The sequence below is a fragment of the Peribacillus sp. FSL H8-0477 genome, from assembly GCF_038002765.1.
GTDB lineage: Bacteria > Bacillota > Bacilli > Bacillales > DSM-1321 > Peribacillus.
The window spans coordinates 1554800-1612470 of sequence record NZ_JBBODE010000002.1; the positions used below are offsets into that span (position 1 = coordinate 1554800).

The 57671-nt window shown below is 38.3% G+C and carries 59 protein-coding genes, 1 pseudogene and 1 riboswitch (2 of these 61 running past the window's edge); of the genes and pseudogenes, 49 read left to right on the plus strand and 11 right to left on the minus strand.

Going from position 1 to position 57671, the window contains the following annotated elements:
* The 13 genes from tdh to MHI18_RS19350 all read left to right on the plus strand — a co-directional run.
* Positions 1-630: the 3' portion of an L-threonine 3-dehydrogenase gene (tdh, locus tag MHI18_RS19290; RefSeq protein ID WP_340850337.1), read on the plus strand. 420 nt of this gene lie to the left of the window's left edge; 630 of the gene's 1050 nt are visible here — the last part of the coding sequence; its start codon lies off the left edge, out of view; the stop codon is at positions 628-630.
* A gap of 25 nt (positions 631-655) precedes the next feature.
* Positions 656-1834 carry a glycine C-acetyltransferase gene (locus tag MHI18_RS19295; RefSeq protein ID WP_340849778.1) on the plus strand — a complete coding sequence of 393 codons (1179 nt, stop codon included), beginning with the start codon at positions 656-658 and terminating at the stop codon, positions 1832-1834.
* A gap of 182 nt (positions 1835-2016) precedes the next feature.
* Positions 2017-3564, plus strand: a complete 1548-nt coding sequence (miaB, locus tag MHI18_RS19300) for a tRNA (N6-isopentenyl adenosine(37)-C2)-methylthiotransferase MiaB (protein ID WP_340849780.1) — start codon at positions 2017-2019, stop codon at positions 3562-3564.
* Positions 3564-3992: a RicAFT regulatory complex protein RicA family protein gene (locus MHI18_RS19305; protein ID WP_040376547.1), complete on the plus strand. Its 429-nt coding sequence runs from the start codon at positions 3564-3566 to the stop codon at positions 3990-3992. Before miaB ends, MHI18_RS19305 begins: the two co-directional genes overlap by 1 nt.
* Positions 3993-4266: 274 nt before the next feature.
* The gene (locus tag MHI18_RS19310; protein WP_340849783.1) at positions 4267-4803 is read left to right on the plus strand and encodes an outer spore coat protein CotE; all 537 of its coding nucleotides are present in this window, start codon (positions 4267-4269) and stop codon (positions 4801-4803) included.
* A 254-nt stretch (positions 4804-5057) separates the two neighbouring features.
* On the plus strand, positions 5058-7691 hold the full coding sequence (gene mutS / locus MHI18_RS19315; protein ID WP_340849785.1) for a DNA mismatch repair protein MutS: 2634 nt from the start codon (positions 5058-5060) through the stop codon (positions 7689-7691).
* Positions 7692-7706: 15 nt separating this feature from the next.
* Positions 7707-9611 (plus strand): DNA mismatch repair endonuclease MutL, encoded by a 1905-nt coding sequence (mutL, locus tag MHI18_RS19320; protein WP_340849787.1) that lies wholly within the window; start codon positions 7707-7709, stop codon positions 9609-9611.
* Between the two features lie 257 nt (positions 9612-9868).
* Positions 9869-10804, plus strand: a complete 936-nt coding sequence (locus tag MHI18_RS19325; RefSeq protein ID WP_340849788.1) for a collagen-like triple helix repeat-containing protein — start codon at positions 9869-9871, stop codon at positions 10802-10804.
* A 252-nt stretch (positions 10805-11056) separates the two neighbouring features.
* The gene (locus MHI18_RS19330; protein WP_340849790.1) at positions 11057-11779 is read left to right on the plus strand and encodes a DUF6946 family protein; all 723 of its coding nucleotides are present in this window, start codon (positions 11057-11059) and stop codon (positions 11777-11779) included.
* Positions 11780-11816: 37 nt separating this feature from the next.
* On the plus strand, positions 11817-12371 hold the full coding sequence (locus MHI18_RS19335; protein WP_340849791.1) for a hypothetical protein: 555 nt from the start codon (positions 11817-11819) through the stop codon (positions 12369-12371).
* Between the two features lie 167 nt (positions 12372-12538).
* On the plus strand, positions 12539-13363 hold the full coding sequence (locus MHI18_RS19340) for an MBL fold metallo-hydrolase (RefSeq protein WP_340849793.1): 825 nt from the start codon (positions 12539-12541) through the stop codon (positions 13361-13363).
* 54 nt (positions 13364-13417) lie between these two features.
* Positions 13418-13637, plus strand: a riboswitch (cobalamin riboswitch).
* 192 nt (positions 13638-13829) lie between these two features.
* Complete coding sequence (locus tag MHI18_RS19345; protein WP_340850338.1) at positions 13830-14333, plus strand: hypothetical protein; 504 nt, start codon at positions 13830-13832, stop codon at positions 14331-14333.
* A 40-nt stretch (positions 14334-14373) separates the two neighbouring features.
* Positions 14374-15333, plus strand: a complete 960-nt coding sequence (locus tag MHI18_RS19350) for an ABC transporter substrate-binding protein (protein WP_445670021.1) — start codon at positions 14374-14376, stop codon at positions 15331-15333.
* 51 nt (positions 15334-15384) lie between these two features.
* Here MHI18_RS19350 and MHI18_RS19355 read toward each other — a convergent pair whose 3' ends face one another.
* Positions 15385-15609 carry a hypothetical protein gene (locus MHI18_RS19355; protein ID WP_340849796.1) on the minus strand — a complete coding sequence of 75 codons (225 nt, stop codon included), beginning with the start codon at positions 15607-15609 and terminating at the stop codon, positions 15385-15387.
* Positions 15610-16302: 693 nt separating this feature from the next.
* Between MHI18_RS19355 and MHI18_RS19360 the strand changes: the two genes are divergently transcribed.
* The 18 genes from MHI18_RS19360 (at position 16303) to spoVK (ending at position 34394) form a co-directional block, all read left to right on the plus strand.
* The gene (locus tag MHI18_RS19360) at positions 16303-17082 is read left to right on the plus strand and encodes an IclR family transcriptional regulator (RefSeq protein WP_340849798.1); all 780 of its coding nucleotides are present in this window, start codon (positions 16303-16305) and stop codon (positions 17080-17082) included.
* A gap of 111 nt (positions 17083-17193) precedes the next feature.
* The gene (locus MHI18_RS19365; RefSeq protein WP_340849800.1) at positions 17194-18384 is read left to right on the plus strand and encodes a CaiB/BaiF CoA transferase family protein; all 1191 of its coding nucleotides are present in this window, start codon (positions 17194-17196) and stop codon (positions 18382-18384) included.
* 41 nt (positions 18385-18425) lie between these two features.
* Positions 18426-19208 carry an enoyl-CoA hydratase/isomerase family protein gene (locus MHI18_RS19370; RefSeq protein WP_340849801.1) on the plus strand — a complete coding sequence of 261 codons (783 nt, stop codon included), beginning with the start codon at positions 18426-18428 and terminating at the stop codon, positions 19206-19208.
* Positions 19209-19233: 25 nt separating this feature from the next.
* A complete protein-coding gene (locus MHI18_RS19375) occupies positions 19234-20010 on the plus strand; it encodes an enoyl-CoA hydratase/isomerase family protein (RefSeq protein ID WP_340849803.1) in 777 nt (258 codons plus the stop codon).
* Positions 20011-20049: 39 nt separating this feature from the next.
* Positions 20050-21219 carry an acyl-CoA dehydrogenase family protein gene (locus tag MHI18_RS19380; protein ID WP_340849805.1) on the plus strand — a complete coding sequence of 390 codons (1170 nt, stop codon included), beginning with the start codon at positions 20050-20052 and terminating at the stop codon, positions 21217-21219.
* Positions 21220-21238: 19 nt separating this feature from the next.
* Positions 21239-22411, plus strand: a complete 1173-nt coding sequence (locus MHI18_RS19385; RefSeq protein WP_340849807.1) for an acyl-CoA dehydrogenase family protein — start codon at positions 21239-21241, stop codon at positions 22409-22411.
* Positions 22412-22432: 21 nt separating this feature from the next.
* Positions 22433-23626, plus strand: a complete 1194-nt coding sequence (locus tag MHI18_RS19390; RefSeq protein WP_340849809.1) for a thiolase family protein — start codon at positions 22433-22435, stop codon at positions 23624-23626.
* 23 nt (positions 23627-23649) lie between these two features.
* Positions 23650-24927, plus strand: a complete 1278-nt coding sequence (locus MHI18_RS19395; RefSeq protein WP_340849811.1) for an acetyl-CoA hydrolase/transferase family protein — start codon at positions 23650-23652, stop codon at positions 24925-24927.
* Positions 24928-25074: 147 nt separating this feature from the next.
* Positions 25075-26040: an NAD(P)H-dependent flavin oxidoreductase gene (locus MHI18_RS19400; RefSeq protein WP_340849812.1), complete on the plus strand. Its 966-nt coding sequence runs from the start codon at positions 25075-25077 to the stop codon at positions 26038-26040.
* Positions 26041-26064: 24 nt separating this feature from the next.
* Positions 26065-26520, plus strand: coding sequence for a MaoC/PaaZ C-terminal domain-containing protein (locus MHI18_RS19405; protein WP_340849814.1), 456 nt, complete (start codon positions 26065-26067; stop codon positions 26518-26520).
* 22 nt (positions 26521-26542) lie between these two features.
* Positions 26543-27295 carry an SDR family NAD(P)-dependent oxidoreductase gene (locus MHI18_RS19410; RefSeq protein ID WP_340849815.1) on the plus strand — a complete coding sequence of 251 codons (753 nt, stop codon included), beginning with the start codon at positions 26543-26545 and terminating at the stop codon, positions 27293-27295.
* 37 nt (positions 27296-27332) lie between these two features.
* A complete protein-coding gene (locus MHI18_RS19415) occupies positions 27333-28517 on the plus strand; it encodes a CaiB/BaiF CoA transferase family protein (protein ID WP_340849817.1) in 1185 nt (394 codons plus the stop codon).
* 21 nt (positions 28518-28538) lie between these two features.
* A complete protein-coding gene (locus tag MHI18_RS19420; protein ID WP_340849818.1) occupies positions 28539-29804 on the plus strand; it encodes an MFS transporter in 1266 nt (421 codons plus the stop codon).
* A gap of 312 nt (positions 29805-30116) precedes the next feature.
* The gene (locus MHI18_RS19425) at positions 30117-31607 is read left to right on the plus strand and encodes an MBL fold metallo-hydrolase (protein WP_340849820.1); all 1491 of its coding nucleotides are present in this window, start codon (positions 30117-30119) and stop codon (positions 31605-31607) included.
* Positions 31608-31619: 12 nt separating this feature from the next.
* On the plus strand, positions 31620-31832 hold the full coding sequence (locus MHI18_RS19430) for a DUF3006 domain-containing protein (protein WP_340849823.1): 213 nt from the start codon (positions 31620-31622) through the stop codon (positions 31830-31832).
* Between the two features lie 112 nt (positions 31833-31944).
* A complete protein-coding gene (gene miaA / locus MHI18_RS19435; protein WP_340849826.1) occupies positions 31945-32880 on the plus strand; it encodes a tRNA (adenosine(37)-N6)-dimethylallyltransferase MiaA in 936 nt (311 codons plus the stop codon).
* Between the two features lie 39 nt (positions 32881-32919).
* Entirely contained in the window at positions 32920-33153 is a 234-nt protein-coding gene (gene hfq / locus MHI18_RS19440) for an RNA chaperone Hfq (RefSeq protein ID WP_040373157.1), read from the plus strand.
* Positions 33154-33443: 290 nt separating this feature from the next.
* Entirely contained in the window at positions 33444-34394 is a 951-nt protein-coding gene (gene spoVK / locus MHI18_RS19445; protein WP_340849829.1) for a stage V sporulation protein K, read from the plus strand.
* Between the two features lie 96 nt (positions 34395-34490).
* Here the strand turns inward: spoVK and MHI18_RS19450 are convergent, their stop codons facing one another.
* A complete protein-coding gene (locus MHI18_RS19450; protein ID WP_340849831.1) occupies positions 34491-35126 on the minus strand; it encodes a glucosaminidase domain-containing protein in 636 nt (211 codons plus the stop codon).
* A 365-nt stretch (positions 35127-35491) separates the two neighbouring features.
* Between MHI18_RS19450 and MHI18_RS19455 the strand changes: the two genes are divergently transcribed.
* Positions 35492-35734, plus strand: a complete 243-nt coding sequence (locus MHI18_RS19455; RefSeq protein WP_340849833.1) for a glutaredoxin family protein — start codon at positions 35492-35494, stop codon at positions 35732-35734.
* Between the two features lie 60 nt (positions 35735-35794).
* Here the strand turns inward: MHI18_RS19455 and MHI18_RS19460 are convergent, their stop codons facing one another.
* The gene (locus tag MHI18_RS19460; protein ID WP_340849835.1) at positions 35795-36403 is read right to left on the minus strand and encodes a trimeric intracellular cation channel family protein; all 609 of its coding nucleotides are present in this window, start codon (positions 36401-36403) and stop codon (positions 35795-35797) included.
* Between the two features lie 225 nt (positions 36404-36628).
* Between MHI18_RS19460 and MHI18_RS19465 the strand changes: the two genes are divergently transcribed.
* The 7 genes from MHI18_RS19465 (at position 36629) to glnA (ending at position 44064) form a co-directional block, all read left to right on the plus strand.
* Positions 36629-37492 (plus strand): aldose epimerase family protein, encoded by an 864-nt coding sequence (locus tag MHI18_RS19465; RefSeq protein WP_340849837.1) that lies wholly within the window; start codon positions 36629-36631, stop codon positions 37490-37492.
* Between the two features lie 293 nt (positions 37493-37785).
* Positions 37786-38529, plus strand: a complete 744-nt coding sequence (locus tag MHI18_RS19470; RefSeq protein ID WP_340849840.1) for a class I SAM-dependent methyltransferase — start codon at positions 37786-37788, stop codon at positions 38527-38529.
* A 70-nt stretch (positions 38530-38599) separates the two neighbouring features.
* A complete protein-coding gene (locus MHI18_RS19475; protein WP_340849842.1) occupies positions 38600-39133 on the plus strand; it encodes an AAA family ATPase in 534 nt (177 codons plus the stop codon).
* 304 nt (positions 39134-39437) lie between these two features.
* Positions 39438-40697, plus strand: coding sequence for a GTPase HflX (hflX, locus tag MHI18_RS19480; protein WP_340849844.1), 1260 nt, complete (start codon positions 39438-39440; stop codon positions 40695-40697).
* A gap of 14 nt (positions 40698-40711) precedes the next feature.
* A complete protein-coding gene (locus MHI18_RS19485; protein WP_340849846.1) occupies positions 40712-41983 on the plus strand; it encodes a methionine gamma-lyase family protein in 1272 nt (423 codons plus the stop codon).
* A 297-nt stretch (positions 41984-42280) separates the two neighbouring features.
* Positions 42281-42685, plus strand: coding sequence for a MerR family transcriptional regulator (locus tag MHI18_RS19490; RefSeq protein ID WP_040373165.1), 405 nt, complete (start codon positions 42281-42283; stop codon positions 42683-42685).
* 44 nt (positions 42686-42729) lie between these two features.
* Positions 42730-44064, plus strand: a complete 1335-nt coding sequence (gene glnA / locus MHI18_RS19495) for a type I glutamate--ammonia ligase (RefSeq protein ID WP_340849851.1) — start codon at positions 42730-42732, stop codon at positions 44062-44064.
* 605 nt (positions 44065-44669) lie between these two features.
* On the opposite strand, the gene MHI18_RS19500 is transcribed toward glnA, so the two are convergent.
* Entirely contained in the window at positions 44670-44810 is a 141-nt protein-coding gene (locus tag MHI18_RS19500; RefSeq protein WP_340850339.1) for a hypothetical protein, read from the minus strand.
* Positions 44811-44881: 71 nt separating this feature from the next.
* Positions 44882-44926: pseudogene (locus MHI18_RS19505) on the minus strand (hypothetical protein); the annotation flags it as partial.
* A gap of 406 nt (positions 44927-45332) precedes the next feature.
* On the opposite strand from MHI18_RS19505, the gene MHI18_RS19510 reads away from it, so the two are divergent.
* Positions 45333-45959, plus strand: a complete 627-nt coding sequence (locus MHI18_RS19510) for a DUF3862 domain-containing protein (RefSeq protein WP_340849852.1) — start codon at positions 45333-45335, stop codon at positions 45957-45959.
* A 245-nt stretch (positions 45960-46204) separates the two neighbouring features.
* Here the strand turns inward: MHI18_RS19510 and MHI18_RS19515 are convergent, their stop codons facing one another.
* Positions 46205-46582, minus strand: a complete 378-nt coding sequence (locus tag MHI18_RS19515; RefSeq protein ID WP_340849854.1) for a PH domain-containing protein — start codon at positions 46580-46582, stop codon at positions 46205-46207.
* A 259-nt stretch (positions 46583-46841) separates the two neighbouring features.
* On the opposite strand from MHI18_RS19515, the gene MHI18_RS19520 reads away from it, so the two are divergent.
* Positions 46842-47267, plus strand: coding sequence for a DUF4275 family protein (locus MHI18_RS19520; RefSeq protein ID WP_340849856.1), 426 nt, complete (start codon positions 46842-46844; stop codon positions 47265-47267).
* A 93-nt stretch (positions 47268-47360) separates the two neighbouring features.
* Here MHI18_RS19520 and MHI18_RS19525 read toward each other — a convergent pair whose 3' ends face one another.
* Positions 47361-47795 carry a ferritin-like domain-containing protein gene (locus MHI18_RS19525; protein WP_340849859.1) on the minus strand — a complete coding sequence of 145 codons (435 nt, stop codon included), beginning with the start codon at positions 47793-47795 and terminating at the stop codon, positions 47361-47363.
* A 515-nt stretch (positions 47796-48310) separates the two neighbouring features.
* Between MHI18_RS19525 and MHI18_RS19530 the strand changes: the two genes are divergently transcribed.
* Complete coding sequence (locus tag MHI18_RS19530) at positions 48311-48856, plus strand: hypothetical protein (RefSeq protein WP_340849861.1); 546 nt, start codon at positions 48311-48313, stop codon at positions 48854-48856.
* Positions 48857-49367: 511 nt separating this feature from the next.
* Here the strand turns inward: MHI18_RS19530 and MHI18_RS19535 are convergent.
* Positions 49368-49796, minus strand: coding sequence for a nucleoside 2-deoxyribosyltransferase (locus MHI18_RS19535; protein ID WP_340849862.1), 429 nt, complete (start codon positions 49794-49796; stop codon positions 49368-49370).
* Between the two features lie 244 nt (positions 49797-50040).
* Between MHI18_RS19535 and MHI18_RS19540 the strand changes: the two genes are divergently transcribed.
* Complete coding sequence (locus MHI18_RS19540) at positions 50041-50403, plus strand: hypothetical protein (RefSeq protein WP_340849865.1); 363 nt, start codon at positions 50041-50043, stop codon at positions 50401-50403.
* Positions 50404-51138: 735 nt separating this feature from the next.
* A complete protein-coding gene (truA, locus tag MHI18_RS19545; protein WP_340849868.1) occupies positions 51139-51876 on the plus strand; it encodes a tRNA pseudouridine(38-40) synthase TruA in 738 nt (245 codons plus the stop codon).
* A gap of 66 nt (positions 51877-51942) precedes the next feature.
* On the opposite strand, the gene MHI18_RS19550 is transcribed toward truA, so the two are convergent.
* Positions 51943-52257, minus strand: a complete 315-nt coding sequence (locus MHI18_RS19550; protein ID WP_340849871.1) for an iron-sulfur cluster biosynthesis family protein — start codon at positions 52255-52257, stop codon at positions 51943-51945.
* Between the two features lie 173 nt (positions 52258-52430).
* Positions 52431-53333, minus strand: a complete 903-nt coding sequence (locus MHI18_RS19555; RefSeq protein WP_340849872.1) for a PdaC/SigV domain-containing protein — start codon at positions 53331-53333, stop codon at positions 52431-52433.
* 369 nt (positions 53334-53702) lie between these two features.
* Between MHI18_RS19555 and MHI18_RS19560 the strand changes: the two genes are divergently transcribed.
* From MHI18_RS19560 to MHI18_RS19575, 4 genes are all read left to right on the plus strand, one after another.
* Positions 53703-53837, plus strand: coding sequence for a hypothetical protein (locus MHI18_RS19560; protein ID WP_340850351.1), 135 nt, complete (start codon positions 53703-53705; stop codon positions 53835-53837).
* Between the two features lie 798 nt (positions 53838-54635).
* Positions 54636-54923, plus strand: coding sequence for a CotD family spore coat protein (locus MHI18_RS19565; RefSeq protein WP_340849875.1), 288 nt, complete (start codon positions 54636-54638; stop codon positions 54921-54923).
* 124 nt (positions 54924-55047) lie between these two features.
* Entirely contained in the window at positions 55048-55821 is a 774-nt protein-coding gene (locus tag MHI18_RS19570; protein WP_340849877.1) for a GNAT family N-acetyltransferase, read from the plus strand.
* 268 nt (positions 55822-56089) lie between these two features.
* Complete coding sequence (locus tag MHI18_RS19575) at positions 56090-56974, plus strand: helix-turn-helix transcriptional regulator (protein ID WP_340849879.1); 885 nt, start codon at positions 56090-56092, stop codon at positions 56972-56974.
* Positions 56975-57087: 113 nt separating this feature from the next.
* On the opposite strand, the gene MHI18_RS19580 is transcribed toward MHI18_RS19575, so the two are convergent.
* Positions 57088-57465 carry a DUF4183 domain-containing protein gene (locus MHI18_RS19580; protein WP_340849880.1) on the minus strand — a complete coding sequence of 126 codons (378 nt, stop codon included), beginning with the start codon at positions 57463-57465 and terminating at the stop codon, positions 57088-57090.
* A gap of 142 nt (positions 57466-57607) precedes the next feature.
* On the opposite strand from MHI18_RS19580, the gene MHI18_RS19585 reads away from it, so the two are divergent.
* Positions 57608-57671, plus strand: the beginning of a protein-coding gene (locus MHI18_RS19585) for a DUF4183 domain-containing protein (RefSeq protein WP_340849882.1). The gene runs 287 nt beyond the window's last position; the window shows 64 of its 351 coding nt (coding positions 1-64); it begins with the start codon at positions 57608-57610; the stop codon falls past the right edge of the window.

Consider the following 57671-nt stretch of genomic DNA (forward strand, 5'->3'; position numbering starts at 1 on the left):
AAAGATATGCCCGCGGAGGTTGCTTCCATTCAGGAACCGATGGGGAATGCCGTTCATACCGTTCTTTCTGGGGAGGTTGTAGGAAAAATAGTTGCGATTATAGGCTGCGGGCCAATTGGGATGATGGCGGCAGGTGTCGCTAAGGCCGCAGGGGCAGCGGAAGTTATTGCTCTTGACATAAACGAGTACAGACTGAATCTCGCAAAGAGAATGGGAGCAACACGTACGATTAATTCGGCAAAAGAAGATCCGCTGCAGGTTATCGATCGAGTAACATCAGGCAATGGAGTAGACGTGGTTTGTGAAATGAGCGGGAACCCTGCAGCGATAAATCAAGGTCTTAAAATGGTTACTAACGGCGGGAGGGTATCTATTTTAAGTCTGCCGACACGCCCAGTTGAAATTGATATTACAGAAGACATCGTTTTTAAAGGGATCACGATTCAAGGGATAACAGGACGGAGAATGTTTCAAACCTGGCAGCAAGTTTCACGTTTGCTTACAACAAGACAGGTCGATGTATTACCCATCATAACGCACTCATTTCCGCTGAGGGAATTTGAGAGAGGCTTTGATCTCATGATAGAAGGCAAATGCGGTAAGGTAATCCTTCATCCGCAGCATGGATAAATGAATAAATGAGCGGGGGGATGATATGCAAGGCTTCAACGATTTACAGGAAGAATTAGATAGGATGAGGAAAGAGGGAACATTTCGCCAATTAGTTACCCTTCAGTCCGAACAAGGGGCAAGGGTAGTGATCAACGGGAGGGAAGTCATCCAGCTTTCATCTAATAATTATCTAGGTTTAACCAATCACCCCCGTTTGAAACAGGCCGCCATAAAGGCCATTGAAAAGTATGGAGCAGGAACAGGTTCTGTACGAACAATTGCCGGGACGCTCACTATGCATCAGGAGCTAGAAAAGAAACTAGCTGCCTATAAGCATACGGAGGCATCTCTTGTCTTTCAATCGGGTTTTACAACGAATCAAGGTGTACTTTCAGCGGTATTAAGTGAGGACGACGTAGTCATCTCTGATGAATTAAATCATGCGTCCATTATTGATGGCATCCGCCTAACGAAAGCTGCACGATCGGTCTATAAACATATGGATATGCTTTCTTTAGAAAGTGCCTTGGCTGATACCCAAAATTACCGTAAACGCTTAATTGTTACAGATGGTGTTTTTTCAATGGATGGTACGATTGCACCGCTGCCGAAGATTGTAAAACTTGCCGAGAAATATGATGCACTAATTATGGTAGATGATGCTCATGCATCAGGTGTCTTGGGTGAAAATGGCCGTGGAACCGTCAATCATTTTGGACTGGATGGAAAGGTAGACATACAGGTAGGAACTTTAAGTAAAGCGATGGGGGTTTTAGGTGGATATGTCGCCGGACCGCAGGTTTTAATTGACTATATCATTCATAAGGGACGTCCATTTCTATTCAGTACTTCTCACCCTCCCGCTGTAACAATGGCCTGTATGGAGGCAGTCAATGTGTTAATTGAAGAGCCGAAACGAATCGAAAAACTCTGGACGAATAGTGAATTCTTCAAACAGGGGCTGCGGAGTTTGGGGTTTGATACGGGTAAAAGTGAAACGCCGATTACGCCGGTTATGATTGGAGATGAAGCACTGACCTTAAAATTAGCGGATAAACTGCTGGAAAATGGCGTTTTCGCTCAGGGGATCGTTTTCCCCACGGTTGCGAAAGGGCAGGCAAGGATCAGGACGATTGTGACATCCCAGCACAGCAAAGCAGACTTAGAGCAGGCATTGCGGGCATTTGAGAAAGCAGGAATGGAGCTGAGTATTATTCGTTAATGTAAGCTTTTAAACGAGGGAGCAGACCTCGTTTATTTTTTTGTATTTAAATTATGGATAGATATTGAAGATATGGATAAATGATTGTTTGAAACCTATAAATGGTTTAAAATGATAAGTTGTAAGTCAAAAATAGTAAAAAAGCTACAGTTTTATAGGGAATGAGAAAGAGGGGGATATTCTTGAACGAAAAACAGCGTCTAGAATCACAGCAAGTGCATGCTGAACAACCCACGGACAAAATATCCGAAAAGGACTACAGCAGCTACTTTCAGACTGTATACGTCCCTCCATCTTTGAGGGATGCAAAAAAGCGCGGCAAAGAAGAAGTTAAATATGAAAAAGATTTTACCATCGCCGAGAAATTCCGCGATATGGGTAAAGGACGTAAATTTTTCATTCGTACATATGGCTGCCAAATGAATGAACACGATACAGAAGTTATGGCTGGGATTTTTATCGCACTTGGCTATGAAGCTACGAATACAGTCGATGATGCAAATGTTATTCTTCTAAACACTTGTGCGATTCGAGAGAACGCTGAAAATAAGGTATTTGGCGAGCTTGGCCATTTGAAAACACTAAAAACAGAAAGACCGGATTTATTATTAGGTGTTTGTGGATGTATGTCTCAGGAAGAATCAGTCGTTAATCGTATACTTGCCAAGCATTCATTCGTTGATATGATTTTCGGTACGCATAATATCCATCGTCTGCCGCAAATTCTTAATGAAGCCTACCTTTCAAAGGAAATGGTCATTGAGGTTTGGTCCAAAGAAGGCGATGTGATCGAGAATCTTCCTAAGGTTCGAAAGGGCAAAACGAAAGCATGGGTTAATATCATGTATGGCTGCGACAAGTTTTGCACCTACTGTATTGTCCCGTACACACGGGGGAAAGAAAGAAGCCGCCGCCCAGAAGAAATCATTCAAGAAGTGCGCCAGTTGGCATCACAGGGCTATAAAGAAATTACATTGCTTGGACAAAATGTGAATGCGTATGGGAAAGATTTCACAGACAGCAGTTATGGTCTCGGTGATTTAATGGATGAAATGCGTAAGATTGATATTCCAAGAGTCCGTTTTACCACGAGCCACCCAAGAGACTTTGATGATCACTTGATTGAAGTTCTCGCAAAAGGCGGAAACCTTGTCGATCATATCCATCTTCCTGTACAATCAGGAAGCACAGACATTTTAAAAATCATGGCTCGTAAGTATTCACGTGAGCAGTATTTAGAACTTGTTGCAAAAATAAAAGAGGCAATTCCCAATGTTTCATTGACGACTGATATTATTGTCGGCTATCCTAATGAAACGGAAGAACAATTTGAGGAAACGATGTCTCTATTCCGTGAAGTAGGATTTGACGCCGCTTATACATTCATTTATTCACCACGAGAAGGCACACCGGCTGCTAAAATGGTAGATAACGTCCCAATGGAAGTGAAAAAAGAGCGTTTGCAGCGGCTTAATGCTTTGGTGAATGAAACATCTGCTCAAAAAATGGATGCGTATATGGGACAGATTGTCGAAGTGTTAGTAGAAGGTGAAAGTAAGAAGAATCCGGATGTTTTGGCCGGATATACATCAAAAAATAAACTGGTAAACTTCATTGGACCTAAATCCGCTATTGGCCAGCTTGTTTCTGTGAAAATTACAGGTACAAAAACATGGTCATTAAATGGAAATATGGTCGAAGAAGCTGCCGCAATAAGGATGGAAAGCTAATGGCAACTTATACAAAAGAAGATATTATTGAACGAGCAGCAGAGCTGGCAAAAATGATTGCAAGTACGGAAGAAGTCGATTTCTTCAAGCGTGCTGAAGCACAGATAAATGATAATCAAAAAGTGCGCGAAATGATTGCTAGCATCAAGAGCTTGCAAAAACAAGCCGTGAATTTCCAGCATTACGGAAAAGAAAAAGCATATAACCAAGTACAAGCAAAAATTGATGCCTTGCAAAAAGAAATTGATGAACTGCCAATCGTAGAAGAGTTTAAGCAATCTCAAGTCGATGTAAATGATCTTCTGCAGATGGTTTCATCGCAGATTTCTAATACAGTAACGGATCTAATTATTGAAGCGACAGAAGGTGACCTTTTGAGTGGGGAAACCGGTTCAAAGGTACGTGCTGGCGGGAATAGCTGTTCATAATAGAAACTTAAAAAGTAACCCTTCCGTCAAACGAAGGGTTTTTTCTTGTTTAGCCTAAAGGAGGTAAATACCAAAAAATCCGTCTATTTTTTACCCTAAAAAGCTTTCAATCTAACAAATACCTCCTCAGTCTTGGCACATTACCTAGAATCGGGGCATAAAATAACGTATGTTTCAAGATTTGGGATTCAGTTTCTAGTCTGAAAAATTGTGGCACATTAGACTTTTAACCCGCATAGGATGAATGGAAACTGTATGAGGAGGGTTCGCTAGTATGTCAGATTATAGAGAGATAATAACTAAAGCGGTGGTGGCAAAGGGACGTAAATTTACAAAGTCTTCACACACCATTAGCCCAGCTCATCATCCGTCAAGCATTCTTGGGTGTTGGATTATCAACCATAGATATGAAGCGATTAAGGTTGGTAAGAAAGTGGAAATCCGCGGCAGCTACGAAATCAATGTTTGGTATTCGCATAATCATAATACAAAAACAGAAGTCGTAACTGAAAAGGTACAATATACTGATGTTTTATCGTTAAAGTACCGTGACCCGGATTGTCATGAAGATCAAGAAGTTATAGCGAAAGCGGTCCAACAGCCAAACTGTATTGAAGCATCTATTTCTCCTGATGGGAAAAAGATTGTCGTTCAAGTAGAGCGGGAATTCTTTGTAGAGGTGATTGGCGAAACGAAAGTATGTGTCGCCGTTAGTCCTGATGGATGCAGTGATGATGATTGGGGCTATGACCCAGATGACGATTTTGAAGATCTGGATCCTGACTTCCTTGTTGAATTTGAGGACGAATAAGGAGCTATCTTGAAATGGCTAGGTATCAGCCGGCAGAATCACACTGGAGAAGACAGAATTCATTAATTATAGATACCGGATGAATTTTTTTCATCCGGTCTTATTGTCTTTATTGGCAAAGGTTCCAAAATGTTTTTTTACATATGTCTGTAATTTCTGAAGCAACCTGCATTTCATAGAAAACTCGCTTTTTTCTTATGGTATAATAGTGGATACATAATAATGATAATTTAGTTTGGAAGGGTTTTGGGAACATGGCTGGATACACACCAATGATTCAACAATACTTAAAAATAAAGGCAGAGTACCAGGATGCCTTTTTATTTTTTCGTTTAGGCGATTTTTATGAAATGTTTTTTGATGATGCGATTTCAGCATCAAAGGAACTTGAAATAACCCTGACTGGGCGTGAAGGGGGAACGCAGGAAAAGATCCCTATGTGCGGAATCCCGTATCATGCTGCAGCAAATTATATAGATGTTTTGATTGAAAGAGGCTACAAGGTAGCTATTTGTGAACAAGTTGAAGATGCGAAGGTTGCCAAAGGGATGGTTCGGCGGGAAGTAGTCCAGTTGATTACGCCTGGAACGAAAATGGATGGAAAAGGGTTAGATGAAAAAGAAAACAACTACATTGCGACCGTTACGGATTTTCATAATCAGAGTTTTGGATTTGCTTATACAGACTTATCGACGGGTGAAAGCAGGACAACCGTTATTGAAGGACGATTTGATGATCTGTTTAATGAGCTTTCAACTATAGGAGCAAAAGAAGTTGTAATAGCCAGCGATTTTAATAGCGAATGGCAGAAGAATATGAAAGACCGTGGAATAGCCGTTTTATCATTTGAAGATCAAATTGAGGATAGAGAATCATCATTTGAGAAATTACTAACAATCTTGAAGGATCATAAACACCGTGAAACAATCGCAAGGCTTTTGAATTACCTTTATCGGACGCAAAAACGGAGTTTAGACCATCTTCAACCGGTAGAGCCATATGAAATCAATCATTATATGAAATTGGATTACTATTCAAAGCGTAATTTAGAGTTGACCGAAACGATTCGTTCGAAAGGGAAAAAAGGCTCACTTTTATGGCTGTTGGATGAAACACAAACGGCGATGGGAGGCAGACTCCTTAAACAATGGATTGACCGTCCTTTAATCGCAAAAACGCAGATTGAAGGAAGACAGCAGCTGGTCGGCACGTTAATTGCTCATTATTTCGAACGGCAGGATATCCGTGATCGGTTAAAAGAAGTCTATGATTTAGAGAGATTGGCAGGAAGAGTTGCGTTCGGTAACGTCAATGGCAGGGATCTTAATCAGTTGAAACGTTCACTCGAGCAGGTTCCGTATATTAAACAAATTGTTTCAGCAATGGATAATGAAACAATGAGCAAACTCACAGAACGACTGGATGCATGCGAAGAAGTAACAGATTTGCTTGAACAAGCGCTTGTCGACAATCCGCCGTTATCGATTAAAGAAGGCAATATCATTCGTGATGGCTTTAATAAAGAACTTGATACGTACCGAGATGCAAGCCGTAACGGGAAGTCTTGGATGGCTGCACTCGAACGCAAGGAACGTGAAGCTTCCGGCATTAAGTCGTTAAAAATCGGCTATAATCGTGTATTTGGCTATTTCATAGAAGTTACACGGGCAAATCTCCATCTGCTTGAAGAAGGCAGATATGAGCGAAAACAAACGTTGTCGAATGCAGAACGGTTTATTACCCCTGAACTGAAAGAAAAGGAAGCCTTGATCCTCCAAGCTGAGGAAAAAAGCATCAGTTTAGAATATGACTTATTCTTGTCCGTCCGTGAACAAGTCAAAGAGTATATTCCAAGGCTTCAGGCCCTTGCACGTGCCGTTAGTGAGCTCGATGTCCTTCAGTGTTTTGCGACAATCAGTGAAGAGCGTCATTATGAAAAGCCTGTCTTTTCAGATGAACGGCGAATGATGATTACAGATGGGCGGCATCCAGTGGTCGAAAAGGTGCTGGATTCACAAGAGTATGTACCAAATGATTGTCAGATGAACCGTGAGCGTGAAATGTTGTTAATTACAGGTCCAAATATGTCAGGTAAAAGTACGTATATGAGGCAGGTTGCACTCATCGCTATTTTAGCTCAAATCGGTTGTTATGTGCCTGCTTCTGAAGCGGTTTTGCCTATTTTTGATAAAGTATTCACCAGAATTGGTGCAGCAGATGATTTGATTTCTGGACAAAGTACCTTCATGGTTGAGATGTTAGAAGCGAAGAATGCGATTACCAATGCAACGGAGAATAGTCTAATATTATTTGATGAAATTGGCCGCGGGACCTCAACCTATGATGGAATGGCTCTAGCGCAAGCTATTATTGAATACATTCATAGTGAAATTGGCGCCAAAACGCTGTTCTCTACGCATTATCATGAACTGACTGTACTATCCGAGGGATTGCCGATGCTGGAAAATGTCCATGTAAGTGCGATTGAACAAAATGGACATGTCGTCTTCCTTCATAAAATAAAAGAAGGCGCAGCAGATAAGAGCTACGGAATTCATGTGGCTAAGCTTGCTGAGCTGCCTGCCATGCTGATTGATCGGGCAACTGCGATTTTAACGGAACTGGAAAAGGGCGATGGAGGGAAACCTGTTTTAGCTGTTTCTTCTGTGAGTAAAAAAGCACCTGTTAAGCAAGAGGCTGTACTGACGGCTGCAGAAGAAGCGGCTCAGTTATCCTTCTTTGCCGAACCGAATGGAGTCAAACAAAGTGCTGCGAGTCCTAAAGAAAAAAAAGTGCTTGAAGAATTAAAAAGTATGGAAGTGCTTGATATGACACCGCTCGATGCAATCAATATCTTATATAAACTGCAAAAAAAATTAAAATCGTAACGATGAGGTGATCATGTGGGGAAGATTGTTCAGCTGGATGAGTCTTTATCCAATAAAATTGCAGCCGGAGAAGTAGTCGAACGCCCTGCCTCAGTTGTAAAGGAATTGCTGGAGAATGCCATTGATGCAAACAGCACTATCATTGAAATTGAGATTGAAGAAGCAGGACTAAGCAAGATTCGAATTATTGATAATGGTGACGGGATTATGGATGACGATGTCAAACGAGCATTCCAACGGCATGCAACCAGTAAGATTAAGGACGAACATGATTTATTTAGAATACGAACGCTTGGCTTCCGCGGGGAAGCTCTGCCAAGTATTGCGTCTGTGTCTATTTTTGAGTTGAAAACAAGTACAGGTGACGGTCCAGGAACAAGGATTCTGCTTGAAGGCGGAGCGATTAAGGAATATGAAGCTTCTTCAAGTCGAAAAGGGACAGATATTAGTGTATCGGGGTTATTTTACAATACTCCAGCGCGTCTAAAATATATGAAAACCATTCATACTGAACTCGGTAATATTAGTGATATCGTCAATAGATTAGCGCTTTCGCATCCCGAAGTATCATTTCGGTTAACGCATAATGAGAAGAAGTTACTTCATACCAATGGAAACGGTGATGTCCGGCAGGTGTTGTCAGCTATTTATGGAATAAACATTGCACGGAAAATGATTCCAATAAACGGTGAAACGTTAGATTTTAAGATATCCGGCTATCTTGCCCTGCCAGAAATTACTCGAGCTTCGCGTAATTATATTTCAACGATGATAAACGGTCGCTTTATCAAAAATTATGCACTGGCTAAGGCTATTTCTGAAGGGTATCATACGTTGCTTCCAATCGGCAGGTTTCCAGTCGTACTGTTGTCAATTGAGATGGATCCGATTTTGGTTGATGTAAATGTACATCCGTCCAAGATGGAAGTCAGGCTCAGTAAAGAACAAGAACTAGGATTATTAATTACCCAAACGATTAAAGAAGCTTTTAAAGAGCGTGTCCTGATTCCAGCAGGCTTTGCACCTGTAAAAAAAGAACAGCCTGTCTCGGAACAAACCGCATTTGATTTAGATCATGTTGTAAAAACGGGTAAAGATATTCTTGCCAAGGGGCAGCAACAAGCTGCACTTATTCGGGAAACGATTGAAAAAGAACAGCAGCTTATCAATCAAGAAGTACTTCCACAAAGCACGAATCAAGCATTTGTTATGCCAGACGAGAATGAAGATCCTTTTTCAACAGATGTGGATTTCCTGAATGACAATGCTGCACAAGAGGATGTTTTCGAAGAAGAAGGGCAGCAACCGGCTTATCAACAGGTAGAAAAGAATGCTCCAAGAGTACCGCCGCTTTATCCAATTGGACAAATGCACGGAACGTATATATTTGCTCAAAATGAAAATGGCTTATACCTCATTGATCAGCACGCTGCACAAGAACGAATAAAATATGAATATTTTTCCGAAAAAGTAGGCAGAGTTGAAAATGAATTGCAGGAAATGCTTGTTCCGATGACCTTTGAATTTTCCTCTGACGAATGCATGCGCATTGAAGAGCATAAAGAAGAACTTGAAAAGGTAGGCGTCTTCCTAGAAGAATTCGGGCACAATGCCTTCATTGTACGTGCCCATCCACAATGGTTTCCGACCGGAATTGAACAGGAAATTATCGAAGATATGATTGAACAACTGCTGACCATGAAGAAGGTCGATGTAAAAAAACTTCGTGAAGAAGCGGCTATTATGATGAGCTGTAAAGCATCAATCAAAGCCAACCGCCACCTGCGAAATGATGAAATTCAAGCCCTGCTTGATGAACTAAGACGCACCACCGACCCCTTCACGTGTCCGCATGGTCGTCCAATCATCATTCACTATTCGATTTACGATATGGAGAAAATGTTCAAACGAGTGATGTAAATAAAATACTCCATTCATACCTCTGTACCCTACAGCGTTAGACACTTGTCTACCTGTAGGGTATTTTTTTGACTGAAAGCCTTAAGGACAGAATATCTTCCTATCTTTATATACAAAAGTTTTTCTTCTGATTTTACCATCTAAGAGGCTATAGCTTATTCTTTTTTTCTTTACTTGAATAGATTATAGTCAGGACAATATTTGTTTATCATTTCCGATATGCAGGATTGTTCAAAAATGATAAAGGAGAAATCGATTTGTCGCAACCAAATATACCTAATATTTCGCCTGCTATCACCCTTACTAGGGACGACGCTATTAACTTGCTCTTAGCATCCATTGCGATGGAAGAATTAGGCCTCGCCCATATCATTAATGCAGAAGGAGAAAAAATCCAATATGCACTAGGTACCATACCTGGCTTAACTCCTGCATCTACATTAGCGAATATATTAGAAGTAAATGAAAGCGTGCAAGATACCCTCAGTCTGGCCGTGAAAAAGGAAATGTTATTAAACAGTAAATTAAAACAAGTGACTCAAATCTCCTCTTCTACAGGAGCAACGGGTATAACCGGACCCACAGGGCCTACAGGAGCGACGGGTTCAACCGGACCCACAGGGCCTACAGGAGCGACAGGCATAACAGGACCCACAGGACCTACAGGAGCTGGACCTACAGGAGCAACCGGTGGTGGTGATTTCATTGAAACGCTGAAGATAGGGGATATTGATAATTTAATTCCTTTTAACGCTGGTAGTGGAAACAACCAAGCCATAGGGGCCTTAGCTTTTAATGGCCAACAAACAACCATAAGTAGACTGGCTGCTTACGTTACTCAAATAGGCGTTGGTTCAGGTGTTTTTCAAATGGCTGTTCTAGAACCAGACAGTCCGACACAAGCTACAGTAATTGCGGTGACTACTGTTGCAAACGCTATAACAGCAGGTCTATTCATCTTACCTCTAACTGCACCTGTTACGCTTTCCGGGGATAAAGTTTATTATCTTGCTGTATACAATCAAGTGAATGGTTCAACTATAGGTGGTCGAATTACAGGGACATTAACAGTAGTGGAGGCTTCCCCCATCAACTTTAGATCACAAAACCTTCCGGAATTAGCAATTGGTCAGACTATAAATACAAGTGATGTGAGTTTACTTTCATCGCCTTACGTTGCAGGGTTGGCCTAGAGAATAGTTTGCTATGCTCATTTTATTTGAATTTGATTACCATTAAGAGAGGCACCTCTTCTGTGTGGATAGGTTGATGTCTTCCAATCAACTATACCAAACGATGAGATGCTTTTTTTATGCTTATTTTGTTAATAACAATCAATCGTTTGTTTAAGACAAGATTACTTAAAGAGGTCAAATGAGGAGCCGTTTGCTTTGATACAAAGAAGGGTACATCTCAAATATTAGTAAATTTTAGGAGTGTTGTAGATGGAGATCAAAAGTGGCTCTGGACAAGTAATTACTTCACTGAATGATTGGTTTAGGCATTCTCCACCGGCTGCAGGTGAGCGGCACTGGAAGGAGGGAAGAAGCGCGAAAGAATTGGCGAAATACTGGATGAAAAATGGGGAATTAATCGTTGTTCCTAATGAACTGCAGTCTCTATTTAACAGCAATCCCGTAACCAGTGAGTTGTTGGTTGAATCGGTTATTCCTGAATGTACAACAAAGTTAGATAATTTTGGAAAAGGAAGAATGCACGATTTATTATTGATTGGGAAAAAGGATGAATGTTCAATTGTTATCTCTATAGAGGCCAAGGCTGATGAAACCTTTGGGCCTACGATAGCCGAACGCCACAGAAATAATTCAGTAAATTCTAAAATTGACGAGCGTATAAACCTTCTTTCGAAACAATTATTTTTGGATGTGAATATTGAATCATTAAGGTACCAGCTGCTGCACGGAATAGCTGGTACCCTGCTTGAGGCAAAGAAGCAAAAAGCAGATTTTGCTGTGTTTGTTGTTCAGGAGTTTACTACCCCACTTACAAATCCAAAAAAACAGCAAAAAAATTCAGCTGATTTGAACCTGTTTATCAGCACACTAGTTAATGAGCCTGTAAATTTAAAGGAGGGATTCGGGTGCCGGTGGGAAATGAAGAAGCCAATGAACCGTCACTGTTTTTTGGAAAAATTAGAACCGAAGTGAAGTAGATAAAAAGACTAAAATATTGGGAGGGTGATTTTTGGACTATTTGATTATGAGTATCATTTTAGTCATCTGCTTTTATTATCTATTTCTACGAAGCAATGTTAGGAAGGAATGGGGGAAACTTTCTCCATCTTCTTCGATTTTACCCTACCTTTGTTTTGGAGGGACAGTTGCTTATTTTGGAGCACAAATTTTTGAGTTGGAATGGCTATATGGGATTACTCTATATTCGGTAATTGGAGTTTTAGTAAGTGAACGGCAGCTAAATATAGCTAAAAAGATCGTTTTAGGCGTTTTTATTCTTTTTCTACTATCTGTTTTTCGTGTGCCAACAGATGATTCGTTTAAGGAGTATATCAGCAGTAAAGATAGCTACCAATGCATACGTGATTACGAATGTGTAAAAATAACATCTAAGAAAACACCTGATGGTCGGCAAGAAACAGTAGTGGAAATTCTTAAGATTAAGGGGCGCTTTTTTGAATGGAAGCTGTTTTATGCTATAGGCTCCCTGACACTTGAGAATGATAAAGGAGAAGAAGAGACATTGAGAGGATTTAATATTGCTGGATTTTGGTATGATCGATAGACCAAACATGCCCCAGTGAGTAGGAGAAAAAGAAGCCGAGATACTCGGCTTCTTTTTTGCTCTCTTATGGGAGATAAAGCAGAATATTGTAAAATTATAGTATAATATAGTTATATTTACTAATTTTAATTATTGGTTATTTATTAGGAAAAGGGGTTGTGGTTTGTTTGAATCATTATATTTGTGAGACTTGTGGGGTTCAGTATGAATGCTCTAATGAAGTACCTGAAGAATGTATGATTTGCGGGGAGGAAAGACAGTATATTAGTTCGAAAGGCCAGACTTGGACAACCTTGGATAAGATGATCGAAGAGGGTGCATATAAGAATACAATTCTTGTGGAAGAAGAACACTTATATAGCATAAACACTCATCCAGGTTTTGGAATTGGACAAACGGCTTATCTGATAAAAGAGAAGCAGTTTAATTTATTGTGGGATTGTATAACCTATCTTGACCAAACGACGATAAGACATATTGAAGATTTAGGTGGAATTGATGCGATAGCTTTATCTCATCCTCATTATTATTCTAGTCAAGTAGAGTGGGCTGAAGCTTTTAACAGCCCCATTTATATTCATGAAGATGATAGAGAATGGGTGACGAGACCCAGTGAACATATCATTTTTTGGTCTGGTGAGTCATTTGAATTGCAAGAGGGTATCATCCTGCAGCGAATAGGAGGTCATTTTAAGGGAGGTACAATTTTGGAATGGAAAAATGGAAATAGTCAGAAGGGAGTTTTATTAACAGGGGATATTATTCGAGTTGTAGCTGACCGGGAATGGGTAAGTTTTATGTACAGTTATCCGAATTTTATTCCCCTTCCAAGTAATAATGTAGAAAGGATTTCACGCAGAATAAGAGAATGCAAATTTGATAAATTATATGACGCATTCAATCGTGTGATTAAAGAAGAGGCCAAGCATAGAGTACAAAAGTCGGCATCACGATATATAGAAGCAGTAAACGGAACGTTATTTACGACATAAATGGAGAAAACAGCAGTGATTAAATCCTGAATATGGTATACTAACTGTAAATGAATAAACTCGCAGAAAAAGGGTGCTGAATAGTTCAGCGCAATAGGGAATTCGGTGTAAATCCGAAGCTGTTTCCGCAACTGTAAGTGCTAATGAAATAAGAGAAAACCACTGTTTTTCTAATGAATGAGGACGAAACTGCTGTTCATTAGAGATAAATGGGAAGGTTCTTAGAGTAAAATGATGCACAAGCCAGGAGACCTGCCCTTTTTTGATCGTATTTTGCTCTTCGGAAGTTAGGAGGATTGTATGGCGTATACCTCCTTTTTTGCGTGTTTAAAATAGGAAGTTATGCCGGCCAATATCCTTTGGCCGGCTTTTCGTTGTGGCTTTTTAGCTAAAAATACAGCGGTTTATTCATTACTTTTACCTATTAAGGAGGGTACTCATTTTGACTAAGAAAGATTTTCGTTTTATGTGCTATCCATACATGCGTGAGTCAATTTCCACTGTGGATTTTGAAATTAGGACGGATTCACTGACTACACGTATTGGTTTAGCGGCTTCATTAACAAAAGACATATCTGTTATATACAATGATCTATTGTACTTATGTGATATGGGGTATAACTTAAATGGCTCAGTACGCGGACGCATTGGTATTACCCAGGAGGACTTGAATCGCTTAAGTACGATGTACGATTTTTATCGCGAACAAGTCAAGGAATCCATTGAAACCTTTGTGCTTCCACAAGGAACAACAGCGGCTTGCGTCCTGCATACTTGCCGCAGTGAGGCAAAGAAATCAGTTCGTGCGCTCCATAAAGTCAGCACAGAACAAAAAATTCCTAGGATTCTTTTTGATTACACCCACTTGCTTGCCAATGTTTTCTTTGTTATGGCTGTCTATGTTAATAAATTGCATGGTGTAGAAGAAATCCCTCATATCAGTATTTGCTATGACGTTACACCTATGTAGATGTTCCAGAGAAATAGTAACTTTAGAAAAGTGGGGAAAAATGATGAAAAACACGAAATGGTTAATTGTACTTCTTCTCTCGGTCTTTTTTATTTTAGCAGGCTGCGGCAATGAAGAAACTGAAAATAAATCAGATAAAGGGACTGAAACCAACACTGAAACGGCAGTCAATCAGGAGTTACCGTATACGATAACAGATGATATGGGAAAAGAAGTAACGTTTGAAAAAGTTCCAGAAAAAGTAGTATCACTTCAGCCAAGCAATACCGAAATTCTATTTGCATTAGATGCCGGGGATAAAGTGATTGGAGCTACTGAATTTGATGATTACCCAGCTGAAGCAGCAAAAATCGAACGTGTATCTGATTCAATGACGATCAATGCTGAAAAGATTATCGCCCTGAAACCCGATGTTGTCATTGCCTATACAATCGGTGACATGGATACGTTAAAACCACTTGAAGATGCTGGAATAAAAGTATTCGTTATTCAATCTGCTACATCTTTTGAAGAGGTATACAGCGATATAAATCAAATAGCCCAAGTCATGAATGTAGAAGAAAAAGGCAGTGAATTAATAAAAACGATTAAAAAGAAGATTACCGATGTATCAGACAAAGTAGCAAACGTAAATAAAACTGCTATCTACTTTGAAATCAGTCCATCACCTGAATTATATACAGCTGGGAATGGAACATTTCAAAATGAAATTCTTGAAAAAGCGGGAATTGCGAATATCTTTGACGATCAAGAAGGATGGCCAAGTGTATCTGAAGAAGAAGTTATCAAGCGTAATCCAGCAGTTATCACAACAACCGTAGGTTATATGGAAGATCCGGTCGGTGAAATAAAATCCCGAAAAGGATGGGAGTCTATTAGAGCTGTTACGGAAGGGAAGATATATCAATTTGATGAAAGCATGATGAGCCGACCTGGACCGCGAATAGGGGACGCTGTTGAATTAGCTGCTAAAACTATTTATCCCGATGTATTTAAATAAGGAATAAAAAAAATCATCCTTCTTTATGGAGGATGATTTTTTATTCCTTATCTATTGAACTTCTATAACAAAGACATAACTTGCATCTCCTTTTTCCCAACTTGCAAAGATATCATATATATATACACCTTTTTCTTTGGGGGCAGTCAAGAGATGATTAGTAATCATAGTACTCTCTGATTGTTGGTCTTGACTCCATTTGGATGCTGTCAATGTATCTTTAAGAGGTTCGTTTTTAAATTCAACTTTTATTTTGGCTTCAGCAGGTACAATCATAGGTTTAAGATCTTGATGTTGAATAATCTCAGGTGGAGAAATCGTATCAACACACTCAGAACGTAAAAGGCCATTCCAACAGTAAGATGCTGGTGCGGTTGGAACAACCTTATTATGAATGGTTACGATTGGTACAGGTGGATCTGATTGACTGTTAATGAGATAATTCCAATCAAGAAAATAAGGAATAAAATAATGACTAACCCTTTTTTCATTAGCTGCCCCCTTTTATTGGCTACTAGTCTTTTCTATTAGACGTAATGGATAAAAAAAGGTTTCTAATGAATTTCAAAGTTAGAAGTAGGCGTGTTAAAACAGGTTACGGCACGCCTTGTGAGGAAAGTCAGGGTGAAGAGTCTTGCGGGGATTTAAAGAAATCATGATCTGTTTTCGATTTTCAAGTAGGCAGTGATAAAGATTCTGAGAAAGATCATGATGAGTACGATAATGAAAATTGCATTAAAAAAGTCAGCCATATTCTTTCACCTCCGTTTATAGTAGAGCAAGACGCCAGAAGCTGTTGAGTGAAGTATTACGTGTATATGGTTAGTGTACCCAAAAGAAAATAGAATATTGTAAGGCTGGTATTAAGTTACTGTAAAGTCAGGTAGAGTATATTTTTTAAATAATCAGTTTTTTTATTGACGAAATTAATTTTTATATATAAAATAATCTGCAAGGTGGTGAAAGGGAATGATGGGAGAAAAAAAACATGAAAAACGCAAATATTCGGTCCCTGCAGTTGAAAACGCCTTCGCAATCTTAAGACTGCTGAGCCGCAAGCGTTTTAAGGAAAGTACGTTGACTGAAATTGCGAATGCCTTGTCGCTCAGCCCTGCCACTTGCTTTCGAATCTTGCAGTATCTTGAAGAATCGGCTATTGTCCGGTATGAAAAGGATAAAAAGAGATATACGCTTGGGCCTTATTTAGTTGTGCTAGGTGAAAGAGCCAAAGAGCACTTGGATTATCTGTCTATTGTGAAACCGTATCTAGAAAGCTTAACTAAAGAAACGGGGTTAACTTCAGTTCTTGTTAATCGCGTGGGAAAGGAAAAGCTGACCTTTGTCTTAAAAGTCGAAGGGGAGGATTATGGTGTACATGTTTCCATCGGACGACATTTTTCGATTATCGACGGTTCGTATGGCATGTGTTTTCTCGCATACATGGATAAAGAAGAGCGGGATGGTTATTTAAAAAGAGGAATCGGTGTAAAGTCCTCTAACCAGCAAGATAATGAATTGTTTGAGGAAGACTTTGAGAAAGTCCGGAATGATGGCTATTACATAACATACGGGGAATTTATTAAAGGGATATTTGGAATTGCCGCCCCAATATTCAATGGAGCAAACCAAGTAGAGATGGCGATAGCCCTTGTCGGTTCAATTGCACAGTTTGAGAAAGCGGAACTGTTGGAAAAAGGGATAATAACCAAGAACGTTGCACACGAGATTACTAGAAAGATAACTATTTAATTACACCTAAGAATTTACAGCCGCCGTCAAGCTTTGGAGAAAGTGAAAGGGAGGATTGTGAATTCTTTTTTGTTTTATGTAAGCGTATACAATTTAGATCGGAGGAGAAGTATGGGAGCTTTAACTGGAATAACGGTACTTGATTTATCCCGGCTGCTGCCTGGACCTTACTGTTCGTTACTGTTAGCCGATTACGGGGCAGAAGTAATAAAAATTGAAGAGCCTGAGCTTGGCGATTATATCCGCTGGGGGAAACCAGCAATTGAGGGAATAGGTTCAAGGCATTTGACGATTAATCGAAACAAAAAAAGTGTCACACTAAATTTAAAGAAAAAGGAAGGCCAGTCTATTTTTAAAAGAATGGCAGAAAAAGCGGATGTCATTCTTGAAAGCTTTCGACCAGGGGTAATGGAGCGATTAGGGATCTCCTATCAGGAAATTGCAGAAATTAATCCGGGTATCGTGTACTGTTCATTAACGGGCTATGGACAAACTGGTCCCTACCGTCATTTGCCAGGACATGATATGAATTATATCGGCTATAGCGGGATTTTGGGAATGATTGGTGAAAAAGGGGGCAAGCCAGTTGTTCCTGGCGTTCAAATTTCCGATATTGGCGGAGGGGCTTTGATGGCCCTTTCTGGTATTATGATGGCTTTGTTTCATAAAGAACGGACGGGCAAAGGGCAATATGTTGATGTATCAATGATGGACGGTTCGGTTTCCTGGTTGTATGCTTCTGCATCCGAGTATTTTGCTTCTGGAGAGGTACCTGCACGCGGGAATACACGATTATCAGGTAAATATGCCTGTTATGATGTCTATGAAACCAGCGATGGGAAATATCTTTCAGTGGGGGCACTAGAAGAGAAATTTTGGAAAAATATTTGTCAATTGGTTGATAAACCAGTTTGGATTGCGTTACAAAATGGAGATGAACAGAGTCAGGATCAATTACGAGAAGAAGTGTCCAATCTATTCATGTCAAGAAGTCAGGCCGAGTGGTTAAATCTACTTCAATATGAAGATACTTGCGTGGGGCCTGTTTATGATCTTGATGAAGCGTTCTCTGACCCACAATTGCTTGAACGAGAAATGCTGATTGAAATGAATCATCCTGTAGCAGGAAGGATTAAACAACTTGGTTTTCCAATAAAGTTTTCGACGACGCCTGGTGAGCTTTATGCACCTTCACCACAGTTGGGTGAGCATACGGAAGAGATTCTTGCCCGCTTTAAATACTCTTCCGAAAGCATTGAGAAATTCCGTGAGGATGGCGTGATAGGGAAAAAATTAACCTAAAATATCTGAAATTTCAATTTATTAAAAAGGTGGTCATATACATGTCATTTGTTCATTTTTCACGAACAGGAATAGACGGAAAAATTGCTGAAATTGTCCTCGATCGGCCAGAAGCTAGAAATGCATTTCATACAGAAATGGCAAAAGAACTTTTGGAGATTTGCCGGCAGATAGCCAAAAGTGATGCCCGAGTGGTCCTGCTGTCATCATCTAATTCAAAAGCATTTTGCTCAGGGGCTGATTTGAAAGAACGGAATCAATTAAAGGAAGATGAGTGGAGGACCCAGCATACGCTGTTTGAAGAAATGTTCGATCAATTAGCTGACCTCAAACAACCTACTATCGCAGTCGTAGATGGATATGCCCTTGCTGGCGGATTTGAACTGGTGTTGAACTGTGATTTTATTGTGGCCGCGAAAACAGCCACATTTGGTTTACCTGAGGTCACACGCGGCATTATGCCCGGAGGAGGCGGTTCGAGATTGTTGTCAAAACGAATTGGCTTGCATGTAGCAAAAGAATGGCTCTGTACAGGTTGTTTTGTCACTGCAGAATCCGCCAATCGAGCCGGATTGTTGAATCGACTAACCAGGTCAGAAAACCTTCAACAGCAAGCACTCGAGCTTGCCGAAAGTATAGCCGCTAATGCCCCGCTTGCTGTGCAGAGCTGTAAGGCTTCGGCAAATGAATTGTATGGGATGCCGACACTTGAAGCAAGGAAGCAAGAGTTGATTCATTATAATGTCTGTATTGATACCGAGGATCGCATCGAAGGGGTAAAGGCATTTGTAGAAAAACGCGACCCCCGTTTTGTTGGAAAATAAGGCAATCAATAGAGGAGGAGATGTATTGACCTATAGCCAGGTAAAAGTCAGCACTAAAAATGGAATATGCCTTGTTAAACTGAATCGGCCCGACATTAGAAATGCACTAGTGATGGAGATGCGTGAAGAATTAATAGACTTGTTTACGGGAATGGCTGCTGACGAATCCGTGAAAGTTGTGATTCTAACTGGTGAAGGAAAGGCTTTTTCAGCTGGAGGAGATCTTCGTACATTACAAAATGTGACCTCTGAGGCGGGAAGGAAAAGGCTTCAAATTGGACATAGGTTGATTGAGTCCATTATGAGTTTAGAAAAGCCAGTGATAGCCGCCGTTAATGGAGCTGCAGCTGGGGCTGGGACGAGTATTGCCCTTGCATGTGATGTGATTCTTGCATCAGATTCCGCTTTTTTCGTCCAAAGCTTTATAAAGGTTGGCTTAGTCCCAGATTTAGGTTCCGCTTATTTACTGCCGCGATTGGTTGGCCGTCAGCGGTCATTAGAAATGATGCTTTTTGGTGAAAGAATAACGGCTGATCAGGCAAAGCAAATGGGGTTAGTTAATAAAGTGAGTGAGCATAAGCAGTTGCTTACGGATGCATATGAAATGGCTGAAAAGCTTGCTGCAGGACCAGGCATGGCCATGGGACTAACAAAAAAACTGGTTAACCGTGGGATAGATGGAAGTCTTCAAGAGCTGTTTGCATTAGAAGGTTTAGCACAAGGTTTATGCTTCGAATCAGCTGACTTTACCGAAGGAGTCAACGCATTTTTTGAAAAACGAGATCCGGCGTTTACTTCTTAAGGATAGACAATAAATTTATTACGAAGGGAAATGAGTGGAATGGATTTTAAGGTAGATGCCGAGTTGGAAGAGATGAGAAAAAATATCCGCCATTTTATTGATCACACGGTTGATCCTTTAGGAGATCAAATTGAGCGGGAAGATGACATTCCTGAACACATTATGAAAATGAGTAAGGAAATTGGTTTGTTTGGTCTAAGTATTCCAGAAGAATATGGCGGGCTTGGGATTGGCATGGTCGGTAAATGTGTGATGTATGAGGAAATCGGCCGGACACATAATGGCTATACAACGGTCATCGGCTGTCATACGGGTATTGGCTCGGTGGGCATTGTGGAAATGGGAACAGAAGCTCAAAAGCAGAAATACCTTCCTCGTATGGCAACGGGAGAATGGACGGGAGCTTTTGCCTTAACTGAGCCAAGTGCCGGATCAAATGCAACCGCTTTAAAAACGACAGCTGTCAAAAAAGGCGATAAATATATCATAAATGGTTCTAAACATTATATAACCAATGCCCCAATCGCAGATGTATTTACGGTTATGGCGATTACGGATCAGACAAAGGGAGCTAAAGGGATTACCTCTTTTATTGTTGAAAAAGGCACCAAGGGACTGATTATTGGGAAAACAGAGGAAAAAATGGGATTGCGTGGTTCTCATTCATCGGAGGTTTTTTTCGAAGATTGTGAGGTTCCGGTTGTAAATGTTCTCGGAGTTGAAGGACAAGGGTACGTTAATGCACTAAAAATCCTGGCAAATGGTCGTGCTGGACTGGCAGCTAGAAATCTAGGATCCAGCCAAAAGCTGCTGGAACTTTCGCTGAAATACGCCCATGAACGTGTCCAATTTGGTAAGCCAATTGTTGAACAGCAAATCATTCAGCACTACCTTGCGGAAATGGCACTTGATATTGAAGCGCTTCGGTCTATGACCTATCGAGTTGCATGGATGGTGGACGAAGGGATGAATGTGATCAAGGAAGCAGCAATGATTAAACTGCTGGGTTCAGAAATATATAACCGGATTGCGGATAAGGCTGTTCAGATCCATGGCGGACTTGGATATATCAAAGAATACCCAATTGAGAGGTATTACCGTGATGCCCGAATTACGAAAATTTATGAAGGAACATCCGAAATTCAAAAAAATATTATTGCCGGTCAGTTAATGAAACAATACGCTGCCAGTCATTCTGTGAATGCCTAAAAATGAGGAGGAAATATCGATGGCTCAACTAGTTGAAGAAAAAAATACCTTTCACCAAGAGCTTAGACAAAGTGTGCGTTCTGTCTGTCAAAAATTCCCGGACGCCTATTGGCGAGAGCTGGATGCAAATCATGCTTACCCAGAAGAATTCGTTCATGCACTCACAAAGGCCGGTTTCCTTGCAGCACTGATTCCTGAGGAATACGGCGGATCTGGTCTTGGGATTACTGAGGCCTCAATTATACTCGAGGAAGTAAATCGATCGGGTGGAAATGCCGGTGCATGTCATGCACAAATGTATACGATGGGAACACTGCTGCGGCATGGTTCAAAGGAACAAAAGGAAAAATATCTTCCGAAGATTGCTGATGGGACGTTAAGACTTCAAGCCTTTGGCGTAACCGAACCGAATACAGGTACCGATACAACGAAGTTAAAAACGGTGGCAGTCAAGAAGGGGGATAAGTACATTGTAAATGGTCAAAAAGTATTCATATCAAGAACTGAATATTCGGATTTGATGATTCTCCTTGTGCGGACAACACCTCTTGAACAGGTTGAAAAAAAGACACAGGGCATTTCCGTTCTATTAGTAGATTTAAATGAAGCGGTCGGCAATGGGCTGACGATTAAACCGATTAAAACAATGATGAATCATGCGACAACGGAATTATTTATCGAAAATCTGGAGGTTCCGGTTGAGAATTTAATTGGTGAAGAAGGCAAAGGCTTCTCCTACATTCTTGACGGAATGAATGCCGAACGGATCTTAATTGCCGCTGAATGCATTGGCGATGGCCGCTGGTTTATCGAACGCGCAGCGAATTATGCGAAGGATCGAGTAGTATTCAATCGTCCAATCGGACAAAACCAAGGCATTCAGTTCCCCATTGCTCGTTCACATATTAATCTTGAAGCAGCTGATTTAATGCGCTTTCAAGCAGCCGCCTTATTTGATTCAGGAAAAAGCTGTGGAGCAGAAGCTAATATGAGTAAACTGCTAGCAGCGGATGCTTCTTGGGAAGCGGCAAATGCCTGCTTACAGACACACGGCGGCTTTGGATTTGCGGAGGAATATGATGTCGAGCGAAAGTTTAGAGAAACTAGATTATATCAAGTAGCGCCTATTTCCACGAATCTTATTTTGTCCTATGTCGCTGAGCATGTGCTCAAGCTGCCACGATCCTATTAATAGTCTGAGAGGGTGAAGGGAATGAAAAATGTACTAATAGTTGATTCAGTTCGCACAGCTGTCGGCAGGATAGGCGGTAGTCTAAGGAATGTGGATGTTGATTTCTTAGCAGCAAAGGTGATAGAAGAAGTGATCAATCGAACAGGTGTGGCAAAAAAAGATATTGACGAAGTGATAATGGGGCAGGCAAAGCAAAGTACAGATGCTCCGAACTTAGCTCGTCTCGCCTTACTTAGAGCTGGATTACCTATCGAAGTAACCGGATATACGGTTCATCGCCAATGCGGTTCTGGATTACAAGCAATTCATAATGGTGCACAGCAAATTATGTGCGGGCTATCAGAGATTGTCATTGCTGGGGGAGCAGAAAGCATGAGCGGTGCGCCGTTTTATATCCGGAATGGACGATACGGATTTGGTGTAGGCAATACCGAGATTCTTGATTCTAATACGGAAAGTCAGCCTCGGGCCCAGCCAATCGAAATATATGGAAATCTTACGATGGGAATAACGGCGGAAAATTTGGCTGAAAAGTATCAGATATCACGGGAAGAGCAAGATGAATTTGCTTTACGGAGTCAAGTATTGGCACAAGATGCAATAGAAGCAGGGCGGTTTAATTCACAAATCGTTCCTTATGAAGTGAAGCAGCGAAAACACTCCTTTATATTCGATAAAGATGAACATCCAAGGGAAACAAATATGGAAACATTACGAAAGTTGAAACCAGTATTCAAGGAAAATGGTACGGTCACAGCGGGAAATACAAGCGGTCGAAATGACGGAGCAGGCGCTGTGTTATTAATGACAGACGAAGCAGCCCAAAAGTTTGATTTGAAACCAAAGGCTAAAGTCATTGCCCAAGCTGTTGCGGGTGTCTCCCCAGAAATCATGGGAATCGGTCCTGCACCTGCAACGAGAAAAGCCTTAAAGCAGGCTGGGTTAACACTTGAAGATATTTCGTTGATTGAGTTGAATGAAGCGTTTGCCGCACAATCTCTCGCAGTCATTAAGGAGCTCGGTCTTGACTTGAATCGAGTCAACGTTAATGGAGGTGCCATTGCTCTAGGCCATCCAATCGGCGGGTCGGGTGCGGTATTAATGACGAAGCTGCTTCATGAATTGGAACGCAGAGGCGAAAGATACGGTTTGGCTACATTCTGTATTGGCGGCGGTCTTGGAATTACAACGATTGTTGAAAATCTGCAAGTTTAATAGCTTGCTTTAGAAGCTTGGAGATGAATAAATTCGTGGATATGTACCAAACAAAGAAAAAGTCGGCCAGCGATGCGATTGCGTTGATTCAGTCACGCCAAAAGGTATTTATTGCGCCTTTTTGTAATGAGCCGCAGACATTAGTTGAAGAATTGGTCCGTCAAAGTGGCCGTTTAGAAGATGTGTATCTTTATAATATGCCAATCGGCAGTGCCTGTTTATATGCAGGAAGTGATCATCTTCTTTCCTTTAAAATTCGAACCTTTTTATCAACACCATTATTCAAGGCAAGCTACTCAACAGGTGATTGCGATTATATTCCGATTAATTTATCAGAAATTCCTCGCTGGATTGGTGAAAATCAAATCGATGTGGCGCTAATCCAGGTTTCGCCGCCTGATGAGCATGGATTTTGCAACCTAGGCATCTCAGTAGATGTTGTTCAATCATTAATCAAGCATGCGGTATGCATTATTGCGGAGGTTAACAACCAGATGCCGTGGAGTGAAGGAAACACGCTTGTCCATCTCTCAAATATTGATTATGTTGTCCCATCAACACGGCCAATGCTTGAAATCAAGCGCAAAGAACCGACAGAGGTAGAACGAGCCATCGGCATACATGTTGCGTCCCTTGTCCCAGACTATTCAGTAATCCAAGTTGGAGTCGGCAGTGTTTCTGACAGTATTCTTCAAGCTCTTCACGGAAAAAAGGGGATCGGTATTCATTCAGGATCGATTACCGATCCAGTCATTGAGTTAATTGAGCAAGGGGTCATTACCAATGAAGCAAAGGAAATTAACCGCCATATTACAGTGTGTACGACACTGACAGGTACAGAGGAATTGTACCGTTATGCGAATCGAAATGATGCTATTGAACTGCATTCAAGCGATTATACCCACAACCCAGCAGTGATTTCAAAATTGAGTCGCTTTCATAGCATCAATTCTGCTCTTGAAGTTGATCTATTTGGTCAGGTAAACGCTGAGCAGGTTGGAAAGTATCCCGTGGCAGGCGTGGGCGGACAAATGGACTTTATCCATGGTGCCCGTTTATCGAAGGGAGGAAAGGCCATAATTGCTCTCCCGTCTACAGCTAAGAATGGGACTGAATCACGCATTAAGGCGGAAATACCCTTTGTCACTTCGTTAAAGTCCGAAATTGATTATATCGTAACCGAGTATGGCGCAGCAGAACTATTCGGTAAGTCGCTAAAAGAACGTGCACAAGCATTACTATTAATTGCGCATCCCGATTTTCGCGAACAATTGAGGGTGAGTATAGAGCAGCTTGGATAGTCATGAATGAGAGAGCTTTAATCCAATCCTTTATCCCAAATCTCGTTATGCAGTTTAATTCTCTCGAATGAACGCTTTACGTATAAGGAAAAGTCTCGAGATCGTTGGCATGTTTAATGGAAAGTATGAATAGGAAAGAAGCTGATCATGATGTTCAAAACAACCGTTACCGAGTTGTTGGCCATTGAGTATCCGATTATTCAAGGAGGACTGCAGGGACTAGGGATTGAGCCTCTTGTTTCAGCTGTTTCAGAAGCAGGAGGGCTAGGTCTGCTAACAGCTGGGTCGTATGCATCGAATAAAGAATTGCATCAAGATATCGAACAGGTGCGAAAAAAGACAACGAAACCCTTTGGGGTGAATTTGGCACTAGGAATCCGCCGGCCAATGGATGAATTTGTCGAAGCGGTGGTCAATGCGGAAGTGGGGATTGTGTTTACTTCAGGTTATTCACCCGTTCAATATATGGAACGGTTTAAACAGGCTGGCATAACTGTTGTTCATGTGGTGCCTTCTGTGAAATTTGCTAAAAAAGCGGAGGAATTAGGCTGCGATGCCGTAGTTATTGTCGGTTTTGAATGCGGCGGTCATCCAGGAATAGAAGAAGTTTCTACACTAAGTCTTGTCCCTCAGGTTGTAGAAGCTGTGAAGATCCCGGTTATTGCGGCTGGAGGATTAACGGACGGGAAAGGTCTAGTAACAGCGCTGGCGCTCGGAGCTGGAGCCGTGCAAATGGGAACACGCTTTGTCATGACAAAGGAATGTCCACTTCCAGAAGCGATTAAAACAAAATTGCTTCGTGCAGGAACAAGTGACACTGTCATTATTAAACGCTCAATCAATAAGCCTAATCGGGTGTATAACAACGCCGCAGCACAGAGTGTGCTTGAACTTGAGCGTAAAGGGGCAGGCATTAACGAATTGATGCCCTATATTGGGGGTGAGGCCTATCAAAAGATGCTTAGCACTGGAAATTCAGAAATTGGTATTCTCTCAATTGGACAAGCCATCGGACGGATAAACAGCTGCGAAAGTGTTCAAGATGTCATCACTGGCATCATAGAAGAATCTCATGAGGTGTTACGTCAGCTTAATGGCTATGTGGTTAGTTAGAAAACTTGGGAAGGAGAGAAAACGATGGCATACTATTTTGAAGATTTTTCAATCGGTGATGCATTTACAAGTCCAGGCCGGACGGTCACTGAGTCAGATGTTACTGTATTTGCAGGTTTGTCTGGGGACTATAATCCACTGCATACTGATGAAGAATTTGCTAAGGAAACGATTTTCGGAACACGTATTGCCCACGGACTGCTCGGATTGTCTATGGTTAGCGGTCTCGTTATGCGCTTAGGGGTATTTGATGGGACGGTCATTGCTTTTTTAGGACTTGAGTGGACGTTCACAGGTCCCTTATTTATTGGAGACACGATTCATTTTGAAATGAAAATTATCGAAAAGCGCGAAACTTCGAAAGCAGATAGAGGAATTATCGTGCGTGAAGTGTTACTTCTTAATCAAAAAAATGAAGTAGTTCAAAAGGGAACGATGACAATCATGATGAAACGAAAACCTGAGAAGCTAGTTGAATAGAAATCTGAGAGGAGTCTAAATCATGAATGTGAAAAATCGAGTGATGCTCATCACTGGGTCAGGCAGTGGAATTGGGGAAGGAATTGCAGAAGAGCTGGCAGCAAACGGTGCAATCGTTATCATTAACGACATTGATGGAGAAAAAGCCGAAAAAGGTGCACAGGCTTTACGAGAAAAGGGCTATCAAGCGGACGGACTACAAGCAGACATTACGAATTCAGAGCAGGTAGAGAGGATGGTAGCCAAAATTATCGAGAAATATGGCCGGATTGATGGGTTAATCAATAATACAGGTGTGGTCCGAGATAATTTAATTCTAAAGATGCCCGAAGAGGATTTTGATTTCGTCCTTACTATTAATCTAAAGGGAGCCTGGATCTGTTCGAAAGCAGTCCTTGGACATATGAAGAAGCAGGAATATGGCCGGATTGTAAACATTTCTTCCCGTGCCTGGTTAGGACAAGTCGGACAATCTAATTATTCTGCTTCAAAAGGAGGATTAGTCAGCTTGACCCGAGCGCTGGCTTTGGAGTTTGCCAAGTTTAATGTGACAGTGAACTGTATTGCACCAGGATTAATTGATACACCGCTGGTACGCAATTTACGGAAAGATGTCCAGGAACGACTAATTCAAGCACAGCCTACCCCAATGATTGGACAACCAAAGGATATTGCCAATACAGCCTTGTTTTTTGTTTCTGAAGAAGCGCGGTACATAACGGGACAAATCCTTCATGTTGATGGCGGAAAAAGCCTTGGAGCAAGAAACATATAGGAGTCAATTATGACTAAACAGGAGGGAGTTGTGAAGAATGCAGCCATTAGACGGAGTAAAAGTGCTGGATTTATCACGAACACTAGCGGGTCCTTTTTGTACGATGATGCTAGGTGATATGGGGGCAGATGTAATCAAAGTGGAACAACCAAGAAGCGGGGATGAATCGAGACGGTTTACTCCTCCCTCCTGGAATGATGAGAGTTGTTATTATCTTTCCTCTAATCGAAATAAGCGCAGCATCACTGTTGATCTAAAAAGTACAGAAGGCAAAGCGATCATTATGAAACTAGTTCAAGATGCTGATATTTTAGTAGAAAACTTTCGTACAGGTACGATGGAAAAGCTTGGTCTTGGTTATGAAGAGTTAAAGGAAATGAATCCACGATTAATTTTTTGCTCGATCTCAGGATTTGGGAGAACAGGACCGGAAAAAAATCGTGCAGGATATGATTTATTACTGCAGGGATTTGGCGGATTGATGAGCATTACGGGTGAAGATGGAGGACCACCAGTTAAAGCAGGTATGTCCATTGTCGATTTAACCACTGGAATGTTCGCTGTATACGGAATTATGAATGGCTTATTTGCAGCACAGAAAACAGGGAAAGGTCAATTTATTGATGTCAGCTTACTGGATGGTCAGATTACTTTGCTGAACCATATGGCAACCGGGTATATGGCCACAGGGAAACCTGCGGGGAAAATGGGTTCTGCCCACCCTTCACTTGTTCCGTATCAGGCCTTTCGAGCAAAAGATATGGATATTATCTTAGCTGTAGCCAATGATGGTTTATGGAAAAAATGCTGTACGGCTTTAGACTGGCCTGACTTACTAGATGATGTTCGCTTTGAGAAAAACGTCGATCGAGTTGCCCACCGCGTAGAATTGGTCAAGCGGATCTCAGATAAACTTATCTTTTGGGAAAGTAAGGACTTATTTAAGATTTTAGATAGTCATGGGGTTCCTTGTGGTCCGATTCACACGATCGATCAAATCCTCAACCATCCACACACAAAAGCTAGAGAAATGATGATTCCCATCCAACATCCAACCATTGAGAATCTTCAGGTACCCGGTTTTCCCGTGAAAATGGGTGATACGCCCCAAAGCGTCCGGTATTACCCGCCGCTTCTCGGTGAACATACGGAAGATGTACTAAGTGAACTAGGCTATTCAACGGAAGACATTCAACGTTTGAAAAACAAGCAGATCATCTGATTTTAAAGAGGCGGTGGTTATATGGCAAAAGCTAAAGAAAAAAAAACCTGGATTGTTGTTTTTGTTTCTTGTTTTCTTGGGTTAATGGTGGATGGAATGGATTTGCAGATGTTGTCCTTAACAATGCCCGCTTTAATGGATGAATTCAATATCACCAAAACGGCAGCTGGAGTCATTAGTACGTGGTCTTTAATGGGCATGGCGCTGGGTGGAATCATGGGAGGGTGGCTGTCAGATCGTTACGGGAGAGTCAAGATGGCCGCTTGGATGATGGTCCTCTTTTCTATCGGAACAGCCGCACTAGGATTTGCCCAAACGTATGAACAATTTATTGTTATCCGCTTTATTTCAGCGATTGGTATTGGTGCAGAATATAGTATCTGTACAATGTTAATGGCTGAGTATGTTCCAACCAAAAAAAGAACCACTATACTTGGCACACTTCAGGCAGCATACTCGGTTGGTTATTTAATTGCAGCTTTGCTTGCAGGAGCTATTTTGCCGGTTTATGGATGGAGACCGTTATATTTTATAGCTGTTGTACCTGTCATTCTTGCCCTATATATACGGTATAATCTTCCAGAGCCTGAAGGCTGGAGAGAAGAAGTAAAGAAAAGGAAAGCATCGAAAGTTAATAAAAATGAATGGGCCGCTTTGTTTACGAATCCAAAGACGAGAACTATCTTTTTATTCTGGATTTTAACTTCCACTTTCCTTCAATTTGGTTATTATGGCTTAGGCAGCTGGCTGCCTACATACCTTGTCAGTGAATTAGGATTTGCATTTACGAAAATGACTGGTTATTTAATTGGAACTTATTCCGCCATGATTTTAGGTAAAATTATAACAGGCTGGCTTGCCGATAAATTTGGACGTAAAACCATGTATATAATCGGAGGATTAGCTACCGCACTATGTCTGCCAATCGTCTACCTGTATAATACACCAGGTAATATTATTGCACTTCTCACCATCCTTGGATTTCTGTATGGGATGCCATATGCTGTTAATTCAACGTATATGAGTGAAAGCTTTCCGACAAACATACGTGGGACGGCTGTAGGCGGGGCATATAATATCGGCCGAATTGGAGCAGCGATGGCGCCCATGATTATCGGGGTGATTGCGGAATCAAAGTCGATTGGCTTCGGCCTGGCATCACTCGGAATTGCCTATGCACTAGCAGGGATTATTCCAGCTATATTTATTAAAGAAAAAATGTATGATCCCTTTACAAATGCAGCTCAGAAACCATCTGAAAAGACATCTACTAATTATACAGCTTGATCTAGACTGCCCTGAATGTAAGGGCAGCTTTTTTATTTTGGTGTAGCATAAGAAACCCGTAACGCTATACCCCACCCGGTATGTTAAAGGGGGCTGACGGGAATACGGCCCTCTCAGACGGGAATAAGCTGGTCCGAGAAGGGAATATCCCTTAACTCAGACGGGAATCAGGTCACCAGAGTACGGATCAGACCTTTAATTAGGGAATGAGTTGAAAGAAAGCTAGAAAAAAACAAATTTAAGCGGATGAATTACGGCCTTCTTTCTGATAGTATGAAGGTGACATACTAACTAAAAGGAGAACATTACAACATGACTGGAATCGCAACCATCTTAGTGCTCGCAGCTTTAATGGGGTTCTTTTTAGGGGTATTAGGAATTATCAAAGGAAATGTTAAATTACTGAAATTAAAGACTAGAAAAGCAAGCTTCCTTTTCTCACTGTTTTCACTGGTATTGTTTATTGTCGGCGGGGCTATGCTGCCAAGTGAGACGACTACTTCTCCTGAAGTGAAACAGGATGTACAACAAAGTGAAAAGGAGACAGTCAAAGAAAAAACGGAGTCTCCTAAGATAGAAAAAAAGGTTGAAAAGGTAATAGATAAAGAAGAAGTTGGAACTGAAACGGATGAATCAGCTAAACTTGAAGTTCATTTTCTTGATGTCGGACAAGGTGCGGCCCAGATTATTATCACGCCTGAAGGTTCGGTAATGGTCATTGATGGTGGGAACAATGATGATGAAGACAGAATGGTCAGCTATTTGAATAAGCTAGGTGTGAAAAAAGTTGATATTTTGGTGGGCACTCATCCTGATGCCGATCACATAGGCGGAATTGACGCTGTGATTGACGCATTTGATATTGGGAAAATTTATATGCCTAAGGTTCAAAAAGATACACAAACCTTTGAATCTGTTCTCCGGGCTGTCCAAAATAAGGGGTTAAAAGTTACCACGGCTAAAGCTGGAATTAATTTGGAACTAGACAGTGCAATTTCAACGAAAATGATTGGACCTCTAGCAGCCTCTGACCCTGATAATAATGAGATGAGTGCGATAATCAGACTCGAATATGGGAATCACTCCTTTTTATTAACGGGAGATGCCGGTGTTGACACTGAAGCAGATCTCATCCAATCAGGGGCAAAATTGAAATCTACTGTCCTTCTTTTGGGTCATCACGGCAGTGATCATTCAACGAGCACAGCCTTTTTACAAGCTGTACAACCTGAATATGCAGTTATTCAAGTAGGAAAAAATAGTTATGGCCATCCAACGGCTGGCGTATTGAGCAATGTAACAAATGCTGGAGCAAAGATTTATCGCAATGATACAGATGGAACAATCGTTTTCACTACTAATGGAAAGACGATTAGTGTAAATAAAAATCCGTGGACATTTGTTGGAAACGAACAGAAGGATACGGCCAAGACAACACCTGTGCCAACTCCAAAACCGAATCCAGCTCCTGCTGAAAAAAAGCCTGAGGCTTCGATCTCAAAAACAGGAATCAAAGCAACGGCAAGTATTGATAACCAAGCACCGACTCAAAATGAAAACATTACAGTGACAGTTAAGGTTAGTGATGAAAATGGTAAACCAGTCTCCAATGCGAATGTCAGCTTAAAACTTGCTTTTAAATCTACGGACACTACCTACAATGGTGTGACAGATACCAATGGCATTGCATCCATTCCATTCCGTATTGGGAGAGCTGCTGCTGGATATACAGTTAAAGGAGACGTTACCGTTACGGCAAATGGTCAAACAGCAAAAGCAAGTACAGCGTTTACCCCTAAATAAGGAAGTGTTGATATGAAAGGCATTGTTGACCGTTTTGAAGGTGAGTATGCCGTCATAGAAGTGGATGGCAAAACAAGAGATGTAAAGCGAAAACTGATTGCAGATAGTGTAAGGGTCAGTGATGTTGTGATCCTGAATAATGGGATTTGGGAACGTGATTCAGATGAAACCGATAAACGAAAAAAAGAAGTGAAAAAGTTAATGGATAGTGTCTGGGAAGATTAATACAATTAATGGTATAAATTAGGAAGAAAACAGCCATACTGTTTAGATGTTTGTTTCCATTAAAAGTATGGCTGTTTCTGAAAAGCGAAGGCAGTGAAGAATGTTGACACAAATGAAAGAGAAATTACTTGTTATTATTGGTCCAACAGCGGTTGGGAAAACGAAACTTAGCATTGATTTAGCAAAACTCTACAATGGTGAGATTATCAGTGGAGATTCTATGCAAGTCTATAAAGGAATGGATATTGGTACGGCGAAGATCTCAACGAACGAAATGCAGGAAATTACTCACCATTTAATTGATATTAAAGAACCAAATGAACCATTTAGCGCAGCAGAATTCCAGGAAAGAGCGAATCAAATCATTGCGGACATACACAGAAGAGGAAAATTGCCAATAATCGTTGGAGGAACAGGATTATATATCCAGTCTGTCATCTATGATTATCAGTTTTCAGAAGCGCAATCCGACCCAGCTTACCGCGAGCAACTTGAAAACGAAGTCGCTGAAAAAGGAATAGAACATGTGATAAGTAAATTGCGATCGATTGATCCAGAAAGTGCAGACCGAATACATCCTAATAATGTTCGACGTGTGATTCGTGCACTGGAAATTTACCATTGTACAGGTTCGACAATGAGTCAACAGCTGCTGAGCCAGCCGAACGAAATGAAGTATGAAACAGCATTAATTGGATTAACGATGGATCGTGATAAACTGTATGACCGAATTAATCAACGTGTGAATCTCATGGTAGAACAAGGGTTGTTCACTGAAGTTGAGTATTTTTATAAACGCGGATTACGTGATTGCCAATCTATTCAAGCAATTGGGTACAAAGAACTATATGAGTATTTAGATGGGAAAATCTCGCAGAATGAAGCGGTTGAATCGATTAAGCAGAATTCGCGCCGTTACGCCAAGAGACAACTAACATGGTTTAGGAATAAAATGGCTGTTGACTGGTTTGATATGACGGAGACCGAAAATTTTTCGAAAAAAAGAGATGAAATATCTAAATTTATAGCAGGAAAGCTTTCACTTTAAGCGAATTAATACAAGTAGAGAGAAAAAGGAGGATACAAAATGAAACAATCGGTGAATATTCAAGATCAATTTTTAAACCAATTACGTAAAGAAAGTACATATGTTACCGTGTTTTTACTAAACGGTTTTCAAATCCGTGGGCAAATTAAGGGATTTGATAACTTCACCGTATTATTCGAATCCGAAGGTAAACAACAATTAGTTTTCAAACATGCGATTTCCACATTTGCGCCGCAGCGCAACGTTCAAATTGATTTTGAAGTAAAAGAATAAATTAATACTATGAATATGTAAAACGGGTAATGATACATTGCCCGTTTTTATTTTGGTCAAAATTCGGATTATTTCTTGGGAAAGCGCAGGAAACGACAGTTATTTTGTTGAGATGGCGTTTAGACGGGGGTATTGTCTGATTATGTGGATTTTTAATACCGGTGGATTACGTAAGATTTGAGCGTCTTTTAATCAGTCTCAGTATTTTTGGTTTAATTAAAGATACTGATTGCTGAATTAATGAATATAAATAAATGAAGAGTTTGTGTTTAAGTTGAGAGGTGAAAACGTTGGATCGTCCTATTCATAAAACAAATAGCGGCCAAATTAAAGTCGTTTTAAATGGAGAAAAGCGAAATGTACCTGATAAAGATAATGAGATATTGTTTCCCGATATATATGAGAGAAAGATCCCTTCACAACATGTTGCCTTAAAGGAAATCGAAGATGAATTGTCAGCATTAGTTGGGTTAGATAGCATGAAGAAGGTCATCAAAGAAATTTATGCATGGATCTATATTAATAAAAAACGTGAAGAAAAAAATATTAAAGCGGAAAGACAAGGTTTACATATGATGTTCAAAGGTAATCCAGGCACAGGAAAAACGACTGTGGCTAGGTTAATCGGTAAACTTTTTCTGAAAATGGGCGTTTTGCCAAAGGGACATTTGATTGAGGCTGAGAGAGCTGATCTTGTTGGGGAATATATAGGCCACACGGCACAGAAAACGAGGGAATTAATTAAGAAAGCAATGGGTGGAATATTATTTATTGATGAAGCTTATTCGTTAGGCAGAGGCGGCGAGAAAGATTTTGGAAAGGAAGCAATAGATAGTCTTGTTAAACATATGGAAGATAAGCAGCACGAATTTGTTTTAATACTTGCAGGGTACTCAAAGGAGATGGACTTTTTCCTGACTTTAAATCCAGGACTTCAGTCGAGATTTCCCCTCGTTATCAGTTTTCCAGATTACACAATCGATCAACTAATGGAAATTGCCGATATGATGTTAGAGGAAAGAGAATACATTCTGAGTCAAAATGCTAAAATTAAATTGAAAGACCATTTAGGATTTATTAAAGCTACACAAACTACATTTTCAAATGGACGGTATGTGAGAAATATTATTGAAAAAGCGATACGCGCACAAGCTATGAGGCTGTTACTAGATAGCTCGTATGAACGGAATGATTTAATTACATTAAAGAGCAGGGATTTAGGGTTAAATGACGATCATTAAATAGGCATAATACATGAGAAGTGCAAACGTATTAAAACTGAGCAATGGATGTCCATTGCTCAGTTAAATGAAGGCTTTAAGTAATGGAAAGCGGTATTATTTTACTCGTAATTTTTGACCGACAAAGATCGTATAGTTCTGATTTAATTGGTTCCATGATTTAATTTGGGCTGCTGTAGTACCATATTTACTTGCTAATCTATATACAGTATCACCGTGTTTAACTGTGTGATTGATGAATTTTATCTTGTCCCATTCGTGCAGATTATATTTTTCGATAATAGTGATTAACTTTTGTGGATAATCTATATCAGCAGCATATCCAGACGCCTTCAATGCCAGTGCACCATCTTTATATGTTTTTGCATCCATCACCCTCTGGTACCTTTTCACCGGCTTTCCATTCACCTTAATCTCAGAAGTTAGTAAACTTTCAATGTGGTCTTTAATCGATTCAGCGATAGTGGGATATTTCCGATACGTAACGACTACATCGTTTCGTTCGCCTTCCTTGCCAATTTCAGTATCTATTCTTTGGACAGACTTGCCATTATAGGTGCCTCTTCTGCCAAATAAATTATTTGAACTTTTAGTAAGCTCACTGGTTCCCCAGCCTGATTCAAGAATACCTTGGGCAATAACAAGACTAGGAAGTATATGTGTACGTGTGTAGTCCTTTTGAACAGGTTCCCCAAGCAATTTTATGAAGGCTGTTTGTTCAGATGCATCCATTTTCGTTTCCTCCTAACAACAAAAAGATACCAAACATATAGCTTGGTCTATTATGATATGAAATAAGTGTCTGACATGTATAATGTATCTGCGTAGTTACTAACAGAAAGTGAAAGAAGTTAGAAGAGCAAATAAACGGGGTAGATAAAGATATAAGGAACAGTTGAGTATACCTTTTAACTGAAGCACAGAACGTGTTTTTAGTATAGACACGAAAGAACGAGACCATGAATAAACTGATTAGGCATACTTCTAGCTGATTTCCTTGAGTCGGGGTAAAAGGCATCACAGACACGATCTTAAGTCATGAGACATAAAACCGAGAAAAAATTTGGTACTTAAAAACAAGTAAAGGTGGAGAAACGATGGAAAATGAAATTCTCTTATATACAACCGATACCTGTCCATATTGCACTCAGGCAAAAAAATTCTTAACTGAACAAGGGTTACCCTTCCAGGAAATTAACGTTCAGGCGGATTATGCAGAAGCGCAGCGTCTTGTCGAACAAACAGGACAAATGGGTGTACCCCAAATTAAGGTAAATGGAAACTGGGTTCTCGGATTTGATCCACAAGCCATTCTAACTTTTGCTAGAATCACTCTATAAGAAACAAAAAGGATAGGCAGCTAGGCTGCCTATCCTTTTTGTTTCTATTGGAAAGATTCATTAACGCAAAGGGTTAAGTCTTTTTTGAGGCAGTTTCCATTTGTACGTATACGATAAAACACGCAGCGCTGTTATGACGACAAATAATAAATACAAGTGCCAAGATTCCGTAGCTGCACCCATACCGATGATTAGACCGGCTAGAATGGCCCATACTGCATATATTTCATCTTTTAGTACAAGCGGCTTCCGTCCTGCAAGAATATCACGAATTATTCCGCCGCCGCTTCCGGTCAGAACTGCAGCTACGATAATTGCACTCATCGGGTGTTTCATGTCTGCCGCGTACAAGGCACCTTGTATCGCAAAGGCGGCAAGACCTATCGCATCCGTGAAGTTTCCCCATTTGCTCCAATGCTTTAGTAGATTTCCAGGAAACATCATCACAGCAGTTATGGATATAAGGGCAATGGTAAAGTAGATGCTTTGATCCCAAAGAGCGGAAACAGGTACACCGATTAATAAATTTCGAACCGCACCCCCGCCAAATGCAGTAACGATTCCAAGTATATAGATGCCAAGAATATCGTATTCTTCTTCCATGGCAATAATTGCTCCGCTGATAGCAAAAGCAATGGTTCCAATCATACTTAAAAATTCCCAGCTCATCTTAAATTCCCTCATTATTCAATTAATGATTACCGTATGATTTTAGCATGTATTTAGCTTGCGTCAAGCCGCTTTAATAGGTAATGAAAAATTATTATTTTCACATTTGTCTCGAAGTGGCTTATGAGATAAGCTTATAGAGAAATAAACGCAGAAAGTACCATATTAAATGTTCAATAATGACTGCCTGTCCTTTGATAGGCTCATAGGAAAGGGTGGAACGCTATGTATGATGTGAAACACTATAGAGATGAGAACTATACCATTTATGAGTTAAGCGATTCAACGACTTCTTCTTGGGTGAAGGTTGCCCCAGAAAGAGGCGGCATTATTATTGGCTTCGGTGTCAACGGAGAAGAACTCTTATTTCTTAATAAGGAGACGTTTTATGATTCAGCTGCCAATGTCAGAGGCGGAATTCCAATTCTGTTCCCGATTTCAGGTCAATTGACAAACGGAGAATATGAGTGGAATGGTCAAACTTATCAAATGAAAAATCATGGTCTGGCAAGAAATAGTGCTTGGACGGTGATTAAAACAAGTACGGATGACTCAGCTTCAATTACGTTATCCCTAACAAGCAATGAAGAAACGAAAAAATCGTATCCGTTTGATTTTGAAGTCATTTTCACCTATGTCTTGAAGAATCAGTCATTAAGTATACATCAGGAATATATCAATACGTCCGCAGATGAAATGCCGTTTTATGCTGGTTTTCATCCATATTTCAAAACAACTCATAAGAATCTAGCCTATGACACGGACGCTGCAACCTACCTCGACTATAATGATTTAGTCATCAAACAGGTGTCTGATGGTTTAGATCTGACAGGAAAGAAAGAATCGCTGGCCTTATTAGATGCAATGAAAAAAGAAATCGCATTTGAACTGCCGGATCGTCAACTGAACATTTCCATTACATATGGGAAAGAATTTAAACCAGTCTATTTATGGACTGAAGAAGGACAGGACTTTGTTTGTGTTGAACCTTGGATGGCCAATACGAATGAATTAAACCGGAAAGAAGAATTAGTAATGCTAAGACCGGGAGAACAGCTGAAAACCTTTATGACATTTACTGCTAGATAGAAACAAAATAAGTTCAGGTACCATACCTTTTGTTAAAAGATTGGTACCTGAGCTTATTGGTTTTTTGCAGGCTGACATGAGTGTGAATGAGAATTGGTTTGCTAACTACGCTGCATCTGAAATAGTATTCAAAAACTAATGTTGTTCTATTTCAATATCAACAGCTATAATAAGCTCTTTATTCGATTTTCGGAGTGAGCAATCTATTAAAATAGCGAAAGTGATTTTTTGGAAAGTGTAGTATGGGTGATTAATAAACTAATATTTAGAGGTGAATTAGAAAAAATATGATGATGTCATATGAATATTATGGAGAACTTTGCACACAGATATACGAAAATAGTAAAACGATGGCAGACGGAAAAGAACTGGAGTTTTTTCTATCTTTTGTTCAAGATAAGAAGATGAAAGTGTTAGAGCCCATGTGTGGAAACGGGAGAATGCTTATTCCTTTTATGGAAAAAGGAATAGACATTGAGGGATTTGACATTTCAGAAGAAATGTTGCGAGTGTGTAAATTAAAAGGTCGAAAATTAAACCTTAAACCAAACGTTTTTTATGGGAAAATAGAAGAATTTAAAGGCGATAATACGTACGATTTAATCATGATACCATTTGGTTCTTTTTCACTCTTGTCAGATGAATTTGTGAAAGATAGCCTTATTAACATGAAAACTATTTTAAAAGAAGGCGGGAAATTCCTTTTAACGGTTATGACAAATACAGGTACAGTTGAGGATATTCCTGATTGGATGGAAACGAATAGAAGATACCTTGATAACAACGAGATTATTGAATATAAGAAAGTCAATTATGACCAAGCTAGCAGAATGTTAAATATAAACTTAAACTATCAATTAGTGAAAGATGGTCGAATAGTAAAATCAGAAATAATGGATTTCCCAATTCGACTTTATGAACCTGGCGAATTTAAAACTATTTTAAAAACTATTGGCTTTGGTGAAGTTATTCTCCATGAGGTTATTAACGGATATGGAGAAGGAAGTTCATTTCAGGTGTTTGAATGTGTAAAATAGACTTGAAAAAGATTTCTGGTCGGATGATTTCTTCAAAAACCATGTATTTACATAGAAAGTGTGAGGAATAATGAATAAAATTTATATTATTTCTGGTCCACCAGGAGTAGGTAAATCTACAACTGCAAAGGGTCTTGCAGAACAGTTTAATCAAAGTGCTTATATTGAAGGTGATTTAATCAATCATATGGTTGTCGGCGGATACCTTCCACCTTGGAAAAGTGAAGAATCTCTTTCGTTAGTTTGGGAAAATATTGCTGATTTAAGTATCAATTTTATGCAGGCAAATAAAAACGTAATCATTGATTATGTTGCTTTCCCAGAAGAAGTAGAAACATTTTCTCAAAAAATGAAGGCTAAGGTTCAAAATGTAGAAATTATATATGTTGTTTTATGGGTCGATAGCGATGAACTGTTGAGAAGAGATGCTTTGAGAATTAAAGAAGATCAAATGGGAGAAAGATGTTTAGAAATAATGAATGAATTCGAAAGTAAACTACTAGATAAAGACTTCTTCTACGATACAACGTACTTAAAGCGATCGAATTTACATGAAATCTTTCAGAATATTAAAGAAAATCCTTCTTTCAAATATTTATTTTAAAAATTACCTCGTTAAAATACTAATGATATATTCCTCGAGAATGCAAACGAAGCTCACAAAGCTGTTATACGCTGGCAGCTTTTTTTTTTGGATTGAATGATTCACGGATGTTCCATGATAAACCTCGGCAGAATATTAAGTGTACCCTCTCCGCGTCATATACCTTAACGCGAAAACTCAAGTTTCTAAGGCATGAATCGCAGAGAAAGTAGGAAAGTTTCTCTGGCGATTAACCTGGTATTGTTTTGTTCGTTTCATTTATTTGGTATGATGAAAAAAGCTGCAAATAAGGATGGTGAATGAATTGGAACAAAAAGACAGAGAAAAGGTTATTTTAGTAGGCTGTCAAACAAGAGAAGATGATACTCGTTATCAGTATTCACTAGATGAATTGGCGTCATTAACAACAACTGCAAATGGAGAGGTCTTGCTTGTGGTCACACAAAAGCGTGATCGAGTACATCCATCTACATACATAGGAAAAGGCAAGGTTGAGGAGCTTAAACAGATTGAAGAAGAGTTCGAACCCGATTTGTTTATTTTTAACGATGAATTGTCACCAAGTCAGATTCGAAATCTTTCACGGGAGTTTGAAGCACGAATTATTGATAGGACGCAGCTGATCCTTGATATTTTTGCGATGCGTGCGCAGTCAAGAGAAGGAAAGATGCAAGTCGAGCTGGCGCAACTACAGTATATGCTTCCTAGACTCGTTGGACAGGGGACAGAACTGTCAAGACTTGGCGGCGGTATTGGTACGAGAGGGCCTGGAGAAACGAAGCTTGAAACAGATCGTCGTCATATCCGTCGTAAAATTGATGATATTAAAGGATTGCTGCAGGGCGTGGTTAAGCACCGCGAACGTTATCGTGAGCGGAGAAAACGAAATAAAGCCTTCCAAATTGCGATTGTAGGGTATACCAATGCCGGGAAATCGACATTATTTAACCGGTTAACAGAAGCAGATTCGCTAGAACAAAACCTTTTATTTGCTACACTTGATCCCATGACACGAAAAGCGATTCTCCCAAGCGGGTTTACTGTGTTACTAACAGATACCGTTGGGTTTATTCAAGATCTTCCAACCTCACTAGTCGCAGCATTCCGTTCGACACTTGAGGAAGTCAGTCAAGCCGATTATCTGCTGCATGTTGTGGATTCATCCAATCCTGACTATTTTAATCATGAAAAAACGGTAAATGATTTATTAACGGAAATAGATGCCAGTCAAATACCGCAGATGACCCTCTATAATAAGAAGGATTTAACCCATATCGACTTTTTACGTGCATCTAAAGGAAAAGGGCAGTCCTTAATGGTGAGCAGCTATGATGAAAGAGATATACAGGTAATACTAGCTAAAATAGAAGAAAAAGTGATTGAAGAAATGGAGCCCTATCATATTTACCTCCCAGGAACGGAAGGAAAATTACTTTCACAGTTAAAAAATGAAACGATTTTACGCTCGCTCATTTTTGATGAAGAACATGAACGGTATGAATGCAAAGGATTTTGCTTAGTCGATCACCCACTGACAGGACAACTTGGGAATTATACAAAATAAAGGGGAAAAATTTGATGTATCAATATTTACAGAACGGCGAAATACTTAAAAAATTGGCGGTAGAGGCAGAAACAAAAGCAGCTCCAATTTATAAAAAAATAGAAGAGCGTATGGAGTCGAATCAATTTCGTGTCTTAAAGAGCTTCCAAAATCATCAAGTAAGCGATTTTCATTTTACCCCATCTACTGGATATGGCTATGATGACAATGGACGGGATACGCTTGAAAGTATCTATGCAGAAGTATTAGGCGGTGAGGCAGGGCTAGTGCGTCCGCAAATTATTTCCGGCACACACGCGATCTCCATTGCTTTATTTGGAATTCTTCGTCCAGATGATGATCTTTTGTATATCACGGGGACCCCTTATGACACCCTTGAGGAAATTGTGGGGATTCGCGGTAAAGGAACTGGTTCGTTGAAAGAATTCAAAATCGGCTATGATTCTGTTGCGTTAACCGAAGCAGGAAAAGTCGATTTTGATAAGGTGAAAAAGGCCATTACGCCGAAAACGAAGATGATTGGGATTCAGCGTTCTAAAGGATATGCAACGCGTCCATCGTTCACGATTGCTGAAATTGAGGAAATGATTAAGTTTGTAAAAGAAATTAACCCTGAATTAGTTGTTTTTGTTGATAATTGTTACGGTGAATTTGTTGAAGAACAAGAACCATGCCATGTAGGAGCAGATCTCATGGCAGGATCATTAATTAAAAACCCGGGCGGCGGCATAGTGAAAACGGGTGGATATATTGTCGGCAAACAGCCATTTGTCGAAGCTTGCTCGTACCGATTAACCTCACCAGGAATTGGAGCGGAAGCAGGGGCGTCGTTATATAGCCTTCAAGAAATGTACCAGGGCTTTTTCTTGGCACCGCATGTAGTCGGACAAGCATTAAAAGGAGCTGTTTTCACCTCCGCTTTGTTAGAAATGCTTGGCATGAATACTTACCCGAAATGGGATGCTTACCGAACCGATTTAATTCAATCGGTCCAATTCGATGACCAAGATAAAATGGTAGCCTTCTGCCAAGCGATTCAATATTCATCACCGGTTAATTCGCACGTTACTCCATACCCAGCTTATATGCCTGGTTACGAAGATGATGTCATTATGGCTGCAGGAACATTTATTCAAGGAGCCAGCATTGAACTGACTGCAGATGGCCCAACTCGTGCGCCATTTGTGGCTTATGTACAAGGTGGTTTAACCTATGAGCATGTTAAAATCGCTGTCTTGACAGCGGTAGATTCTTTACTATCGAAAAATTTAATCACAGTAGGTTAATATGATGACGTGCGGATATCCGCACGTCATTTTTTGGATGTTATTAAAAAATTGTAATGAGTATTTAAAATACTTTCTTTTAGAATTTGTGGAAAGAAGGTGGTATTGGTTCCTTTATTTTCAATTAGAGTTAGGGATTTACTTGTTTGAACCTTATGCTACAGGGAATTAATAAGAGAGTAAGAGGCAATGAGAAATTTTGTGTTAGAAAACATAACATTTCGTTGACATATTATCTTACATAGAATAAGATAGAATTATAAGAAAACAATATAGGTAATGAAGGAGGATGCTAGGATGAGCGGCAACAATATTCGGCGTTCGATGCCTCTTTTTTCAATCGGAATTGTGATGCAGCTGACAGAGTTGTCCGCGCGCCAAATTCGTTATTACGAAGAGCATCAATTAATTACTCCTATGAGAACGGAAGGCAACCGCCGGTTATTCTCTTTAAATGACATCGATCGATTACTAGAAGTGAAAGATCTATTAGAACAAGGAATTAACTTGGCTGGTATCAAAAAAATTTTTTCCGTAAAAGAAGAAGTTGAAGTGGAAACAGAAACGATCAAGCAAGCTGAAAAAATAAGACGTGACCTTACAGATGTAGAGTTACGCAAGCTGCTTCGTGCCGAACTTTTACAAGGTGGGAAGAATCGTACATCACTTCGTCAAGGAGACATGTCACGTTTTTTCCATTAAAATATTAATAACTATTAAACAACTATCTAGGGGGAATTTGAAAAATGGCAAAGTATACACGTGAAGATATCACTCGTTTAGCGAAAGAAGAAAACGTAAAGTATATTCGTCTTCAATTTACGGATATTCTTGGAACAATTAAGAACGTTGAAATTCCAGTAAGCCAATTAGAAAAAGCTCTCGATAATAAAATGATGTTTGATGGTTCATCTATCGAAGGATTTGTACGTATCGAAGAATCAGATATGTATTTATATCCTGACTTAAGTACATGGGTAATCTTCCCTTGGACATCTGAAAAAGGGAAAGTAGCTCGCTTAATCTGTGACATCTATAACACAGATGGTACACCTTTTGATGGAGATCCACGTGCAAACCTTAAACGAATTCTACAAGAAGCAAAAGACCTTGGTTTCACTAATTTCAACTTAGGACCTGAACCGGAATTCTTCCTCTTCAAACTAGATGCTAATGGTGAACCAACTCTAGAACTTAACGATAAAGGTGGATACTTTGATTTAGCTCCAACCGATCTTGGTGAAAACTGCCGTCGTGATATCGTACTTGAGCTGGAAGAAATGGGCTTTGAAATTGAAGCGTCACACCATGAAGTAGCTCCTGGACAACACGAAATTGATTTCAAATATGCAGATGCTATCTCTGCTTGTGATAATATCCAAACGTTTAAATTAGTGGTTAAAACAATCGCTCGTAAGCATGGTCTGCATGCGACATTCATGCCAAAACCATTGTTTGGTGTAAACGGATCAGGCATGCACTGTAACGTTTCCCTATTCAAAGGAAATGAAAATGCATTCTACGATAAAGATGGAAAACAAGAACTAAGCAAAACAGCTGAACAATTTATCGCTGGTATCATTAAGCATGCACCAAGCTTTACAGCGATCACAAACCCAACTGTTAACTCATACAAACGTCTAGTACCTGGATACGAAGCACCATGTTATGTGGCTTGGTCATCTAAAAACCGTTCACCGCTAGTTCGTATTCCTGCATCACGCGGCATCTCAACACGCGTTGAAGTACGCAGCGTCGATCCAGCAGCGAATCCGTACCTAGCACTTGCAGTTCTTCTTAAAGCAGGCCTTGACGGCATTAAAAACGAATTAACACCGCCAGCACCAGTTGACCGTAACATCTATGTTATGACTAAAGAAGAACGCGAAGAAGAAGGCATCGTTGACCTTCCAGCAACACTATACGCAGCACTAGAAACTTTAAAAGCTGACCCAATAATGTCTTCCGCACTTGGCGATCACATCCTAGAACACTTCGTCGAAGCGAAAGAAATCGAATGGGATATGTTTAGAACGCAAGTACACCCATGGGAACGCGAACAATATATGAGCATGTATTAATTCTTAGAACCTAGTCATACCAACGGTTTAGTTGAAAATAATTTGGTGGTCAAAAACACTTTAATGTAATGTCGCTACATTTGACCACTTTTTGACCACCAAATTTAGCAAAAAAATTAACTCATGAGATTTTTCATGTATTCATTATAATCATCCACTGATGTGTTTTCTATCTGATCAGAGATATGAACATACACGTCAGATGTGATGGTTATATTTTTATGTCCAAGTCTTTCTTATCCTAGCTCCTGATTCTAATACTAGAACAGCATGGTATGTCTTTAGCCGTAGATAGGTAACTTTTCTAATCCGGATATCTTATTGATTCTATTGAAAGCATTAAATAAGGTACTCTTCGGCAGATAATCGCCATTTTCTCTATAGACCACCTAATCTAACTCATGTTCAAAAATATAAATATATACAGTCCCCAGGGTGTTTAGATAATCCATATGCCTGTACAACTCTTTATCTAATGAATCACTCATTTTAACTTTACGGTTCGATTCATATGTCTTAGCTTATCCGAAAAGAGGTCCCCATCTTTAGCTTGAAAATCCAACAGTAATATATTATCCTTGAAATCAATTTGCACAGTACGCTTGCTATAACCTTGCTTTGCAAGATGATTTAAAAACTTTTTGGTAGCGTAACGGTGTTGAATCCTTGAGAAATATATTCTTGAAATAGGGGATGATGTGTTTTTCTACATTACGTTCATGTAATATATAAGTGTTTTTCCTCACATTATCCTTTTTGTATTCCAACAACCATTTACGTAGATAGAACTGTAACTGAGTATCTGCCCTGTCCAATTCTAATCATTAGAAAGTTTAATTTCCTCAAGTTTAGCTGAATTTTTAGCCTCCTTTTTAGTCTTAAATCCACCTTTAGATTATTCTTTCATTTCACTTTTGCACAAGAAGGTGAAAAATCGATATATTTTAATTTTATTTATCAATAAAAATGGTACTGGAATTGTAGTTTAGTTTAAGTGGTTACTATTATATTACTCATCATCATTGTAACGAAATAATCCTTTATCCCAACAAGCTCAGAATTATAATAAATCAGCCCTTCCTCTCATTGAGTAGAGGTTTTATTTATAATAAAGCAATGTAATGGATAACTACCAATTTTAATCATTTTTTATATTTAATGGATACGTAGATAAACTGTAGGTGATAAATGGTTTTTTTAGAAAACTGCCCAAATTAATGTTTTTATGTGTAATAATATACCTATATAACATATAGGAGGTATTACATATGAAGAAATTTTTAAAATTTGGGTGTTTAGGTTTTATAGGATTAATTGTAGTAATAATTATAATCGCGGTTGCAACAAGTGGTGGAGATGACACATCTACTGATGATACTTCGATTAATAATTCAACAGAGTCAAAAGATAAATCTAAAGAAGATAAAAAAGGTTCTTTAACAAAAGAAAAGTTCGGTAAAATTAAAGAAGGCATGAGTTATGAAGAAGTAGTTAATATAGTTGGATCTAAGGGAACAGTAATTTCTGAAACTGGTGAAGAAGGAACAGACTTACACACAATAATGTATGAATTTGAAACTGATGGTTTTATGTCCAACTCAAACATGATGTTCCAAGGGGGAAAATTGATAAATAAAGCTCAGGTAGGTCTTGGCGGTGGTTCTGATGTTGAGATTACTCTTGATCAATTTAATGAAATCAAAAACGGAATGACTCTTGAAGAAGTTGTATCAATAGTTGGCGGAGAAGGAGAAATAATTTCTGAATCAGGTGAAAAGGGTTCAAGTGCTCATACAGTAATGTATTCATATACTGGTGATAAACTTGCATCAAGTGTTTCTCTAATGTTCCAAGGTAATAAACTACAAAACAAATCACAATTCGGACTTGAATAAACAAATTAATCAGCCCTTACTCAATAAAGAGTAGGGGCTTTGTTATGTATTAGATATACATCTTATTACATGTTGTCAACACCGGTTCGTTTTTCCTCATTTTCATCGGAATAAAAACCTCTGAATACACCAGCCCTATAGAGCCATGTTTAAATACCAAGATATATAGCCATAATAAACCACCCCAAAAGGTAGAGTCCAAATTTAACTTTTGAGGTGCACTTGGAGAGGGATTTACATAATACTTATACGCAGACTGCAGCTAAAACTTTTTGAATATCATAAATACTTTTATCTTTTTTAAATTGTTTCGATATAGCTGGTAATTGGGCTCCAGAGATCCAAATTTTCAATTCAGCATCTAAATCAAAGTGTCCGGCAGTTTCTACACTAAAATGAGAAATACTCTTAAAAGGAATGGAATGGTATTCGACTTTTTTTCCAGTAAGTCCTTGCTTATCCACTAAAAGAAGACGTTTGTCCGTAAAGACAATTAAATCTCTGATCAGCTTAAAAGCAACGTCAATTTCTTCACCATTAGTTAAAATTTGCTCTAAATCTTTTGATGCCTCTTCTTTACTTAATGTACTTGCATTTCCTAGCATGCCATTCAAGAATCCCATCTTCTTTCCTCCTTGATCGTTTGTGTCCATATTTTCAGCGTATTAAAATTCTCTTAGTTTATGATAGGTGAAGTAATCTAATTTTAAAAGCGCATAGTAACATGACTTTTTATTTTTATTCCTCAACTATATAGCTCACATCTAGGTTGTACGTTTGTACCTGTAATATGCGTTTGATTTCATTCAAATTAATATAGAATAGAAAGAATCGGTAAAGTGTGAAAGAATGAAGAAAAATTAACGTATTAGGAGGGATTAAATGGAACTAGTAGATATACTTAAAAATAAAAAAGTTAAAGTAACGGAAATACCAAAATGGGGAGCTTATTTACGTCAGCAGTGGGAAAGTAAGTTTGCTAACCATATTAGTTATGAAGAAAAAAAGTCAATTTATCTTTATGATGATCGTATTGGATGTGGTTATTTATGGCATGTGTTTAGCTGGGAAAAAAGGGATCATTTAAAAGAAGAAAAGGCAGAAAAAGAATTTAATAATGAACTAAAGAATACTTGTTATGTTTTTTATCAACACTCAGATGATGCGTTAATTCTTGAGAATGCATCTAAGTTTACCGCTGATGATCTGTCAAATGAAGAAGACGTTTATGTTGTAGATAAAGAATTGAAATGGACTTATGTTAAAACACATGAAATAGAGTGTGGTCCTTATTTTAGTAGATTGTGACTTAAGGAACAGATATCTTAGTTTACACAGATAGTGATGGGGAAGTACGACTTTTTTATCAAAATCGTACTTTCAAATAAGGAAAAATTACTTCTAAGAATGCAGTAGAGACTTTAGGTAATCTACGTGTTCCCGATCCTTGTCAAGAATTTTATGGACTATACTTAGACTTTCTTCATCCAATTTATCTCTTACTAATTCTTCGGTCATTTTTATACCATATAGATTTTCTCCTTTAATAGCATGTTTGATAATTTCTTCTTCTGTATTTTCCTTTTTAAATACCTTCCCAATTGCTCCTTCCACTTTTCCAACTATGCCTTCACTCGTTACAGGTGTACCGCCTAGATTCTGAATTCTTTCTGAAATAATGGCTGCATGGTTTTTTTGATCTTTCTGGATTGAAATGAACGAGTCTTTTAATGAGGAATGCTGCAGGTGCTTTATAAAGTGTTCGTAGGCGTGAATGCCCATGTATTGGCCCTGTAGAAATTTGTTCAGTGTCTTAATCGTTTGTTGCTGATCCAATTAGATCACCCCTTTAAAGTAATAACATTATTATGCCTTTTAAAGTGAAAATTATTGAATTGAAATTTATTGCTTGGATAGAATCCAATTTTTCTATTAGCACTAAAGTTACTCTTTAACAAATAAAATCATAAGCCACTCATATGAAGACTATGACAACCTACTTTTAACATATCTTTATAAATGAATAAAATGAAGGTATGTGATAACTAATTATTACACAAAAAGAAATTGTATTTTATACAATTAAAGCATCATCAATTAAAAAGTTTTTAATCATAGATCTTATAGCGGGTACAGGTATTTACTATGTGGTCAAAATAATTTATACAAGTGTATTACTAGGAATGGCTGGAAGTTTTATTGGGGCTGAAGGAATTAAAAAGATGTCTAAGATTCCATAGACGAGCATAATAGGGTATCAGAAAAGAAGCATTCTTTAGTATAATGTATCTGTTAAAGTTAGGGCATGTTCTGATCTTTACAAAAGAGAGTATAGTAAAGTTGGTGAAAATATGTCAGATGAAAAATATGAATTAGTAAAAGCGTTTCCCAAAGAATTAAAGGAAGATACATTAAGAGTGTTGGATATGATGAACCGAAAAATCAGATTCTCAAACTGTTTTGAGGTTCATTATAAAGGAAGTACGTTAAATATTCCCGAGCGTATTTACTATGATGAAACATCTTTATCGCAAAATAATTCATTAACAGATAGACAACAAATAATATTAAATTGTTTATTTACAAGGCATAACGTTGGTTATGTTAGAGAAGAAAATTTAAAAAAGATAATTCATCATTGCAGTGAATACAATTGGATAGTTCCTTATTTAATGCGACTGACAGGTGAGTACGTAATTGAAATCTTACAAGTGATAAAAGATAACATAGGTAATCTTGATAAAGGTATAATCCAAGAATTCATTGGAGAAAATGCTGGATTTTATAATACAATTGAAAGTCAAATAGTAAGTTATTGGGATTGTTACTATCGCAGTAAATATCCAGTTAAAACAGATTATGTGGGTTTTGTACTAATTGAGTATTTTAGATCGTAAATATACTTCTCTCTTTTAGTCTTTCTTTCTAATTTCACAAAACGTATTAATATTAATTAAACTGATGTATAATTATTGAGCATTATATAACAGTTTAGAGGTGAATTTCCGTGGAGTGGCTAGTCCAGTATAAAGGCTGGATACTTGTTGGACTATGTTTAGTTGTTGTTTCAGGTATCATGAAAATGTTATTTAAAAATAAGGGTGAATCTAATTCTGAAGCAGTATCTGGGGACTCAAGGAGTCATGTGAGGGGTAGTAGTAAAAGTAGTAGTACCCATCATCATGATGAATGATTTTTACATAAAACGATAAATTTCTACTTATATGCCAGGAAGAATCAGTTAAATTAGAAATCCTTCAGAGACCAAAAAAGTAACGAGTAAATAAATCAAACACAAGCTATTCTTGAATAAATACCTAATACCCCTTACTCAAAATGAGTAAGGGGTATTTAGAATGTCAAAAAGGTAAATTAGCTAAACGTATGTATGGGTAATCAGTTTATACTTTACTTAACTGCTTTTAAGTACGGTTTAATAGGTAGTGTAGCAAAGTCGTAGTTTTCAACGTCATTCCAGTCTTCAAAATAAGCATGCAGGCTGTCCGTAATCATAAGGTTAATGATCTCGCCGGTTGGGCTGAATAACAGAACAGGTTTACCTAAAATATAAGAGGCACCCAGTTCCCATGCAGTACCTGTATCATCATAGTTATCGCCTATAATTCCAAAAGTAATATCTGCCCATTTGATGTGTTCTAAATCATTCTTGAATACGAATGTACGCCATTCAAACGAACCGAATTCAACCTCAGGCAACTGATTTTCTCTCGGTGAAAATACAGTATGTCCTAAGTCACGTAACACCTGTTCCGCTTTGGAAACATGTTTCAATTGTTCTTCGTTAAAAAATGGTGAAGCTAGGTAAATTTTCGCCATGTTGTCTTTCCTCCATTATGCAAGTTTATTTTTATGATCAAACCAAATTAGTTCGGTCAAACATATAATAACCCTCGGATCCTCCTCTTGTATATAAAGATATAGATAAAACGCAAGATTAGTATGTAAGGTTTCACATTATCGCCCTGATAATTATCAATATGGTATAATTAGTTAATTAATATGTTGATATAGATTAAGGAGAACTATGAAAAAGAACCTAATAATAATCTTTTCTTTCCTAGTGTTAGCAATGGTCTTTCTTAACTTTACAGTTGAAAAGCCCCCTAACTTGTCACCAGAAGGAACGGTAAAAAGTTTTCAAAAAGCCTATGATGAAAAGGATATCCAACTCTTTAAACAATTATTTGCGGAAAGTTATTTGAAGGAAAATTTCCCTAATGGAGATAAGGATATTAATAATTTATTAACAATCGGAGACCTCGAATTTACAAATATACACATGATTAAAAAAGAAGATAGAAAAGCCATAGTTGGATTTACAACTACTTTTAATAATGGAGAGCATAGCAATGAAAATAAATGGGAGGTAACCATTCAATTACAAAATTCCAAATGGCTTATCTACGAGATGAATATTAACTAAACCTACCAGTTAATTAGCTTACTTGAGTTTTGCAGGGGAAACGAAGTCCAGTTTATCTCTAGATAAGAGAAACTCTGCTTGGTAAATTCAAGAGGGGAAGGAGGGTTCCTGACCGTTTACTTTTTTCGAAAAGGTCTAAAAAAGGCTAAATACAATGAATCATAAAACATAGTAATCCTCCGAATCCAGTAGTTATATGTGAAAGTTGTTCAGAGTATAAAAGTTTACTAATTACTAAAAGAATACAATACTATTCATGATTAGGTTAGAATGCATTTACTCACCCCTATCCTTCATAAAAGGAAATTTGTTTATATAGAATTCCTTTTTTTGTAATATTTTTAATTAAGTGATTGTAGGTAAAATTAGAAAGGTTGGAAAATAACATTTGAAAGGAAAAGGTTTATTTAGTTTCAAAACGTATTAGAGTTTTAAAAATATGTTTTGGAATCTTATGAATAGTGTGTTCTTTGCATGATGATAGCTGCTTTGGTACACTATGCTGAAGTGCTTTTTATTTTGGTTGTTAGGAAATAGTATGGAAACCCCTAAACTAAAAGGATGATCTTTACATAAAATAGGTCTTTAAAAATTTGTTCGTGAACTTGAACAAGGGAGCACGTAAGCATGTTAACATCTTGTGGAGTGATCTTGGTTAATTAGGTGAAAATCATTTGTTCCCCACACAGCAAGAATTCGAGCGGCTTGTACTTTATGATCTTTTAGGAGGAAACAATGAATAATTATAAATTGACCATTCAATATGATGGTGGACGCTATCAGGGCTGGCAACGGCTCGGTAATAGTGATAATACGATTCAAGGAAAAATTGAAAGCGTATTAACAGAAATGGCAGGGGAATCAATTGAAATTTTTGGTTGCAGCAGAACTGATTCAGGTGTGCATGCACTTGCCCAAATCGCTAATTTTAAGATGGATGGAAATGCAACTGAATCTGAAGTCATGAATTACTTAAATAGATATTTACCCCAAGACATTAGCATTGTAGACGTTGAATTGGTTCCTGAACGTTTTCATGCCCGTTATAATGCGAAGGATAAAACTTATTTGTATAAGATTTGGAATGAGCAATATACTAATCCTTTCATGCGGAAATACAGTATGCATGTTGAGGAACCTTTGAATATCCCTAGTATGAACGAAGCCTGTCAATATTTTATAGGTACACATGATTTTACATCTTATTCAAATGCAAAGTCTAAGAAAAAATCTATGGTACGCGAGATCTATACTATTGAGATCGAAGAAATTGGGGGCTTCCTTGAAATTAGAGTGCGGGGGAATGGTTTTCTTTATAATATGGTGAGAAAAATTGTTGGTACATTAATCGAAGTTGGTTTAGGTGAAATCGATGCTGCAAAGATCCCAAGTATCTTAGAATCAAAAGAAAGAGTCCAAACGGGCCGTATGGCGGATCCAGCAGGGTTATATTTAGAAAATGTTGATTTTTAATTTTCTTTGTTCATAAAAAAACGCTGAAACATTGTTTGTACAATGTTTCAGCGTTTTTTACTGTATTTAATTTACTCTTTTTAATTGGAGATTGTATCTTAATGTTTCTTCATCTGAATATAGTCTGTATCCTAGTTTTTCATTGTAGTTAAGATAGATGTTATCTGGAAGATGTTTTTTAGATTCGCTTGATATTAAGACAGGGATCCCATCTATTATGAATTTTTCATCATCTTCGTTCTGATTGTCAATTTTTAGTTCGTGTTCCACGTAAATCGAACAGCTTGCAAGAAAAATAGCTTCTATTCGGATGCCCTCGTTCTCTTTATAATCCACTTTATTAAGTTGATCGACTGCTTCTTTTTTGATTATAATGTTCATTTAATCACACTCCTATTAAATTTATCTCGAGCTTTATCTATTCCTATACCCAATTTTTTATAAGCTCATGTATTCGGTGATTTTTAAGAATAAGGAGGGAGAATGTCTACACAACGCAAGCTTTTCTTATGAATGGGGAAAACGTGAAAGGAGTTATCCCTTCACGTGTTTGATTATTTGTAAACTGAATAGGGGACTGTAACAGTTGGGTTTCCATCTGCATAGGATGCTACCTCGTACTCTTGGAAAACCAAGGTTATACCATTACGATTATAATAAAACTGGGAATCTTTATTTATTTTTACATCACTTGATTTGGTAACAAAGTACTTAAATGGTTCTCTATTTTTCATATACGTATAAGCATATTTTTGTACGGAATTCATTTTTGATTTTGACGTAAGGACATTACTGATTTTTATCTGTTTTCCGTTATTAATATTAAAGTTAAAGGATTCAGCATATCCTATCCCATGTGCCCCGCCTGTATATGCATAATTTTTGGATAAAATACTTAGTTTTGATCCGTCGTTATAGTTCACTTTATAAGCCGTGAAATATTCGTAATCACACATCAATTTTTGGCATGCTCCACTTTTTTTATCCTCTTTAGCATCTGCTTTTATTTTCAAATAAGTGTTGTACGATGCTTTTGCATCATTGAATAATGTTTGATTAATTTTATCCTCAACCTTTTTATTTTTCATTCCTGAAACTTGTGCATAGGCAAGGTCCTTGATGGCTTTATAATGATGTTTCGTTACTTTAACACCTGTATAAAATGTCAAATATTTTGTTGATACATAGGCTTTTTTACTTTTATAACGAATTTCTGACCATCCAGTTGACGTTTTAGAATAAACGTTAACATTACTTCCACTCTTTAAAGCACCAATTGACTTAAAGTTTGTTCCGGCTCCGCTTCTTACATTGAGAGGAGTATTAGTACTGGTAGTTACAAATGCTGTTTTTAACGCAGCTGCTTCTACTGTTGGGCTTCCATAAAAACTGCATATTAACAATGTAAAAAGCAAAGAAAATGAAAAAGCTATTTTTATTATTCTAAATGATTTCATTAAGTAACCTCCAAAAAATGTATTTATATTTTACATTATATAGGAGTTAATTCTCTTGATAAAGTATAATCCTTTACGAAAATTTATTGGTGCAAAACAACAGTATAGTTCAGGCCTTTTGATTTTCCTTGCTCACTCTAACTTCCTCCTTTTGAGATAAGCTGGTAAGAAACATTTGTATTTATCAGGCAATTGTCATAGAACCCATTGAGACGGGGGACAAGGAGTTAGTGTTTTTCTGATATATGCATAGTGAACAGTGCACTAAAAAAGTATTAAGGTTTATTTCAGTAAAATAAGGTATATTATATGGATGAATAGATTCTTTTTGAGAAAGAAAAGTAGGTGAACAAAGTGGGAAAATATCATTTGGATACCAAAGGTCAGGCAGCTGTGACAAAGTTTCATGAAAAACAGACGCCTGCCAAATTTGATAAAAAGAAGCAACTTGAAAAAATCCGTGCGGAGTATTTGAAAAAGAAGCAAAAACAAACAGATATATAATATGAATGAAAACATAGGAAGACTATAATTTTCCTATGTTCAGTTTGTAGACAAAAGGGGTTCGGAATGGTTTCATTCCGAACCTCTTTTGGTACTTTGAACATATTTCATGGATGTTTTCTAGCTTATCGAGGCAGAGCATGGCTTTTAATAGGATTGCTATTATTTTATGGTTATTTATTGACACAGTATCCGCTTTTTAAATCACTTGTGTCCTGCTGAATTTGTTCTAGGATAGCCCTTTCAATCGCAAGGTTTTATCCAGATTAACTTTAGAAAGACGGTTGATGGGAGTGTTGGCGTGAAGACTCCTGCGGGAACAGCGGGACAGGTGAGACCCCGCAGAAAGCGAAGCGCCTGTAATGGAAATCAACATCTCGATTTTAAATCTCATCCGTGTTTGTCTACAGTCTGAGCATAGGAAGACTATAATTTTCCTATGTTTTTCTTATATTAACGTAGTAAACAACGTTATTATGGAACCATAAGCAGATGGGGAATTTTATTACTAATAAGTTAATCAAAATAAGTTCCCTTTTTACAATTCCTTTTTGGAAAAATGATGGGTAAAAATCTTTAGAAGGTTGAAATACAATATTAGAAACGCATGCAGACTGTCTTAGAGACCGCTTTGCATGTGTTTTCTGCTTATTTTACATAGGTAGACTTTCGCCTTTTTGAACCAAGCAAGTATATGAATTCTTATTTCAGAAAAGATAAGTTGTTTGACTAGGACAAGTTCTTAGCTGCTTACATATACTACTTTGTAAGGAAATAAAAGAAAAGGTGGAATTACTTATGGGGAGAAATAGAAATAGTAATAATTATAGAGGTAATGGTTGTAACGGACAAAATGAAGAGGTTATCGTAAATCCTTCACAAACAGTAGTTAATACAACTACTAATCAACGAGTGGTTAGAAATATACATCCTACTGAAATTGTGAATGTAAACAGAACAATTATTAGAAATGAAAATTACTTTCCAGTAACTGAACGCACTGTGGAAGAAACAATAGTAGAAAATTATGATTGCGGAACTAACGTAAATAATAATTCAAACTGTAGACCGTTTTGGAATAGATAGATTAATGATAAAGGCACTTATCCATAATTGGGATAAGTGCTTTTTTGTTTTAAAAAAGACTTAACATTCTGAATTAATTTGGTAGGATATTCATAAAGAAGGAAATAGAGAAGAGGGCAAAATAATGATCATCCTTAATGAAAATGATTTTGAAAAAGTAAGAATAGGATTAGAAGATAGAGTAAAGATACTTCCAACTTTTGTTCTTTCCGTATTGAATCAGTATATTTGTGGTACAGTTTATGCGGACTCCAGTACTTCTAGGACAGTATTGATTGGAACAGAATCTGGTGTTTTTTTCGTTATAGGCAATGAGGACAATCACCATTTTAATGATTGTCTTTTTGATTTATATAGTCAAAGAAAAAAGAAAAATTTACGATTTACTTTATTTTCTTCAAATGAAAACTGGGATTGTATAATTAAAGATCGGTTTAAAAATAATGTTAAGCAGATGAGCAGATTTTCTTTTAATTATGAAAGTAAGAAACAAATGGCTGATAAGGTATTGGCCAAGGAGTATTCCATAAGGAGAATTGATGAAGAATTGCTAGTAAATAGCACGGAATTTAATGAAGATTATTATAAAGAATACTGGGGAACTGTATCTAATTTCAGAAAAAATGGATTTGGTTACTGCATCCTCCATAACGGCAAAGTAGTAAGCGAATGTACGTCTATTTTTTCTTCACATGATTACTCAGAAATGGATATTGCAACTCATAAAGAGTATAGAGGTCAAGGATTAGCTTCTATTATAGCTACTGCCTTTATTAATCACTGCCTCGAAAATCATATAATCCCACGTTGGGATTGTGACATTGGAAATAAATCATCAATAAAATTAGCAAGGAATTTGGGGTTTGTAAATCCTGTGCAATATTCTATTTTTATATAAATATCCAATTCTATCTAAAAAGCATTGTTAGCATGGGTCTTTAATTCCTGAATAATGAAAAAAATGCAATTACGAAAGGGCATCACAATCTACTTGCAAAAATCAGCATAGTATATTTTGAATTTATGCTGAGAGGAGGGAGATTTGGAAGAAAGCATCTTCCACAAATAATTTAGAAGATTTAATGACATAATGCTATTTATTATAGCAATAAATGTCAAAAAAACTGTGTTTTAGTATGTTATCTTGTGTTTAAGGAGGTGTAGAAATGAGCTGCAGCCACATTATACAAAAAACGATTGAATATGTTGAGAACCATTTGCAAGAAGAGTTGTCTTTAGAAGATATTGCTCATGCAGCTGGGTTTTCAAAGTTTCATTTTCATCGTCTTTTTCAAAAAGAGGTTGGGTTGTCTGTTTCTGAATATACACGATATCGAAGAATTGCTAATTCAGCTCATATGTTACTTTATACGGATGAAAGGATAATAGACATCGCCTTTTATTATCGTTTTGAAACACAAGAGTCATTTACCCGTTCTTTTAAAAAATATTATCAATTACCACCAGGACAATACCGTAAAGTTATAGGGAAAGTGATCTTACAAAAGGAGGGAACAAAGTTGAAAAATGAACAATCGCTGAAGGGGTGGCATTTAAGCGGGAGTCATCCTTTTAATTACCAGATGGGAATTGATCGGGAAATTTTTAATAAAGGAAAGGGTTCGGGATTTTTAAAATCAGTTACTGTACAATCTCAAGGGGAATTTGCAACGATGATGCAAGAATTTAAAGCAGATAAGTACCTCAATAAAAGGATAAAGCTCTCCGGGTTTTTAAAAGCAAAGGATATCGATGGATTTTGTGGATTTTGGATGAGAGTAGATAATGCGCTACAAGATGTTTTGCAATTTGATAATATGGGTGACCGCCCTATCGTTAATGATACGGATTGGAATCATTATTCTATTGTTCTAGATGTACCTGAAAATAGCGCAGTGATTTCGTTCGGAGTACTGCTGTCCGGGAAGGGGCATGTATGGATTGATGAATTAAAATTTATGGAAGTTGATAAAAATACACCAACGACTCATATTGATTTCGCTGGTGATGATCTTATAGAGGAACCAACAAATTTATCATTTGAAGAGTAACCGGTAAGAGCAGGAATAATATGTACAAATGAAAATCAATCGACGGAAGGATACCATTCAGGAATAAATGTGGTAGAAAATATCCCTGAATAAGTAGTAGAAGCTTAAATAAGTTAAGTGATAATGGTAGTGTCGCTTGTTGGGATGAAATTAGTAACGGCTAAAACAACTGGAGTACCTTCTTGAATAGTTGAACCAGCAGGTACTGTAATGACTAATTGACCGACACCTGTCCCACCAGGAGTATACGCTAACAAGGCATCCATTTGCAGCACACCATTTATATAAACATTAAAGTAACTATTATCTGCTGCTAAAATAGGAAGTGTAGCTGCTGCTGCTCCTGTGTCAGTCCAGAATTCTTCAACTGCAATTATTAAAGTGCCTGCACCAGTTGTGGCACCAGCTTCAGTAAAGAACCTTTCGACTGAAGGAAACGTATTAACAGTTGAAACGGCAGTAATAGCAAGTTTCATTATTTGAAGCGGCATATAAAAACCCCTTTTCTAAGTTTTTATATACTATGGAAAAAATATTGGTATGCATAGACATTTGTGCAGTTGCCGAAAGCACATTTTAAGTACTAACTTATAAAATATAGAGGAATCAATAACTTTTGGGGGTGAAAGGGAATTGTTAAATAAAAGTAGAAATACTATAAATAATTTATCAAGTCCGTTTCTAACCATCCCCATTA

Coding starts and splice junctions, on each gene's coding strand:
- MHI18_RS19295 (WP_340849778.1), top strand. CDS start 656: ATGCAAGGCTTCAACGATTTACAGGAAGAATTAGATAGGATGAGGAAA.
- MHI18_RS19305 (WP_040376547.1), top strand. CDS start 3,564: ATGGCAACTTATACAAAAGAAGATATTATTGAACGAGCAGCAGAGCTG.
- MHI18_RS19310 (WP_340849783.1), top strand. CDS start 4,267: ATGTCAGATTATAGAGAGATAATAACTAAAGCGGTGGTGGCAAAGGGA.
- mutS (WP_340849785.1), top strand. CDS start 5,058: ATGGCTGGATACACACCAATGATTCAACAATACTTAAAAATAAAGGCA.
- MHI18_RS19330 (WP_340849790.1), top strand. CDS start 11,057: ATGGAGATCAAAAGTGGCTCTGGACAAGTAATTACTTCACTGAATGAT.
- MHI18_RS19345 (WP_340850338.1), top strand. CDS start 13,830: ATGTGCTATCCATACATGCGTGAGTCAATTTCCACTGTGGATTTTGAA.
- MHI18_RS19350 (WP_445670021.1), top strand. CDS start 14,374: ATGATGAAAAACACGAAATGGTTAATTGTACTTCTTCTCTCGGTCTTT.
- MHI18_RS19355 (WP_340849796.1), bottom strand. CDS start 15,609: ATGATTGTACCTGCTGAAGCCAAAATAAAAGTTGAATTTAAAAACGAA.
- MHI18_RS19360 (WP_340849798.1), top strand. CDS start 16,303: ATGATGGGAGAAAAAAAACATGAAAAACGCAAATATTCGGTCCCTGCA.
- MHI18_RS19365 (WP_340849800.1), top strand. CDS start 17,194: ATGGGAGCTTTAACTGGAATAACGGTACTTGATTTATCCCGGCTGCTG.
- MHI18_RS19370 (WP_340849801.1), top strand. CDS start 18,426: ATGTCATTTGTTCATTTTTCACGAACAGGAATAGACGGAAAAATTGCT.
- MHI18_RS19380 (WP_340849805.1), top strand. CDS start 20,050: ATGGATTTTAAGGTAGATGCCGAGTTGGAAGAGATGAGAAAAAATATC.
- MHI18_RS19385 (WP_340849807.1), top strand. CDS start 21,239: ATGGCTCAACTAGTTGAAGAAAAAAATACCTTTCACCAAGAGCTTAGA.
- MHI18_RS19390 (WP_340849809.1), top strand. CDS start 22,433: ATGAAAAATGTACTAATAGTTGATTCAGTTCGCACAGCTGTCGGCAGG.
- MHI18_RS19395 (WP_340849811.1), top strand. CDS start 23,650: ATGAATAAATTCGTGGATATGTACCAAACAAAGAAAAAGTCGGCCAGC.
- MHI18_RS19400 (WP_340849812.1), top strand. CDS start 25,075: ATGATGTTCAAAACAACCGTTACCGAGTTGTTGGCCATTGAGTATCCG.
- MHI18_RS19405 (WP_340849814.1), top strand. CDS start 26,065: ATGGCATACTATTTTGAAGATTTTTCAATCGGTGATGCATTTACAAGT.
- MHI18_RS19410 (WP_340849815.1), top strand. CDS start 26,543: ATGAATGTGAAAAATCGAGTGATGCTCATCACTGGGTCAGGCAGTGGA.
- MHI18_RS19415 (WP_340849817.1), top strand. CDS start 27,333: ATGCAGCCATTAGACGGAGTAAAAGTGCTGGATTTATCACGAACACTA.
- MHI18_RS19420 (WP_340849818.1), top strand. CDS start 28,539: ATGGCAAAAGCTAAAGAAAAAAAAACCTGGATTGTTGTTTTTGTTTCT.
- MHI18_RS19425 (WP_340849820.1), top strand. CDS start 30,117: ATGACTGGAATCGCAACCATCTTAGTGCTCGCAGCTTTAATGGGGTTC.
- MHI18_RS19430 (WP_340849823.1), top strand. CDS start 31,620: ATGAAAGGCATTGTTGACCGTTTTGAAGGTGAGTATGCCGTCATAGAA.
- miaA (WP_340849826.1), top strand. CDS start 31,945: ATGAAAGAGAAATTACTTGTTATTATTGGTCCAACAGCGGTTGGGAAA.
- hfq (WP_040373157.1), top strand. CDS start 32,920: ATGAAACAATCGGTGAATATTCAAGATCAATTTTTAAACCAATTACGT.
- MHI18_RS19450 (WP_340849831.1), bottom strand. CDS start 35,126: ATGGATGCATCTGAACAAACAGCCTTCATAAAATTGCTTGGGGAACCT.
- MHI18_RS19455 (WP_340849833.1), top strand. CDS start 35,492: ATGGAAAATGAAATTCTCTTATATACAACCGATACCTGTCCATATTGC.
- MHI18_RS19460 (WP_340849835.1), bottom strand. CDS start 36,403: ATGAGCTGGGAATTTTTAAGTATGATTGGAACCATTGCTTTTGCTATC.
- MHI18_RS19465 (WP_340849837.1), top strand. CDS start 36,629: ATGTATGATGTGAAACACTATAGAGATGAGAACTATACCATTTATGAG.
- MHI18_RS19470 (WP_340849840.1), top strand. CDS start 37,786: ATGTCATATGAATATTATGGAGAACTTTGCACACAGATATACGAAAAT.
- MHI18_RS19475 (WP_340849842.1), top strand. CDS start 38,600: ATGAATAAAATTTATATTATTTCTGGTCCACCAGGAGTAGGTAAATCT.
- MHI18_RS19485 (WP_340849846.1), top strand. CDS start 40,712: ATGTATCAATATTTACAGAACGGCGAAATACTTAAAAAATTGGCGGTA.
- MHI18_RS19490 (WP_040373165.1), top strand. CDS start 42,281: ATGAGCGGCAACAATATTCGGCGTTCGATGCCTCTTTTTTCAATCGGA.
- glnA (WP_340849851.1), top strand. CDS start 42,730: ATGGCAAAGTATACACGTGAAGATATCACTCGTTTAGCGAAAGAAGAA.
- MHI18_RS19510 (WP_340849852.1), top strand. CDS start 45,333: ATGAAGAAATTTTTAAAATTTGGGTGTTTAGGTTTTATAGGATTAATT.
- MHI18_RS19515 (WP_340849854.1), bottom strand. CDS start 46,582: ATGGGATTCTTGAATGGCATGCTAGGAAATGCAAGTACATTAAGTAAA.
- MHI18_RS19520 (WP_340849856.1), top strand. CDS start 46,842: ATGGAACTAGTAGATATACTTAAAAATAAAAAAGTTAAAGTAACGGAA.
- MHI18_RS19530 (WP_340849861.1), top strand. CDS start 48,311: ATGTCAGATGAAAAATATGAATTAGTAAAAGCGTTTCCCAAAGAATTA.
- MHI18_RS19535 (WP_340849862.1), bottom strand. CDS start 49,796: ATGGCGAAAATTTACCTAGCTTCACCATTTTTTAACGAAGAACAATTG.
- truA (WP_340849868.1), top strand. CDS start 51,139: ATGAATAATTATAAATTGACCATTCAATATGATGGTGGACGCTATCAG.
- MHI18_RS19550 (WP_340849871.1), bottom strand. CDS start 52,257: ATGAACATTATAATCAAAAAAGAAGCAGTCGATCAACTTAATAAAGTG.
- MHI18_RS19555 (WP_340849872.1), bottom strand. CDS start 53,333: ATGAAATCATTTAGAATAATAAAAATAGCTTTTTCATTTTCTTTGCTT.
- MHI18_RS19565 (WP_340849875.1), top strand. CDS start 54,636: ATGGGGAGAAATAGAAATAGTAATAATTATAGAGGTAATGGTTGTAAC.
- MHI18_RS19570 (WP_340849877.1), top strand. CDS start 55,048: ATGATCATCCTTAATGAAAATGATTTTGAAAAAGTAAGAATAGGATTA.
- MHI18_RS19575 (WP_340849879.1), top strand. CDS start 56,090: ATGAGCTGCAGCCACATTATACAAAAAACGATTGAATATGTTGAGAAC.
- MHI18_RS19580 (WP_340849880.1), bottom strand. CDS start 57,465: ATGCCGCTTCAAATAATGAAACTTGCTATTACTGCCGTTTCAACTGTT.